Origin of the sequence: Alkalihalobacillus bogoriensis ATCC BAA-922, from assembly GCF_000621445.1 — a bacterium.
GTDB classification, from domain to species: Bacteria; Bacillota; Bacilli; order Bacillales; family Bacillaceae_F; genus Bacillus_AO; species Bacillus_AO bogoriense.
In genome coordinates, this window is record NZ_JHYI01000031.1 from 1 (window position 1) to 57671 (window position 57671).

The following is a 57671-nucleotide window of genomic DNA, read 5'->3' on the forward strand; positions in this document are numbered from 1 at the left end:
CGAGGAGGCTCGCCACCTCCCCGCGGAAAGCGAGTGGCTGTAGCGCAATGGAACGGATATGTTATTTGTGCTAACTAGAAGCTAGGTAAGAATTAGACCTGTGGATATATTTGCAACGCCAGTGACGTTGGTTCCGTTAAATCCCCAAAAACAGAGGGGTTTATCCTCTTTTTTACTCAATAACGGAACACCTATCCGATAAATCTAGAAAGCGGTTGTTTTTCATAAAATAGCGGCACAGTTGTCCGTAACAGTTTCGTTATCGTCGGTAGTCCCCTTCACAAATCGTTTCTGCTGGGCCTTTCATTAAAACTCGGTTTTCTGTAGTCCATGTAATTGTCAAATCCCCACCTAATAAATGAACAATAACAGGTTCTCCTTTTTGTGCCTTTTGGTTTAAAACAGCAGCAACTACAGCGGCACATGCACCTGTCCCACATGCCTGTGTTATGCCTGAACCTCGTTCCCATACACGAAAATGAAGTTCGTTTCGACTGACCACTTCAACAAACTCTACATTAACCCATTCTGGGAATAGTTCATGTTTTTCTAAAAGAGGTCCTACCGTTGTGACAGGAGCTTCCCCAATATGGTCCACAAAAATGACCGCATGTGGGTTTCCCATAGAAACAGCGGTTAATGCCACTGTCTCACCTTCTATAGTGACTACTTCTGAGATAACATAATCGATATCGTGCCCTTTCATCGGTATTTCACTTCTTTTCAGTTGAGGAACACCCATATCAACAGTCACTTCCGGTACTGTTCCATCTGTATTTGGATGGACCGTTGCCAAAACAATCCCACCCAAAGTTTCAATTTCAAACTGTGTTGACGTGACATAGCCATGTTCAAAGGCATATTTTGCCACACACCGAAGACCGTTTCCACAATTTTTCGCTTCTGATCCATCATTGTTAAAGACACGCATTTTTACAGGCGCTTTTTCAGACGGGCAAATTAAAATTAATCCATCTGACCCGATTCCTTTATTTTTGTTAGCGACTTTTACCGCTAACGATGGCAATTCCTCTTCACGTAATGATTCTTTAAATAAGTCAACATAAATATAACTGTTCCCTAACCCATGCATTTTTGTAAATTTCATTTTTGTCCTCATTTCCTAAGCTTTTCATTTGTCCAAAAATAATCTGAATCTGCTTCAAGAATGGTCATTTTTGAATGACAACATGGCATAATTAAAATCGTCTTAAACCCTTCAAGAGCATGCTCCAATTCTCTCGGTTTCATATGAGTTAACACATTATCCTTGCCACAATACGGACAAGTGTGAAAATAAATATCACCCATCACTTTATCGTATGGCCATGTATTTTCAAAAGGAATGATTTTCACGAGACTAATCTCCTTATCATTGTTATTAAGAAAAACGCGGAGCGTCTTTTCTTTCAAGCGAAGTGCGGAGCCCTGCCCGCTTTTAACAGTGAACCCCAAGTGCTCTTCTTGGGGTGAAACGCGCAGGTGCGCAGCCTTCGCTCTTCTTGAAAAAGCTTTCAAAACTTCACTGCTATACCAAAATTATTTTACATTCTTTTATGTGTTAAAAAACAAAAGGATGTCCATCAAAGACAGTGTCTTAGGGACATCCTACTCCTTTTCGTGCCTTTAAAACATTGGATTTTCCTCTAAATATTGATAGATGTTTTCAACTAGCTGTTCGTTTGTTTCACCCGAAACAAACTCACCATTCACAAGGGCAAAAGGAGTCACAGCACATTGTCCACAGCTCCCAAGACACCCGTACTCTATAATATCAAGATTCGGATCACGTTCTAGCTCTTCCATCGCCTTTTGTGTTCCGCTTGCTAAATTACTTAAGCAAAACTCTATGATTGGTCGCATTTGTTTCACCTCTAATCCTAGACATAATCCTACATCCTCCCCATTTAGAAGTCAATCATTTTCAAATGAAAAAGATTGTTTTTATTAGAAAATTCATAACTCTTTTACTTTTTACGAGTATTCACAAAATTGTTGAGAATTCGTCATCAAATCGTTATACTTTTAACTGACCAGGGTCATTTATAGGAGGGTAACTGATGTCGCGAGTTAAGAAAGAAACAACAAAACAAAAAATTGTAAACGCTGCAATTAAGTTGTTTCAAGAAAAAGGGTTTGAAACGACAACAGTTCAAGAAATTACAGCAAAAGCAAATGTAGCAAAAGGAACTTTCTTTAATTATTTCCCTACAAAGGATTCCATCATGCAATCGTTAGCATTAGAACGTATACAAGAAATAACAATGCAATTGGAAAATCCGAGCTTTTTTGATTCAACCTTCTTAGCAAATGTCCGAAAATTACTCGGAACCTTACTTACAGATTATGATAAAAATCCAGAACTTACAAAGCTTACTTGGTCGCAAAGAAATATAGAACAATCATTATTGCTGGCCATTTGGGAAAAGCTATGTAAACAAGCAATCGAACGGAAAGAAATGTTCTCTTACATCAATATTACGGTGTGGAGTCATATTTTAAATAGTCAATTTTATTATAGCTTGACAATGTTTGGGAACAGCAACTCAAAAAAAGAATGTATCGATCATATGATGCAACTTATCTCAACTTGTGTATCAGGAATATTAGTAAAAAGGGGAAATCTTACAATGCAAAAACTAGTCATTTTAGGTGGCGGCTATGGCGGCATGCGGATATTACAACGACTGTTAACGAACGACTTACCTACCGATGTTGAAGTTACACTTGTTGATAAAATGCCTTATCACTGCTTGAAAACCGAATATTATGCATTAGCAGCTGGCACAGAACCAGATTTACACTTACGCGTTAATTATCCAAAAGACCCAAGATTAACGATCAAATTCGGCTTCATTACCTCTATCGATCTCGATTCAAAACTTGTTCATTTAAACAACGAAGAGTCAATTCCATATGACACATTGATTGTTGGCTTAGGCTGTGAAGACAAATATCATAATGTGCCGGGTGCTCCTGAACACACATTTAGTATTCAAAGTATGGAAGCTACAAGAAGAACGTATGAACAATTAAGCAATGTCAGACCGAACGGAATTGTTTCAATTGTTGGGGCCGGGTTAAGCGGAGTTGAATTAGCAAGTGAGCTAAGAGAAAGCCGTTCAGATTTAACGATTAAATTGTTTGATCGTGGGGAAATCATTTTAAGTGCATTTCCTAAAAAACTAAGCAATTATGTTCAAAATTGGTTCCTTGACCATGGTGTCGAGGTCATTAATAAATCAAATATTACAAAAGTAGAGCCGAACGTGCTATATAACCATGATGAACCGGTTGAATGTGACGCTATTATTTGGACCGCTGGAATTCAACCAAACAAAGTCGTTCGTGATCTTGATGTAGCGAAAGACCAACAAGGACGTGTCATTATCACACCACATCATCATTTACCTACTGATGAGAATGTCTTTATCGTTGGTGACTGTGCAAGCTTACCACATGCGCCAAGTGCTCAACTTGCTGAAGGTCAAGGAGAACAAATTGTCAGCGTTTTAAAAGCAAGATGGAACAATGAAACACTTCCTGACATTTTACCAAAAATTAAATTAAAAGGTGTCTTAGGTTCATTAGGAAAAAAACATGGCTTTGGATTAATGGGCGAAAGAACGTTAATCGGGCGGGTGCCGCGCGTTTTAAAAAGTGGTGTGCTATGGATGTACAAATATCATAGTGGGTAAGAAAAACGCGGGAGCGTCTTTTCTTTAAAGCGAAGTGCGCTGCCTTCGCCCTTCTAGGATAAGCTTTCAAAGCTTTACTACTACACCAAATTTTTTCTCATCTTTTGAAAATGGGGCAACAATTGTTGCCCTCTTTTTGTTCCGCTTTTCGATTATGCGTTTAACTTTTCATCGACTTTTTCATGAATTATACGCAATTTAGGACTTCCTTCAGCGACAACTTCTTCGTCGATAACAATTAGTGGATAAAAATAAACATCGTTTAAAATCGCATCTGCAAACCGCTTATCGATATCAGTAGCGGGCTCATAAATGTCAACGTATCGAATGGATAATGCATCATTTGGATATTTTCGTGATAAAGCTGCGTCTAACCACTCCATCGTGTCTTTTGAAGAAGGTAAGTTCACACAGCTCGCACATTTTTGTTCGGCGCCATATATTGTAATTTCTACACTCAATTTCTCTTCCTCCTACAATACTCTTGATAAAAGCTGTTTTACAACATGTTGGTTCTAGAATATGGTTTTCCTCTTAGTGGAGCGGAGGCCACTCGACTCCTGCTGGATAGAAAGAAAAGGCGAGACCCAACAGGCATAGCCGAGGAGGCTCGGCACCTTCCCGCGGAAAGCGAGTGGCTGGAGTGCAATGGAACGAACTCGTCGTTTTCCCACGAATCATTGTAATACGAAAACAGCATATAAATTCATCATACTATTCTTGATTTAAACTAGCAAACTTTGGATATCCAACTGCTCCAACTTTCGCATAAAACTGACATTAGACCTTAAACATAGATTTTTTTCTGAATGGATATTATAATAAAAGAAGAGAAAGGAGTGTTTTAATATGGCTAATGAAGAAATGGTTGAACAAGTTCAGGAAGTTCTAGATAAGCTTCGTCCTTTCCTTCTTCGTGATGGTGGCGATGTGGAATTTGTAGATATTGAAGATGGCATTGTAAAAGTACGTCTTCTTGGGGCTTGTGGTTCATGCCCAAGTTCTACAATTACACTAAAAGCAGGGATTGAGCGCGCTTTACTTGAAGAAGTTCCTGGCGTAAAAGAAATTGAACAAGTATTTTAATGAACGTTAAAAACCCCTGAGTTCAGGGGTTTTTTTTTATTCTATAACAAAAGGCAAACCTTCAACTGTTACTCCATTAGAGTCTGGCCTAACAAGGTCAGTTGAAAATTGCGGAAACCGTTCATTTAATTTTTCAGCCAACCGTTGTCCATCTCCAATTTTCGTAAAGCATATAATCGCAGGACCCGCTCCACTTAAAGCTGCTCCATAGCCACCAAGCTCAACAATGGAATCCATTACATCTTCTAATCCTGGAACTAATGCTTTCCGATATGGATGGTGGAACACATCCTTTGTCATCATTTTCCCTGCTAAGCTCCAGTTCCCTTGTAAAATCGCAGCCACTAGTACATTCGATACACTACTACCTCTTATTGCTTGTGCAAAAGAGATGTCATTTGGAAGGACGCTACGGGCTTTTTTCGTCATTAACTCTTCATCAGGAACAAGCATGACAATATCGATTTCAGGTACGCCGCAATAGACAACATCGGTTTCATCTTCACTATGCGAACCAATAAGCAAACCACCGTATACGGATGGAGACACATTATCAGGATGACCTTCCCATACACTTGCGATCCGAACTTTCTCTTCATTCGATAAACGTAATGAAAGCAATTGATTTGCAAGCTCAATTCCAGCGATAATGGCAGAAGCACTACTTCCTAACCCACGAGCTAACGGAATCGTACTTTCCATTTCAACATGGCATGGTGGTAACTCTTTTTCATATTGATCCGCCACTTTTTTTGCCACTTGATAAATTAAGTTTGCTTCATCTTCTGGTACACCGTCCAACTCACTTGAAAGAGGGATAAACTTCCACTCATCATGATGACGAACCCGTAATGTTAAATACCGATTCACCGCAATTCCAATTGAATCAAAGCCAGGACCTAAATTTGCTGAACTTGCAGGAACGGTAATGACCATCCTTCCTTCACTCACTCGTGAACACCACCTTTAATATGCGCTAAAAAGGCTTCTTCACTATTTGGAAGGACAGTTGGTTTCACTGAAATTGTATCAATGGCCGTATTCGGATCTTTTAAACCATTTCCAGTTAAAACACAAACAATTTTTGCTCCTTTCTTAATTTCTCCTGACTCTAATTGTTTGATTAAGCCAGCAATCGACGCACAAGATGCCGGTTCTGCAAAAACACCTTCACGACTAGCAAGGAGTTGATACGCTGCAACAATTTCATCATCTGTAACATAATCAATTTTTCCATTTGATTCATTCGCTGCAGCAACAGCATAATCCCAACTTGCTGGATTTCCAATTCGAATCGCCGTAGCAATCGTTTCCGGTTCCTGAATCACTTCGTTACGAACAATTGCTGCTGCTCCTTCTGCTTCAAACCCTCTCATTTCAGGTAAGCCAGTTTGCTTTTTCTCATTGTATTCTTTAAATCCTTTCCAATACGCTGTAATATTCCCAGCATTACCAACAGGAATAGAAAGAACATCTGGAGCTTGACCTAATGCATCACATATTTCAAACGCCGCTGTTTTTTGACCTTCAATCCGGTATGGATTTACTGAGTTCACTAAAGTAATTGGCTCTTTTTCACTAATAGAACGAACAATATCTAATGCATTATCAAAATTCCCTTTAATCTCTAACACTTCAGCACCATACATGACGGCTTGTGCTAATTTCCCTAACGCAATTTTCCCTTCAGGAATGACTACGATGCAACGGAGGCCCGCTCTTGCACCATACGCGGCTGCAGCGGCAGATGTATTGCCTGTCGAAGCACAAATGATCGTCTTACTTCCTTCCTCTTTTGCTTTTGCCACTGCCATAACCATCCCCCGGTCTTTAAAAGAACCTGTTGGGTTAGCTCCTTCTACTTTCACATACACTTCGACTCCCCACTCTTTTGATAAATTTTCAAGCGGGATTAACGGTGTATTTCCTTCACGCAATGATAACAACGGCGTTTGTTCTGATACCGGCAAAAATTCCTTATATTCGTGTAATAAGCCTTTCCAACTACTCATTTTATTTTCCTCCCTCAACACGGTAACTACTTTCAACTGATTGTACAACATCTAATTCATTTAGTTTTTGATAAATGTCTTCATAGATTCGTTTCGTTGTTTTATGTGTAATAATAATGATTTCTGCTACTTCTGTTCCTTCAATCGGAAGCTGTAATAGTTTTTCAAAGCTAACGTCATGGTCTGCAAATAATGACGTAATCGCGGAAAATGTACCGGCTTTGTCTAACACGTGCAAACGAATAAAATACTTTGATTGGATTTCAACATCTGTTTTTAATTGCTTCTCATATAATGGAGCCTTAATACTTCGACCTGTCACACCAAGTCTCATATTTTTCATAACGGTTACCACATCCGACATAACGGCTGTTGCTGTTGGTAATGAGCCTGCTCCTGGACCATAAAACATCGTTTCTCCCACAGCTTCACCATACACATACACAGCATTATATTCATCATTAACAGCCGCCAACGGATGTTCATTTGGCAATAATGTTGGCTCTACACTGACTTCTACTCTTCCTTCATCTCGCTGCGCTAAGCCAATTAATTTCATTGTATAGCCTAGCTGTTCACAATAGTGTAAATCTTCTTCTGTCACGGAAGAAATCCCACGAGCAGATACATCTTCTAAAAGAATATTCATTGAAAATCCTAATGACGCCAATATCGCCATCTTCCGAGCAGCATCCAATCCTTCCACATCAGAAGTAGGATCACTTTCAGCATATCCTAATCGCTGTGCTTCTTGAAGCACATCTTCATATGAACTTCCTGCCTTGCTCATTTTCGTTAAAATAAAATTCGTTGTTCCATTGACGATACCCATCATTTTCTTAATTCGGTCAGAAGATAATCCTTCCACTAAACTACGAATAATTGGGATTCCGCCGGCAACGCTCGCTTCATAAAATAAATCACATTCATTTTCTTGTGCCACTTGGAGCAATTCTGCCCCGTGAAGAGCCACTAAGTCTTTGTTTGCTGTCACGACATTTTTCTTATGCTTTAACGCTTCTAATATCCATTCTTTTGCTTCTTCCACACCACCCATAACTTCAATGACTACATCAACATTTGGATTTGCGACGACCTCGAGTGGGTTTTCCGTTAATATATGTTCCTCAACGTCAACCGAACGTTTCTTTGCCATATCACGAACAAGTACTTTTTCTATATGAACAGGACATCCCACTTGATGTGTTAATTGTTCTTGATGTCCTTTAATAATTGTAATAACACCAGTTCCTACTGTTCCTAATCCTAATATGCCTACTGAAATTTTCTGTTCCATCGAAACCACTCCTACCCTACACTCTTGTATACTGTTTTGTTTCCCCTAGAAAAACAATTGTATTTGTATAAAGGACATTATAGTCTTATTTTTTATTGTTTACAAGAAGAAATGAGAAAATTTCTATTTTTCCGCAAAAGTCTAAAAAAGCGCGTTAAAGGTAAGCGCTTTCTATATTTCGTAACGGACATCTATTCCGCTATATCCATAAAAAAAGGGCCGTTCACAATGTTATCGGACATCTGTTCCGCTAGTTTTCAATAATCAGCTTAATTACCACCCATCTACGTAAAATAACGGAATAGATGTCCGAACGGTTGTACTAAAGCTTATGTTTTGCAATAATAACGAAACATACGTCCGTTAGAGTTTACGGAAAGCACTCATTCCATTCAAAGAAAAACGCTTGATCACCTTTTCTTCAAGCGAAGTGCGGACCCCTGCCCACCTTTGACAGTGAACACCAAGTGCTCTTCGTTGGGTAGAACGAGCAGATGCACTGCCTTCGCTCTACTAGAATAAGCTTTCAAAGCTACACTGCTATGCTAAAATATCAAAAAAAGCGTACCAACAACATGGTACGCTCCTCTCTTTATAACCAATTCACCTTTGGTATTCCACCTTGATACGAGCTTAACTGAAACTCCTCTAAAAACCGTTGTAAAAACTGTTCATTTTCTTTTTCCTTTTCTAACAACATAAGAAATTCATTTGCATAATACGAACGACTTCCATGAATTTTACTTCGGTAAAAGCCTTCGATTGTCACGAAGTAATGTAACGGAAACAGGAGACGACTATACAACATCCGCCAGCCATACCGAGAAAGCGGACGATATTGTTCATACCCATACAAGAAAGATTGAATGTCATAAAAAGAAGCACCTTCTTTTTTACTATGGCGAATCCATTCAGCAAGATCTCGACTTGGATGGTCCACAATAAAGTGAGCTGGCAGTTTCACGTTCGAATCAGTACCGGCTTTTTGGCATAGCCACGTATAATCCGTAAACTGCTGATGACAAACAACCAGAGAATCTTTTCCACGATGCTGTTCATCTAAATCTGTATCCACAACGTATTGAATTGCATTTTCACATAGCCCCATAAAATAAGGAAACGTAAAGACAAATGCTTCATCAATTTCCGTTTGAGGCTGTGCTACCACTTGTTGATACCAATCTTCTAGTTGCTTTAACCGCTGACTCCATAACTCATTCCACCTTGGGTAGCTCCGTTTATTTTGAAGTTGAATCCATTCTCCTCGTTCATGGAAAAACGAAAGCTCTTCTCCACATTTCAAAGGCCCCTCAGATGTCCTATGTGCCTCTTGTGGAGAAAGATTTGGCAACTTATATAAATATCCCTCCTGCCCATCAATATGGCCGACTGCCTCATTTTGAATCGTCCATATAAGCTCTGCTACTGTGATGTCTCCATTTCTTTGTAGATGTTCGACCATCGACATTTGTTCTGTAGGTGAATATCCACTTGCCTCATGAATCGGAAAAAATAAATACATATTTCCGGCAGATTCAAATGCTTCATACCCTTGAATTACAAAGCGCTCATCACAAAAAAGTTGATAATAATCGTATAGATGCCGTTCAAACAAGGTCCCTTCCTCCTAACATCTAACTCTTCTTTTTCTAGTCTATGACCTAGGTGTGAAAAAGTGTCCTTAGAAAGTTTACAGTATGATTGTGTGGACTTTTCCATAAACTAATGGTGAATGCCATAATTTGTGGAGGGATGAAATATGAGTGAAAAATGTAAAAATCTCGAAGAAAATGCAAGACAAGCGTTAATCAATAGAGGAGTAACCATTGATGACATTGCAGAGCTTGTCTATTTTCTGCAAGTCAAATATCATCCAGATTTAGATATAGATCTATGCAAGACCCATGTGGATCAAGTATTGCGAAAAAGAGAGGTACAAAACGCAATATTAACGGGGATCCAATTGGATGTTTTAGCGGAGCAAAAAAAGCTAGATCAGCCTTTGCAAGATATCGTAGAACGTGACGAAAGCTTATATGGTGTCGATGAAATTATTGCATTAGGAATTGTTAATGTGTACGGGAGTATTGGTTTTACAAACTATGGGTATATCGATAAGCAAAAACCGGGAATTCTTGAAAAATTAAATGATAAATCATCCGGACAATGTCATACTTTCCTTGATGATATCGTAGGAGCGATCGCAGCCGCAGCATCTAGCCGTCTCGCCCATAGTGTAGCAGGGGTTGAATAGATGTAGATGCTAACCGGTACTCTTTTATAAAGAGGAAAACGTAGTAACGGCAAAGGTGAGACCTCACTGTGCCAATCACAAGGAGGCTCACCTATCGCCAGTGGAAACCCAATATTTCCGTGCTCGTTTAAAAATTTAGTCATTCACATCTCCTCAAAAAAACTTAAAACACCCACTCATCCAATGAAGGCACCGCATAAGTCGGTTGAATTTCTTTTTGTAGAAGCTGTTCTTTTGTCGTTACACCAGTATGTACTAACAAAGTATCAATCCCCGCTCGGATCCCGGCCGTAATATCGGTCTCATAATTATCACCGATTAATAATGTTGTTTCTTTTGGTGTTCCTAACCGCTCTCTTGCTTGTTCCACAATAATCGATTCTGGTTTACCAATAAACAATGGTTGGACACCCGTTGAAACAGATACCACTGATGTAATTGACCCATTCCCCGGTAAAAAACCTCTCTCACTTGGAAGTGCCACATCACTGTTTGTAGAAATAAACTTTGCACCTCCACGAACAAGCAAACATGCTTTTGCTAATTTTTCATATGTAATTTGTCGGTCAATCCCAATAACAACAACATCTGCTTTTTCTTCCACGAGTTCAAATCCTTTTTCAAGCAACGCAACTTGAAGCCCTTCTTCGCCGATCATATACACTCGTTTTCCTTTTTCCGTTTCTGAAATATACTGGGCCGTTGCCATACTTGTAGTAAATACATGATTTGCTGTTGTTGACACCCCCATGGAAATCAATTTCTCTGCAACGACCTCAGGTGTACTCGATGAATTATTCGTAACAAACAAATAAGGAAGACCACGCTTTTCTAATTCATTCACAAACGTAACTGCTTCATTGATTTTTTCTGTTCCTCTATACATCGTGCCATCTAAATCAATTAAAAACCCTTCGTATGATTTCATAATCTCCTCCATCACTAAACTATCGGTCTTTGTTTTTTTTCACTACATAATGACAATAACTCGTTTTGTCAATGGCCATACATTCTCTACAGCTGATTTCATCCGTTTCTAATAACTCTTGAAACAGCTTTTTTTCACAAGAGCATGCAACAGGATATTGCTTTGCGATTTCTGAAATAGGACAGTTATATTCGGTGATATGATATTGTTCATCGTCTTCTTTTACATCTACCATATACCCTTGCTCATTTTGTAATGACACAAGCTGTGACACTTTTTCTTGAAACGATTTCCCTTTAAACAATGGCTTGTACTCTACTAATAGACGTTGTCTCCTTGATTCAAACAACTGGTCAATCATTTCTTTTCCAGCGACTTCTTCTACATCCTGTAAAATTCCAATTGTAAATGGAGCGTAACGTCTTGGAAACAAATGCTCCCCTTTCATCGTTAAAGAGTAAAATTGAGTCGGCCTTCCCATTGCTTGACGTACAAGCTTGGAAGTCACTACTTCTTCCTTTTGTAGTGAATGCAAATGACGACGGACAGCCATCTCAGTAATATCAAGTTTTTTTGCCAACTCGGTTACCGATAATTGTTGATGTCGTTTTAACAAATCAACAATAATCTCTCTTGTTGAAGTGCCCGCCACAAGCTTCACCACCTTATTTTTGATTCGGTAAAAAAGCAGATACTGGACCTAACTCCTTTACAATATATGAACGCACTCGGGTTGGAAATGTCTTAATCGCTTTCTTATGCTCCCTCATTTTTTCATGCAACATCGAATGGTCAATATGAATATAGGATTGAACAACCATTTTTCTCAGCTTAATAAAGTCTCTTAGTGGCTCAGCTTCCTCTTTAGGAATAACGGTTTCATCTTCCAAAATATCAATTATATCCTCATAACTACCTGGATCTCTCATAATAAAACCATCAATCATCTGGTTTCCTACATCAAGAATACACTCAATGAAAAGATGAACTAATCGTTCTAATCCTAATTTTGCTATTTGTGACTCCCATTCTGAAGTCTCATCATATAAAGCAATACATTGCTCATAATAAACAAGAGTATCTTCTATTTTTTTTCGGTCAACAAAATACAACGTAATCACCTACATCCTTACTCATTGTTTTTTTATAGTATATCATGAATCAAAGCATTCTCTTATCATTCCCTATTAGTTTTCTAATTGTTCCCTTTTTGTTATGATGGAATGTGAAGATTCGTGTAAGATCACATAAAGGATATTATATACAATGTGAATGGTTATAAAAATGAAGGAGTTGGAAGTATGACAGAAAGATTTTATTTATATGATGATACCGAACAAACAAAAACACGGTTTATTAGTTTTATGGGAGAAAATCAAAGGTTTGATTTAGCGATTACTTCAACAACAAAACATTACGGTAAACATTTAGTTCTTGATATGTTATCACACCGCTTTGCCATCATTGGACAAGATGATTTAGAGGAACCAGGATATTTAGAACATATTTACAAACTGAGTGAAGAAGATGCTGCCGAACTACGCTCCTTCTTATATGAAATAATTTAACGGTGTAAAAACCTCCTCCAACGGATATGTTAACGAAAAAGGAGGTGGTTTTTTTATGGAACGTAATCAGCATGAAGACAAAGAACATGAAAACTACACCGATTTTTCAAATGTTGAAACGATGAAAAATTATATTTTTCCTGAGACACTTCCTGAAGGTCCATATGGTTCACCAATCAACCGGAAACTAGGCAAGAGTACACCTTGGAAAGAAGGGCAACGTGCATATAGTGCCTTTACCTATGAATTTAAATCACTTCACCAAAACTTACCAAGAAAGTTTCCAGGGGCCCATCCGACACATGATGACCCTTCAAAAAATGAAGAACCGCCATATACAAGTAAATAACTTAATAAGAAAAACGCGGGAGCGTCTTTTCTTTCAAGCGAAGTGCGGAGCCCTGCCCGCTTTTACAGTGAACCCCAAGTGCTCTTCTTGGGGTGAAACGCGCAGGTGCGCAGCCTTCGCTCTTCTAGAATAAGCTTTCAAAGCTTCACTGCTACACCAAAATTTTTATACCTTCTTATCTTATAAGAAAAACTGAGTGAGGAAACCTACCTCACTCAGTCCTTTTTGTTTCCTGCAAATCTGAAAGCCTGTACTCTACTCCATGTACGCCTTTATCATACTCAGGATACATTTCTCCTCCACAAGTTTCACAGGAAAACATTGGTGGTGTCATTAGATCGCCACCATCCATTAAACCAAAATCTCTTACCATATCAAAATGTATCTTACTTTCTCATGACACACTAAACAAACATAGCTGATAGAAGCCTTCTATTGGACACTTCTCTCCAGGGGACCCATCTCATTTGTATGAAGGACACTTTCGCTTTGTTTTCTCCTCGCTTTGTCCTTCATCGCCTTTATGAAGGACACTTTGGCTTCATTTTCTCCACGTTTTGTCCTTCATCGCCTTTATGAAGGACACTTTCTCCTTATTTTGTCCCTCACCACTGTATTAATAACAACAGCTTGCATTTAACGAAGTTTGACGTATTCGTTTCATAATAAATATAAAATGCTTAAAGAAAAACGCGAGAGCGTCTTTTCGTTTCAAGCGAAGTGCGGAGCCCTGCCCGCTTTTTAAGTGAACCCCAACTCTTATCTTTTTAAAAAAGGGATGTCCATGTAAGACATCCCCTTTCTTTTATGACTTGTTTTTCACTTTTTTTAATACAAAATAGGCACAACCAAAATTACAATACTCATACAAATACTCTGATAAAGAGCTTATTTTTGTATCAAAGGTTGCTTTACGGTTGACGTCTTCAAAAAAACCTCTCATCCGTAACTGACTGTATCCCCAATCTCCTACAATATAATCGTATTTATTAAAGACTTCACTGTACTTCGCTTTAAATTCCTCTTCATTCCATCCATCTTTTACATCTTCAATTAATTCAAATTGCATTCCTTGAACTTGAATCATCTACAAGCCACCTCACTCTTTTGCTCAACCATTATTTTACCACATTTATGTCACCCTAAGAAAAAAAGGATTTGTTTCTCTAATTTTCAACCTTTAATTTGCATTCACTTTGGTCAATCTATGCATATAAGGGGAGGTTTTATCGATGAAAAAATCAATTTTAGCTGGTGTTTGTATAACGTTACTAGCAACAGGCTGCCAAGCAGTGGGACAAAACGAATCCCCTGCTACACAACGATACCAAAACCATACAACTTATAATCCAGCCGGTGGTACAGCAAGCATCCTCCAAGTTGAACGAGCAGACGAAACTGATGAAAGACGAGCTCAATTCGGTTACGTTCGCCATCAAAGCGCGCAACTTGGGCAACACAGAGAGCCAGAAGCTGCTTATTTTGACCGGACATTATTAGCTGATACCATTACAAAAATGGGCGTATTCCTTCCAGGTGTGGAAGAAATGGGGACCCTTGTCACCGATAAATACGCCATTATCGTGTATGAAGAAAGCCACAATAATAATGCAGACAACTTAGAGGAGCAAGTTTATTTAACAGCTGCTTCGATTTTACCACGGTTTTATGATGTTTACGTTACGAATAATCCAGAAATGTTTGAAAATATTGAACGGTTTGGCACATTAAGTTCCCGCACTCCAAACGTTGACCGATTTTTAGAAGCGACCATTCGTGAGCTTGAATCTGGTGACGGTGGACGTATGAATGAACCAATACCGGAGAATTCACCTCAGCCAAGAACGTAAAATCTATATTTCATAACAAAGGCATAAAGCAGCGCTTTATGCCTTTGTTACTTTTTGTGCTTCTTGATTGACTTGAGCTTGGTTTACTTGTTCATCTGCATGATAAGAAGAACGGACAAGCGGACCTGCTTCACAATGACTAAATCCTTTTTCTAACGCAATCGCCTTTAATTCTTCAAACTCTTCTGGGCGGTAATATTTTACAACCTTCAAATGTTTTTTCGTCGGTTGTAAATATTGACCAATTGTCATAATATCAACATTATTTGCACGTAAATCATCCATCGTTTCGATGATCTCTTCTTTTGTCTCTCCTAACCCAATCATTAAACTCGACTTTGTCGGAATATCAGGATGAAGCTCTTTCGCGCGTCGTAAAAACTCTAATGAGCGTTCATATGTAGCTCGTGCTCTCACTCTCGGTGTTAATCGTTTTACCGTTTCGATATTATGATTTAATATATTAGGTCTTGCATCCATTAACGTTTTTAAATTATCAAGTACACCCATCATATCTGAAGGCAATACTTCAATCGTTGTAAATGGATTTTTACGTCTTACAGCTCTAACCGTCTCTGCAAAAACTTGAGCTCCTCCATCTTTTAAATCGTCTCTAGCGACTGCAGTAATAACGGTATGCTTTAGTCCCATCGTTTCTACAGATTCTGCCACACGTTCTGGCTCTTGTAAATCAAGTTCAGTGGGGAGCCCCGTTTTAACCGCACAAAATCGGCATGCCCGTGTACACACCGCTCCTAAAATCATAAACGTTGCTGTTTTGCGAACGGCCCAACATTCATGAATGTTAGGACATTTTGCCTCTTCACACACCGTGTTGAGCTTTTGGGTGCGCATCATTTTCTTTAGCCCTGTATATGATTCATTTGTATTTAACTTAATTTTTAACCATTCGGGTTTTCTAACATATTCTTCTTTTTTTGTCATCGGTTGTTCACTCCATTTATCCTTTGACTATGCACTCATACACTAATGTAACATGTTTTCGTTGTTTTTACCAAACAACTCACTCAAATTCCCATCAATTTACTCCGATGTTTTTTAAAGAATTGCTACAAACTACAACTATTGACTATGTCAGAAAGGAGCTTTTTCATCGTGAGTAAAAAAAGTGCAATATGTTTTATTGTATTTTCACTTTTCATTCAAAGCTTAATGATTCAACCAACGTTTGCTAAAGAGGAGTTAAGTTATGAAGAAAAGCTAGAACAACGACAAGCCTTATATCAGAAGTATGAGACAGTCACAAATGTACCTTGGACGTATTTAGCTGCTGTCGATGCATATGAAAGAGGATTGAGAAAAGCTCTTCGAGACAGACCGAAAGAATCTGGTGTCATCGGCATTTATTTTTCAGATGAGCAATGGGCAGGACCAATAAATCCAAATAAAGAAGATACAAATCCTCTTTCCATAAGTATGTTCGGTGGGATTGGTCTTGATGGCAACGGTGACGGTATTGCCAGTCGAGAAGATGATGAAGATGTCCTTTATACGATGGCAAAGTATATCGAAACCTTTGGATATACAGAAGAAGATTTTAAAATTGCATTATGGGAACATTATCATCGTGAACAAACCGTCAACATTATTTCTGGACACGCTAAAGTGTACGAGCACTTTAATACTTTAGATGCGCATGCCAATGCGTTCCCGATCCCTTTACAATATAACTACAGTTATAAAAACACTTGGGGAGACAGACGTGGATGGGGCGGTCGCCGGATCCACGAAGGAACGGATATTTTCGCTGGATATAATACTCCGATTCGAGCAACATCATATGGAGTCGTGGAAATTAAAGGCTGGAATAAATACGGAGGTTGGAGAATTGGTATCCGAGATCTAGATAATGTTTATCATTATTTTGCTCACTTAAGTGGATTTGAAAAAGGAATTGATGTCGGTTCAATAGTCGAGCCTGGGCAAGTCATCGGCTATGTCGGAAGCTCTGGTTATGGTAAACCAGGTACACAAGGAAAGTTCCCACCCCACTTACACTATGGGATGTATCGTGACAACGGGAAAACAGAATGGTCTTTTGACCCTTATCCATCATTAAAATCATGGGAAAAGAAAGACAGAGCAAAAAGAAAAAAGTAAACATGAATCTTAGTTTAGAACATACGTAAACTCCAGCGGGAGCAAAGAAAAGGTGAGTCCCTCGTGCGTAAGCACGAAGAGACTCACCCGCCACCTGCGGAAAGAATAGTAAATGTACATTTCCGACTCTTATTTTTACAATCCCCATTTTTCAGTCATCGATAACATCGATCTCGTCCCTGTCATTTGTGTTTTGATTTGGATTTTGACTTGAAGGGAAAAATGCAGGTGATGGTCCTTCCCCACCAACATTATAAAACTCTGGGACATCTCCAGATATAAAAATATATCCAATCGGAATGGATGTCGGGACAACTTGTTTTTCCGTAGCAAATGGAATAATTACCCGAACATCAACTTCAATATCTAAATATAACGTAACCGCTGTATTGTTAATTCCAACGTATTCTGTTTCCGTTCTCATATCCGTAATGACATTCCCAATTGCAGAAAATTTCACAGGTACGCTCGGTCCTAAATGGGCCAAAAGGGCATTATCTGTTGCTTGCCCGAGTGGGATATTGTGAATAATTCCTTCATCACTAAATGATTGATTGCCATTATTCCACTCAACATCAACCCCATCAGGTATCGCTAATTCGTGCATTCTTCCTTGTTCCATGAGGCGTAAATAATTTTGAGCTCGCATTGTAGCTTCTGCCATAATCCGAGTAGAAAGTTGCGTATTAATTCGCATCGATGAAATTCTCCCTGATTCATCACGGTCAATAATCATCAGTTCTTCTACATCAATTTCCTCTACTATTTTTTTATTAATGGCATCATTAATGGCAGCTGTTGCTAATGTTTGTGTTTCTGTCACTGCAATATACATCAATGTCGGGCGAATCCCCTTTTCTACTAGCCACAACCCCTGGACCGTTAACAGGGTAAAAATAATAAATGATAACAAAAAAACATACCGGAATGGGAGAGGCCCTCTTTTCTTAGGTCTGGTCTTCTTGATCTTTAACACAAAAAACCCCCCTTCACATTAAATGTATGCAAAGGGAGGGACGGGTTGACCTATTTTTTTATTCTACACGGTCATATACTCGAAAATAATATTCATAGTTATTCTTTTCGTCTTGTACACCTTTTTCTTCTGTTTTTAGTAGCCAGTTATCTTCATCCCATTCAGGGAAGTAAGTATCTCCCTCAAAAGAATCATTAATATACGTAATATACAACCTGTCAACGACATCAATCATTTCCTTAAATATGCCGGCTCCACCAATAACAAAAATTTCTTCATCTGCATGTTCTTTTGCCCAAGTTACACACTCTTCAATTGAATGCATCACAGTGACTCCATCAGGACCGAAATCTTTGTTACGTGTAATAACAATATTCTCTCTTTTTGGTAATGGGCGACCAATTGAATCATACGTTTTTCTTCCCATTACTATCGGATGCCCAACAGTAATTTTTTTGAAGTAAGCTAAATCTGCTGGCAATCTCCAAGGTAAATCATTGTCTTTGCCAATGACACGGTTTTTATCCATTGCAACAATAAAAGAAATCATACATTCACCTCATTATACAGCTACTGGTGCTTTAATGGCAGGATGTGGGTTGTAATGTTCCACTGTAATGTCTTCCATTTCAATATCGAACACCGATACTGTATCTTTGTTGATTTTTAATGTTGGAAGCTCTCTAGGCTCTCTTGCTAATTGGGTTTTAATTTGCTCAATATGATTTAAATAAATATGAGCATCTCCTAACGTATGTATAAATTCTCCTACTTCTAATCCACACTCATGTGCAATTAAATGAGTTAACAACGCATAGCTGGCAATATTAAATGGAATGCCAAGGAAAATATCTGCGCTTCGCTGGTAAAGCTGACACGATAGTTTTCCTTCTGTTACGTAAAATTGAAATAACGTATGACAAGGTGGCAACGCCATCGTTGGGACATCTTCTGGGTTCCATGCTGAAACGATTAACCTTCTCGACTCCGGATTTTTTTTAATCGTGTCAATCACATCTTTTAGCTGGTCAATGGTTTCACCTGTTGTCGTTTTCCACGCACGCCATTGCTTCCCATACACATCTCCTAATTCACCATATGTAGTGGCAAACTGATCATCTTCTAAGATTAACGTTTTGAATTTTTCCATTTGCTCTTCATATTGAACGTTAAATTGTTTGTCTTCTTGTACTCGGAGACCAAAATTCGTCATATCGGGACCATCATAATCAGGACTCTCCACCCATTTTTTAAAGGCCCACTCATTCCAAATATTATTGTTATGCTGCAAAAGATACCGAATATTTGTATCTCCTTTTATAAACCAAAGTAATTCACTAGCAATCAGACGAAATGGAATCCGCTTTGTCGTTAATAACGGAAAGCCTTCCTTTAAATTAAAACGCATTTGATAGCCAAATAAAGACTTCGTACCTGTTCCTGTTCGGTCTCCTTTTTCAATTCCATTTTCTAATACATGCCGACACAATTGTAAATATACTTGTTCATTCCTTGTCATTTCCTTGTCCCCTTTATGAATTTGCAACTAATATTTTTTCGTCATTAAAGGCTTTTTCGCATGCAACGATCGTAACATTAAATTGAAGCAACATGTCAAGATCATATGGTTCAACTTTCCGCTCTCCATCTGCATAAATCCGCACAACTGGGCGCGAAAGGACTTCTTTATTTTGTTTTATAACAATTCCTATTCTTCCATCACTTAATCGTACGGAAAGCCCTTTTGGATAAATCGCACAAACATTCCGTAATGCCTTAACTACTTCTCTGTCATATAGTGTAGCGTTCCCTGCGTATAACAACTCTAACCCTTCATGAGGTAACATCGCTTTCCGATAAGAACGATTTGATGTAATCGCATCAAACACATCACAAACAGCAATGATTTTTGCATATGGATGAATATCATTGCCCTTTCTTCCCATCGGATATCCTGACCCATCCATGCGCTCATGATGCTGCAAGGCACAATGAGCAGAAACGAGTGCTAAATTAGGGATTTTTTTTATAATTTCATAACCAACTGTCGTATGAGATTTAATTAAGGAAAACTCGTCCTCCGTTAAACGTCCTGGTTTGTTTAATATATGTAAAGGGATGACCATCTTCCCGACATCATGTAGCATAGCACCTAAGCCAATTTCAAGAAGTTGTTTCTTGGAGTAATTTAAATAACTTGCCAGTCCAAGCGTATAAACAGTTACATTTAATGAATGCGAGAAGATGTACGAATCATATATAATCGTTTCGGATAATAACGTTAACGCATCTTCGTTGTTTGTAATATCTTCTAAAATCTTACCAATAATAATAGTGAAATCCTTTGCAATGATATTATCGTTAAAGATTTTTTTTATAGTTATTTCATTTGTGATTTTGGAAAATTCGGAGCGAATGGCTGCAATTGCTCTTCTCCTAGTTTCTTCGGAAATTGATTGCTGTATCACTAAGTTTGCCGTTACATCATCTTGAATATAGATATAAGAAACCCCTAGTTCTTGAAGTCTTAAAATGATGCGGTCTGTTAGCTCAACACCTTCATGAACTAAGATTGCATCATGATCATTATAAATGGCTTTTGCTAAACGACTCCCCACTTTTACAGACTTTGTCTCGACTAGTCTCATCTGATTTCCATCCTTCTATATTATGTATGTTCGGCTTTAGCGTAAATTTTATAAATCACATTAATATATTCACTGTATATACACTAGTTAAATTATACTGTAAGATCTAAAAAGAAACCATATTATTATGGTTTCTTTCCTTTATGTTATACCATTTTCAATAATGCGTCTTTGCCTTTCATTCCAACCGTTACCCCGAGTGCTTCAGCTTCTTTTGTTATTGATTCAAGTGGTGCTTCAAGCAGTTGATCAATCGTTCGAACACCTAGTGCCCGCCCTGCTACAATTTTACGTTCAAGCAATGCTTTATTTTCATTAAATAAAGCAACATCTAACGCGCCACACATAATATAGCCCTTTTCACTTGTTACTGCCATAAAGTTTGTTTTCGGTAGCTTAAGAGTTACTGCAATAAACGTTTTGTCTTCAATTGTTATTGGTGTCATTTCTAGCATATCTTCACACTCCCTTTCACTCACTGCTTCTTCCTTACTACTGTATGAAAAGAGCGAAAAAAAAGTGCAAATGTTAGTAGGACGCCTATAAAGATTGGAGTTTCCACATCAATACGTCTCGAAGCATTTCCGGTAACAAATATTCGATTTCAATCGCATCAAGAATCGATGGGTATAGTTTCCCAAACGTAAACATATCTAAAGTAGCGATTCGATAATGTTCTTCTTCTTGTAGCACATTCCCTAGCACGGTAATAATAGGGTCGCAATTTTCATGATTTGCAATTGTAATCCCTATGAACACCATTTTTCCGATTACTTTTCCACGAAATCCTAGCCCTTTTAATTTAAAGTTCATCATTTCTTCTGATTGAGAACGATGAATGACTTCTTTTAGCTCTTTGCCACGAATCGTTATGACACATGGATTAATCGGGTGAGGACAAACCCGATGAATGTCTCCTTTCGTAATCGGACCTTCAGGAAGAGATTCTAACAATACACCTGCATTTAACATGCTTATGTCTGTTTGACACCATTCTTTCAGTGCTTCAGCTAAAAACTGAACACCTTCTGACTCAGCAAACCAATCTACATCCAATGGTTTGTGTAAAACTGTGATAGGCGAGGATGACCATGTTGTACTTTGTTCTTTTAACTGAGCTAAGTATGCATCTGTTTCTTTGTCAGCTTTATCGTTACTCATGTTTTGTAAAAATGCTTGAGTTGAGACTAGTTGCTTCGTTTCCTTATCCACGACCAATTCAACCGTCCCTACAAATTGACCAAATTTTCCGGTCTGACAAATCAACGTGTCCCTTACTCGCTTTCCATGTTCAAGGATGTGATGAGTATGCGCGCCTAATATGATATCAATTCCGTCCACTTCTTCTGCCAATTTTTCATCTAAATTTAATCCTAAGTGTGAAAGTAGAATGACGATATCGACCTTCTTTTTTACTTCATGAATAAGAGGTTGAAGCATCTGAAACGGTTCTTCTACTTTCCAGCCTAACTGTTCATAAATGCGTGTATATGGAAACGTCACACCGATGACAGCCGCTTTTACGCTAGCTTGTAACTCAATGATTTTATAAGGTTTTATCCATTTAGGACGTCTACCGTCTTTTTCATACAAGTTCGCAATTAAAATATCAAAGTTTGCTTCCTCATAAAATTCATCAAGTTGCTTTTTTGAAAACGTAATTCCTTCATTATTCCCAATCGTTATCGCACGAACGCCGGCTTTATTTAATAAGGTGACATTTGCTTTCCCCATCGTCGCTTCTGTTATTGGATGACAACGGTCAGCATGATCACCAATATCAAAATAAAAGTAATCTTCGCCTCTTTCTTGGTGATGTTGTCTTTTCTCCTCTAGATAAGAGACAATATTAGGCCAATATGTAAAATCACTGTGTAAATCATTCGTATGATAAAGATAACTTTTAACCAATGACAACCGTTTCACCTCTATTATCTTTTAAAATCACTGTTTTCCACTAATGTTGTTTTTTGGCGACCCTATACTTTAGGAGGGAGTCGAGTGGCTTCCCATTACCAAAACAGCGGATACTATAAACCTTGCATCACTAAGCGTATCCCAATAAAGATAAGAAAAATGCGTAATAAAAATACAAGCGTATCACTCTTTATTCTCGCATTAATATAAGCACCTAATGTCCCACCTAACCATGCACCTGGAATAAGTGCTAAAGCCAATAACCAGTTTACATTTCCTAAAAAAATATGCGAAACCGAACTTGCAATCGCCGAAAAGAAAATCATAAACATAGACGTTGCAACCGCAAAATGTGGTGGAAATCCAAACAATAGAATCATCGCAGGTACCATTAATGAACCTCCGCCAATCCCAAATAAACCTGACAACATCCCAACAAGGAATGAAATTGATAAGGCTAAAAGTGGATGATAACCATACTGAATCTTCTCATTTTGTTCGTTTATGTACTCGCGCATCATCATGTAGCGTTTAAACTGAAGAGGCTTTAACTTGTCACGGACGAGAAATACAAAGGAAATGAAGATAATAAACAATCCGAAGTACAACAAAAAGTCATCGACTTGGATACCTTTATTAATAAACACCCCTACAAAAGCTCCTGGTATACTCCCACATAAAAAGAACAAACCACTTTTCACATCAACTTTTTTTTGCTTAATATAAGCTAATGTAGAAGATAATCCTGTAAATATCATAATTAATAACGACGTACCGACCGCGACTTGTGGTGTCACCCCATGTAATATGGCGATAGAATGACTAAATAAGAGCAATGCAGGAACAACAATTATACCACCACCAAGCCCCATTACACTCCCAATTGTGCCTGCTAATAACCCAATGATAAGCAATAGAAGCCATTCCATCTTGAACCCTTCTTTCTTTGCTCTTATTATTCCTCAAATAACGAAATTTGCCGTGGAGCAAATGTACGCGGCGTTTCTCCAAATAAACGTTGGATTTCTTTCGCATTTTTAGCAGCGTCGCCACCTGAGTTATTATTAAATAACACATGTAGCTCATTTGTTTCTTTTTGTAATTCTTTTATCCAACGAGCCCATTCCGTTAATTCCTCTGTTGAGTAATCATATAAATAGCGGACATCTCGCCAAGACCCATCACCTGGGTCGACCCACCCATCTACATTTCGCCCGTGTAAACGAATCAATGTTTTATCCTGTCTTGTCACTTCTAATACCGTCGGAACCGACCCGAGACCTGCCTGCGGTTCATCACAAATGCTATGAATCCACCCTTCTTCTTTCATAAACTGTAATGTTTGTTCACGATACTGTGGTAAAAACCAAGATTGATGGCGAAATTCTAGCGCAAGCGGAAGATGGCCGACAAAGCGTTTAACTTTTCGAAGCACATTCACACTTTCCTTCGTACATACAAACCATGGAGGGAATTGAAACAAAACTATCGCAAGCTTGTTTGCCTCTACTAATGGTTGTACAGATTGCTCAAAAGCACTAAACATTTCTTTTTCAGAAACAAACGGGATTTTTCCACGCTGATGCCCTGTCATCCCTTGATATGCTTTCACAACAAATTCAAAGCCATCCGGTGTTTCATGAACCCACTTTTCATAATTTCGAACCGGTTGGATCGCATAAAAAGAAGAATCCACTTCAACAGTTTGGAAATGCTTACTATATTCTTTTAATTTTTCATGACTTGGTAAACGTTCTGGATAAAGGTCATCATGGTCACCCCACCCAGTTAACCCTATCTTCATCATGCTAATACTCCTTACAGCCACTTTTTTTGCTATTATACCATAGGATGAATGAAGGCAAGAGCGCTGTTGCTCACTGTAACGGACATCTATTCCGCTATTTTTACAAAGCAGCCTTGTTTCTCAATCTTATCGGACATCTGTTCCGTTATTAACGCTGATTTCGGGTGTTTCTCCTCTATTTTGAGCAAATAAAGGAATTGGTGTCCGAACGCAATTAAAAACAGCAGAAAATGACATCAATAACGGATTCAATGTCCGATATGATTTTACTTAGTTTCTTACTCCTTACGGTCTAAATAATTCATATTATTGTCTTCACCGACAAAATTCATTTCTCCTGCAAATCCATAAATCTCCCAGTTCCCATCATCATTTTCTGTGAATATATATTCTCTTACCCAGTCTTGTAATTTCGGATCATAACCTGTATATTCTTGCTTAATCGTTAAATATGTTTCATTGAAAAACTCATTCTCGTAATACGTTTTTTCGATAAAAGCATCAGTAACTGTAATACCTTCATGAAATACTGTTGGATAAAATGTATCTTCAATATAATAAAAATCCCCATTTGCATTTTTCTCTGACTCCAAGGAAATAAATATTCGAATAATCTCTTGTGCCTCTCGTCCAAACTCTTTAGAAAAAACTTGTTCATATTCCTTATATTCCTTAAGAGAAATGGTTTTTTTTGCTGATAATTCAATAATGAGCTCCTCTTTTTTCTTAATCATTTCCGTTGCAATTGCCATATCAAAATCCGTTTTCTCTTCTTTAATTGGCTTTATTTCCGATGAGTTACAGCCAGTCAAAAAAACAACCGACATAATAATCGTTACAAGCCATGATATAGACTGTTTCATTAGGTCTCCTCTTTTTCATTATCAGATTGATTTATGTGCTATCATTATTTCAAATAATGTAAGTTTTTACAATTTATTTTTTTCAGACAGACACCAAAAAAAGACGAACTTCAAACGTTCGTCTCCTCCATAACTCGAACTTGATAAGCACACTTAAAAACAAACAAAAACACATTAATTAGTAGAAATATATATAACAATACTAAAAACTAATACACCGAAAAACTGTTAATACATTTACTGGAAGTTGAATACTCCTTTAATAATACTCCCACTAACAATTACGAGAAATGAGAATTAATTGTCTCTTCAACTTTGTTTAACATTTCTTTATACGCTTCTTCATTAACTATACCAATGCTTCCAAATAGTAGATGCTCAATAGGTTCAATTCCGGAGAATTCAAAAATTCCAATGTCAGAGGTCATTTTCAGACCTGCTGTCATACCAATCTCATCATACTCCTCAGTTGGAGTTCCATGAGTATTAATGATAAGTCCTTTTTTTCCTTTCAACAGTTTAATTATACCTTCTTCACCAAAAGCATAAGCATATCCGTATGCAAATACTCGGTCTACATAACCTTTTAATATTGCTGGAAGACCCGTCCACCAGATAGGGTAAATAAATGTTATGACATCTGCTTCATTAATAAATTCATGTTCCGTTCTGATATCCTTCGGAGTTTGACCTGCTTTCATTGCTACCGTATCTTTTGGTTGCAGCACAGGTTGAAATTTTAGTTCATATAAATCACGTACAATAACCTCATGACCGTTCTTCTTTAGGGCACGAACTGTCGTATCCAATATAGCATGATTTAAACTTTCAGGGTGTGGGTGTGCATAAACAATAAGATGTTTCATTGTAAATTACCTCCAAATATTTTTATATTTAATTATCAAGCTAATTCAAATATTATAAGATTAAGGAATTTATTGTAAGTAGTCATTTTTTTGTAACATAGTCATAAAATTAGTACCTTTAAGGAAGAGAGGCGTTTGTTATGGCAAGAAGTTGGTTTAGTGAGCCACCTGAGGAACAAAAAGAGATCTGTCCAATTACACTAACTCAAAACTTAATTGCAGGAAGATGGAAAATCATCATTCTATGGCATTTAAGTGTACAGACTAGGCGATTTAATGAACTCCAAAGATTATTACCTAACATTTCAAAAGGAATACTAGCACGTCAGTTAAGAGAATTAGAAGAAGATCAAATGGTTCACAGAGAAGTTTATAAAGAAGTCCCTCCAAAAGTGGAATATTCACTAACTCCTAAAGGAAAAAGCTTTATCCCTATATTGGAAAGTATGGGTGAGTGGGGTGAAAAACATATAATGAGCTAAGATTCGTCATCTTATTTAAAAGCTAAGACTTAAATTTTTCTTAGCTTTTTCGGATGTATACAAAAAAGCGTTACTGCTAGACAGCAGATACTTTTTATTGATTACTGAAAAAAATAGAAGAAGACGAACTTCAAAAGTTCGTCTTCTCCATTTCGTACTCATTATCCAATAGACCCTTCCATCTCGAACTTGATTAAACGGTTCATTTCAACCGCATATTCCATTGGAAGTTCTTTTGTAAATGGCTCGATAAAGCCCATTACGATCATTTCTGTTGCTTCTTCCTCAGACAATCCACGACTCATGAGGTAGAACAATTGGTCCTCAGATACTTTTGAAACAGTCGCTTCATGTTCAAGTGTAATGTTGTTATTTAAAATTTCGTTGTAAGGAATTGTATCAGACGTCGATTGGTTATCTAGAATTAACGTATCACACTCAATCTTCGCTTTAGAACCTTCTGATTTTCTTCCAAAGTGAGCAATTCCACGATATGTTACTTTACCACCATGTTTAGAAATGGATTTAGAAACAATCGTTGATGAACAATTTGGTGCAAGATGCATGACTTTTGCTCCTGCATCTTGGTGCTGGCCTTTTCCTGCAATCGCAATTGAAAGGATTGTTCCTTTTGCTCCTTCACCTTTCATAATAACGGCTGGATATTTCATCGTTAATTTGGAACCGATGTTTCCATCGACCCATTCCATTGTTGCATTTTCATAGGCCACCGCACGTTTTGTAACAAGGTTATAAATGTTTGGAGCCCAGTTTTGAATCGTCGTATAACGGCAATATGCGTTTTTCTTAACGATAATTTCAACAACCGCACTATGAAGTGAGTTTGTTGAGTAAACAGGCGCTGTACAACCTTCAACATAATGTACATGACTATCCTCATCTGCAATAATTAACGTACGCTCGAATTGTCCCATATTTTCAGAGTTAATACGGAAGTATGCTTGAAGTGGTGTTTCACATTTTACTCCTTTAGGAATATAGATGAATGATCCACCAGACCATACCGCTGAATTTAACGCAGCAAATTTATTATCAGAAGGCGGAATAATTGTTCCAAAATGCTCTCTGAAAATTTCTTCATGCTCACGTAAAGCTGTATCAGTATCTTCAAAAACAATTCCTAAATCTTGAAGATCTTCTTTCATGTTATGGTAAACAACTTCAGATTCATACTGAGCAGATACCCCAGCTAAATACTTTTGCTCTGCTTCTGGAATCCCTAACTTATCAAACGTATTTTTAATTTCTTCCGGAACTTCATCCCAAGACTTCTCGGACTTTTCAGACGGCTTAACATAATACGTAATGTCATCAAAGTTTAATTCAGCTAAATTACCTCCCCATTGAGGCATAGGCATTTTATAAAACTGCTCCAACGATTTTAGACGGAAATCTAACATCCATTGTGGCTCTTTTTTCATGTTGGAAATTTCTTTCACGATCTCAGGTGTTAACCCTTTTTTTGAACGGAAAATCGATACATCTTTATCTCGAAACCCGTATTTATATTCACCGATTTCAGGCGCTTTCTTTGCCATGTGAAACCCTCCTTTTAGTTGTTGACCATTGACTATCCAGCTGTTCTCTTACTCCTCTGTTTCGCCTTGGAGACCTTTCTCCATCGCTTTCCATGCCAATGTTGCACATTTAATTCGAGCTGGAAATTTGGCAACTCCTTGTAATGCTTCGATGTCACCTAAATCAAACGTCGAATCATCATAATCCTTCCCTAACATCATATCCGAAAAGATATCAGACATGACTAATGCTTCTTTTACTTCTAGACCTTTTACAGCTTGCGTCATCATCGAAGCAGAAGCCATACTAATCGAACAACCTTCACCAACAAATTTTGCATCGGTAATTTTCCCATCTTCCACTTTCATTTGAAGTTGGATTCGGTCACCACAGGTTGGGTTGTTCATATTCACAGTTAATGAATCACCGTCAAACTCTCCACGATTACGCGGGTTTTTATAATGATCCATAATTACTTGTCGGTATAACGTGTCAAGATTATTACCTAAAGACATCGCCAAAATACTCCTTTGTTTTTATTAAACCGTTGACGAGTACATCGATTTCATCTTTTTTATTGTATAAATAAAAACTAGCACGAGCGGTAGCTGACACATTTAACCATTTCATTAATGGTTGTGCACAATGATGTCCTGCACGAACAGCAATTCCTTCTGCATCTAAAACGGTCGCTACATCATGTGGATGAACATCATCAATATTGAAGGTGACAAGACCAGCACGTTCTTTTGGTCCATAAATTGTCATTCCTTCGATTTCTGACATTCTTTCCATTGCATATTGTGCTAAATCATGTTCATGATTGGCAATGGCGTCAAGCCCGACTTCTTCTAAAAAGTCAATCGCTGCTCCTAAACCAATGGCTCCGGCAATGATTGGTGTACCCCCTTCAAATTTCCAAGGAAGCTCTTTCCACGTCGATTCTTGCAAGCCTACAAAATCAATCATTTCACCGCCAAATTCTATCGGTTCCATTTGGTTTAGCCATGCTTTTTTTCCATACAGTACCCCAATTCCAGTAGGTCCGCCCATTTTATGTCCAGAAAAGGCAAAGAAATCACAATCAATATCCTGTACATCGATTTTCATATGTGGCGCACTTTGTGCACCGTCTACTACCATTATAGCACCATGTTTATGGGCAATGGCAGTAATTTCTTTGACGGGATTAATGACACCAAGTACATTAGACACTTGCATGACAGCGACAATTTTCGTCTTGTCTGTAATTGTGTTCTCGACATCATCTAAAGAAATCGAACCATCCGCTTGTAAAGGAAGATACTTTAGCGTTGCTCCTGTTACTTTTGCAACTTGTTGCCATGGAATAATATTACTGTGATGTTCCATAGGTGTGATGACAATCTCATCACCTTCTTTCACTGTAGAGCGACCATAACTTGATGCTACTAAATTAATCGCCGTTGTCGTTCCACGAGTGAAAATAATCTCTTCTGTAGACTTTGCATTGACAAACGAACGGACTTTTTCTCTAGCCCCTTCATAACCGTCAGTCGCTAACGTCCCGAGCGTATGAACGCCACGGTGAACGTTAGAATTATAACGGCGATAATAATCATCAAGTGCTTCAATAACCTTTACTGGTTTTTGGGACGTTGCTGCACTATCTAAATATACAAGAGGTTTTCCGTTTACGTTTTGATCCAATATCGGAAACTGCTTACGAACCTCTATTACATCCATTACTTGACTTTCCTTTCAATCACTTCACGCATACGTTCTTTCACTGATTCTACTGGAAGTTGATTTACAACAGGTGCTAAGAATCCATGAATGATTAAGCGCTCTGCTTCAAGTTTTGTAATCCCACGACTCATTAAATAGAACATTTGCAATGGATCAATTCGTCCTACAGAAGCAGCATGACCTGCTGTTACATCATCTTCGTCAATTAATAAAATCGGGTTTGCATCCCCACGAGCTTTTTCACTTAACATTAACACTCGTTCTGTTTGCTCTCCGTTTGACTTTGTTGCGCCATGCTCGATTTTTGTAATCCCGTTAAAAATCATTGTTGCTTCTTCACGCATAACACCATGCTTTAAAATATAACCTTCAGAGTGTTTACCATGGTGGAAAATTTGAGTTGTGAAGTTTTGTTTTTGTTGGCCTCGACCAATCGTTACTGTTTTTGTATCAGCATATGAATTTTCGCCAATAAGATGCGTAGTATTATCTGAAACCGTGTTACCATCGTTCATTTGTCCTAATGCCCAATCAACTCTTCCATCACGAGCTACATTTGCACGACGAACTACATAAGTCGTTACACCCGCTCCTAAGTTATCAACCCCGCCAAAGGAAACACGAGCGTTTTGACCAACAAATACTTCCGCAACGATGTTTGCAACAGCATTGTTAACATTGGCAAAAGAAACATAGTTTTCAACATACGTTACAGAACTATTGTCTTCTGCGACAACGATGACATGATTAAATAATCCAGTATTTTCTTTATCTAATTGTACGATTGTTTGAAGTGGCACAGTTAATTCTGTATTTTTCGGAACATAAATAAATACTCCACCGTTCATTAGTGCACCATGAAGAGCTGTAAGACGATTTTCATCATATTTCACAACATCGTTCATAAAATATTTTTGAAGCAAGTCACTATGGTCACGAGCAGCAGTAGCAATATCAGTAAAGATAACACCTTGGTTTTCTAACTCCGAACCTGACTTTTCATAAACTACTGTAGCATCTCGAAAAACAAGTAAGTTTTGATTATCTGTTTCTTCTCCAATCAATGCAACAACTTCATCATGTAAATCTGAAATGGATGTTACGATTTCTTTTCCACCTTGTTCATGTGTGAAATCTGTAAAGTTCCAACCTGTTATTTTTGTCTTATCCGGTTTTGGTAACTCTTTTTGGTCAACTGTATCTAAAGACGATAGGCGTAAGTTCAATAACCATTCTGGTTCGCCACGGCCTTTAGAGAATTCTTTAATGTAGTCTTGGTCAAACGTAATTTTTGTCTCAACTGACATGAATATCCCTCCTTGCGGCCTATGCTTGAACTTTTTCGTCTTCGATTCCTAATTCTTCCTTAATCCAATCGTATCCTTCTGCTTCTAGACGCTCTGCTAACTCGGCACCACCTGATTTTACAATACGACCTTGCATCATAACATGGACTTTATCTGGCGTGATGTAATTTAATAGACGTTGGTAGTGAGTGATGATTAAGCAACCAAACTCTTCTCCACGCATTTCATTAACACCTTTCGACACTACTTTTAATGCATCAATATCAAGACCTGAATCAATTTCATCTAATATCGCAATTTTTGGCTCAAGCATTAATAATTGTAAAATTTCATTTCTTTTCTTTTCTCCACCAGAAAACCCTTCGTTTAAATATCGTTGAGCAAATTCTTGATTCATTTCTAGTAAGTCCATTTTTTTATCAAGTTGACGAATAAATTTCATTAATGAAATTTCGTCTCCTTCTTCACGTTTAGCGTTGATTGCCGAACGTAAGAAGTCCGCGTTTGTAATTCCACTAATTTCACTTGGATATTGCATTGCTAAAAACAGTCCAGCTTGAGCACGCTCATCAACTTCCATTTCAAGTAAATCTTCTCCGTTAAATATTACCGTACCACCTGTAATTTCATACTTTGGATGACCCATTAAAGCTGATGCTAATGTTGATTTACCAGTTCCATTTGGTCCCATAATTGCATGGATTTCTCCACCTTTAATTTCTAGATTGAAATCCTTTAAGATTTGTTTCCCTTCGATTTCGACTTGAAGATTTTCAATTTTTAAATACGGTGCTGACATTTGATACTACCTCCAATTTTTATCATGAGTTTAGGCGTGACAACGGTTGTACACACTTCAATTTTAAATTATTCTCATTCTATTCTCATTACAATCTTATACTATTTCCAATGTTAGTTCAAGGCTTACGCTTTTCAGTTTACACTCTTTCTATAGTGTTAAGTATGTAAAACATAAAAATACTTAGACATATACTAGTCTCAACATTAAATTCCTTCCTCATTCAAAATCTTTTTTAAGTGAAAAAGATGGTGCTAGTTACAGCACCACCTTTTCTGTTCATTTTATAATTGAGTTAGTATTTTTTTTGTTACTTCATACTCTTTATCCCGCTTTTTTTCTACTTCTAAGCGTTTCGTTAAGCTTCGGTTATACTCTGCATATCCCATACCGTGATTTCGTTGCATTGCTTTTTCCATATCACTTGTGTACGTGGTCTTTATCAAGTTAGTAATCTGTACCAATCCCTTTCTTTTTTTGTACAGTAATAATCGTAACATCTATAGATCTAACACCCAATCTCTATATAACGTCAGATTTTATACTATTTAGCGAAAGGTTGTGGTGAGAAAACCTAACATGGCGTTCTTCTACAATTGCTCTACCATCCTGCTCAATTCTCTTTATTGTTTCATGTTTGAGGAATTAAGCTCACTAATCGCTTCCTGTACTAATGTCACGGCTTGACTCATAGCCGCTCCTCCACCAAAGGCAGCTGTTACACCTACAGCCTCAAGAATTTCTTCTTCTGTACACCCTTGGTCTAAGCACCCTTTTGTATGATAAATGATGCAGTATTCATCTTGACCATAAATACTAATGCCAAGTGCAATTAATTGTTTTTCTTTTTTGGATAATTTACCTTCCGCAAAACAAGCTTCAGTAAAAGCATTGTATTGCTTTGCGATCTCTGGCATTTTTTGTGTGAATTGACCAAGTCCTTCTTTATAATCTTGTAGCGCCATTGTGATCATATTATCTTGTTGTTGTTCCATCTGTATCACCTCATGTTTTTATTTACAACGATAGTATGGTTTAATTCAGTTTTTCTCATTACAGATTTTGGTTTATTTTTAAATATGTCGAAAATATGAAAAACCGTGTGAAGAAAAGTGTGACAAACCGTTGAACTCCATTCCCTTATTTGAGAAGTCACGCTACAATAAAACTATAGAAAATGTGAATTGTTTCACAAGGACATGTGAAGTGCTTCACAGCTCTATAACTACTATCTTAGGAGGAATTCATATGTTTGGACAATTCTTACGTGAAAACAAATACGCTGCTATCATTTTATTCTTTATTCGTGTGTATCTCGGTTGGACTTGGTTAACAATTGGTTGGGGGAAAGTAACAGGTGATTTTAATGCCGCTGGTTATTTACAAGGGGCCGCTGCAAATCCAGTAATGCAAGGAGAAGCTGTTGTTTATCCTACGTATGTTGCATTTTTACAAAATTTCGCAATTCCAAATGCTGAGTTATTCAGCTTTATGGTTGCATGGGGTGAGCTATTAGTTGGATTAGGATTATTACTTGGCATTCTAACTACACCTGCTGCATTTTTCGGAGTCATGATGAACTTTGCCTTTATGTTTGCAGGAACTGTGTCTACTAACCCATGGATGATTTTACTTTCTATGTTTATTCTAGCTGCAGGGGCAAACGCAGGACGACTTGGCGGCGACCGTTATGTCATGCCTTATATTAAAGAAAGAGTAAAAGCGATTCGTGAAAATAAAAAGAACAAACAACTACCAAAAGCTCCAACACCAATGGCGAGCTAATCAGGAAAAAACATGAAAAGACTGAGTGATTTCTACTCAGTCTTTTTTGTGTTTACCAAGTTCCTTGCAATAGCGTCCGCTCTAAAATTGCAACGATGCTAGTTGTGATAACATTCGATACTATAATAACAATCAGTAACCTTTTAGCGTTGGCGGCGTGTTTTTTAAGCAGATAATAAATAATTGGTGCTTCTATTATAATCGTTAAAAAAAGATATCCTAGTAACACAATATAATAGGGTCCTGATTGAAACGCTAAATACCAGGCATCAGCTAAATCAGTAGCAAACGGCTGCATTTCAAACATTCTCCAAACATAAGGAAAAAGAAATGACATAATATTTGCCAATATGATAAGTACAACCGCCTTTACTTTGATTGATAAGTCCTTTCCTAATGAACTTAAAAATAAAATGGCAACAATTTCGATGAAAAGTGTAATACCAATTGCAAGGGGCAGTAATTCTTTCGGACTTGACGTTAACCATTGCCAAGATGAATTCGCATACACTGACACTTGAAAAATTAAAGTAAAAACACATAAGCACAAAACTACTTTAAGATTAAAACGATTCATTAACATTTGTAGTCCACCTTTTTTGGTCGATGCGGTGGGTTTGACGCATCTCTTCCTATGATATTTAGGAAAGAAGTGATAAACATGACAACGGTTTTGCATTCGTCAAATTTAAAACCAATTTTCCATATTAATATTGTGATTTTACTCGATAGAACTACTTTTTTCTCGGGTATATTTACTTATTTTTCAAATTTAGTTATAAAAAGGGGTGATTTGATCTAGTTAGTCTGTATTCCGATTAGTTTATGAACACTTTTCTTCGGGGTTTTCGCTCCTTTTGTTTAATAGCATTTTTCTATTGGACACTTCCCTCTGCTTTTGCCTTGTTTTGTCCTATAGAACCCTTCTATTGGACACTTCTCTCACTTTCCGCTCCAATCTGTCCTTCATTAACTTTATGAAGAACACTTCTCCTCATTTTCCACTCGGTTTTGTCCTTCATCGGCCTTATGAAGGACACTTCTCTTCATTTCCCGCTCCATTCTGTCCTTCATCGGCCTTATGAAGGACACTTTGCCTCATTTTCCACTCCATTTTGTCCTTCATCCACCTTATGAAGGACACTTCTCCTCATTTTCCACTCCATTTTGTCCTTCATCAGCCTTATGAAGGACACTTCTCCCCATTTCACACTTCATTTTGTCCTTCATAGAACAAAAACGCTCTCGCAACAGCTTTAAAAACAGCAAAAAACCCATTGGCATCATAACCAACGGGTTTCAAGTCACAGATTAGTCAACCATGGGGATAACTGCACCGTTATATGTTTCGTTAATGAAGTTTACGATTTCTTCTGAACGTAATACTTCCACTAATGTTTGGAATTCTGGACGGTCTTTATCTTCAGAACGAACAACAATTAAGTTCGGTTGAAGAACGTCTGCTCCCTCAAACGCAATACCGTATTTCTCGATGTCGACTCCGCCTTCAAGCGCGTAGTTCGTATTAATAACAACAGCATCGCCTTCACCATTTTCAAATGATGGTGCAAGAATTCTCGCTTCTACTAATGTAGAGAAATCAAGGTTTTTTGGATTTGCAACGATATTTTCTCTAGTCGCTAGTTCACCTTCAGCATTATCAAGCTCAATTAAACCTGCACGCTCAAAGATTGGCAAAATTCGGCCGTGGTCACTGATTGAATCACTCATGATAATTTTTGCTCCATCTGGAAGTTCATCTAAAGAACGATATTCTTTTGAATAAACACCAATTGGCTCTGCGTGGATCGCACCAACACTTTCAAACTCATAACCATTTTCATCAATTTGCATTGCTAAATAGCCAGGTGTTTGGAAATAGTTTGCATCTAATTCACCATCACGTAATGTTTGGTTTGGTAAAATATAATCTTGGAATGTTTTAATTTCTAAATCAATGCCTTGTTCTGCTAGTAATGGTTTAGCTGCTTCTAACACTTCTGTATGAGGAACAGCTGAAGCACCTACTACTAATGTTACACGTTCTTCTTGCTCGCCTTCTCCTGCAGTATCACCTGCTTGTTGTTGTCCTTCATCATTTGCACCACACGCCACTAATGCGAGTGATAACGCTGCTGCTCCTACGAAACCAAATAGTTTCTTCATGAATAAATCCCCCTTAGGTTATCTTTTGTCTAATTTATTTGTGAAAAAATCACCAATCCATTGAATAATAAATACAACGATAAGGATTGCGATTGTTGCCACCAACGTCACTTGGAAGTTGTTCCGTTGAAATCCTTCCAAATAGGCAAAATGCCCGAGCCCCCCAGCTCCAATTACCCCTGCCATTGCCGTATAACTCACTAACGCAATGGCGGTTACCGTAATCCCTGAAATCAAAGCCGGTAATGATTCTGGAATGAGAACTTTCATTATAATTTGGCGATTTGTTGCGCCCATTGATTGGGCAGCTTCAATTACGCCTTTATCAATTTCTCGAAGGGCAATTTCAACCATCCGGGCATAAAAAGGAGCTGCCCCGATAATTAATGCAGGTAACGCTGCATTTGCACCGAGAATTGATCCAACTACAAATCTTGTAAACGGAAATAATAAAATAATTAAAATAATAAATGGGATCGAGCGAAAAATATTTACGACCGCTCCGATACAAGCATTGGCGATATCGTTTTCCCACAAATTCCCTTTCCCAGTTAAATAAAGAACGAGCCCAAGTAAAATTCCAAGAATAAAAGTAGCCAATACAGATATCGAGGTCATATACAACGTTTCAAGCGTCGCATCCCATAGTTGGTCCCATTTCATTTTGGCAAACCACTCAACGGTTGAATCAACCATTCTCGATCACCTCCACATTCACTTGATTTTTTATGAAAGTAATCGCGGCATTAATTTCTGCTTGTTCCCCGTCGATTTGAATAAATAATGTGCCGTATGAACCATCTTGGGTTTTCGTAATTTTCCCTTGGAGAATACTAATATCAACGTCAAATTGGCGAATGATTTTTGTAATTAACGGCTGTTCTGCTTCTTCACCAACAAACGTAATTTGCACAACTTTTCCTTTACCTTCACTGATGAAATGTTCAATCGTTTCTTTTGTTTCTTCAGGTTCGGTAATTTGTTTGACAAATTCTTTTGTAATATTTTGTTGTGGGTGGCGGAAAACATCAAGGACCTCGCCTTCCTCCACAACTTTCCCAGCCTCCATCACAGCTACGCGATGGCAAATTTTTCGAATCACATGCATTTCATGTGTAATCAACACAACCGTTAACCCTAGTTTTTTATTAATATCTACAAGCAGTTCTAAAATCGAGTCTGTTGTCTTCGGGTCAAGTGCTGATGTTGCTTCATCACAGAGTAATACTTTTGGTTTATTCGCTAGTGCCCTTGCGATACCGACACGCTGCTTTTGGCCCCCACTTAATTGGGAAGGATACGATTCCCCTCTCCCTTCTAAGCCAACTAACTTAATTAATTCATCTACACGTTTGATGCGTTCTTCTTTTTTTACACCTGCAATTTCTAATGGAAAAGAGATGTTCTCTCTTACTGTCCGTGACCATAACAAGTTAAAGTGTTGAAAGATCATACTGATCTCTTGCCGTGCCTTTCGTAATTGATTGCCTTTTAACCGTGACATTTCACTTTCTCCGACTAGAACACTTCCTTCTGACGGACGCTCTAAGCTATTTAACATTCGGATTAACGTGCTTTTCCCCGCACCGCTATACCCGATAATGCCATAAATTTCACCTTCTCGTATTTGTAAGTTCACTCCGTCAACCGCATGAACGATACCGTTTTTCGTATGAAACCATTTCCGAATATTTTGCAATGTAATCATCCGAAGTCCTCCTTTCAATCCGATATTTCCTATTTGTTTACTCTATATTAATCCGAAAAAAGTAGGCGTGTTATCGCCGAAGATTTTTTTTATAAAAAAACCTTCCCGCAACTGAGCAGAAAGGTGTTCTTTTCCTTTCTCTCATCTACCAAAGCCAACGCTTTGCAGGAATTAGCACTTCTCTAGTTTGGTCAACTAAAGGTTGCTGGGTTTCATCGGGCCCGTCCCTCCACCTCTCTCGATAAGAGTTATATATAGTTAATCTTTCGTATATTATGTTACACGATTCGATACGCTAGTTCTTTAATTCATGAAAGAATAATAGCATGCTAGTTTTTTATCTGTCAATCACTTTACAACAAAGTTGAAAAAGTTTAACTAGTTTGAATAGTTAGTTAGTTCTATTTTATTTTTCGAAAAACAAGGTAGAAGTATACAGATCCAATTAAATATAAACAGCCTGTAATGGAAAAAACGATCGCATAGCCATAATAGGAACCGTACATCATCACAATCGTCATTGAGACAGGACCCATAACAGCCCACCCTAATTGGAACACCATTTGACCAACCGAGTTTGCTAAGCCTTTCATCGAATCATCAACACTTTTCATCATCAGTGACATTTGAATGGGATTACCAGCATTCATTAGTGCTTGTCGGAATAAAAAACCTAATACCGCTAACCAAAGGTTTTCCGTATACGCTGTTAATAATAAAAACGGCAATGACGTTAATTGTAAAATAACAACCGCTCTTACCTCACCGAACTTTTTAACAACAAGTGGTCCAATCATAAACGCAACAGCTGTCATCGCTTGCCCTAAAGAGACAATAATTCCAACGAGTGACTTTGAAATCTCAAAACGGTCAGTAAAATAAAGATTTAAGTAAGGAATAACAAGGCCCGATCCAAATCCGATAATTAATTGAGCGACGGCAAAAAGAAGAATAATTTTAACTCCAGCTTTATGAGTCGTGAACAATTTTTTAAATGAGACTGATGCTGTTTTTTCCGTTTTCAGTTTCCTATTTTCATTGATTTTAAATAGTGGAAATAGCGAGGCAAAAAAGAACGCTGAACCGATCAATAACGTAATTCGAATACTTGTTAATGCAGAAACACCAAACAAATACTGAAACGCATCACTTAACGAACCTCCTAACACGTTTCCAATCACATTTGCCACCATAATTAAGGCAAAATTAAAACTAAACAAATGTACTCTTTCTTTTTCCGTTGAGTTTTCTGCGAGTAACGGAATCGAAGACACTTGAATAAATGACATAAAGACACCCGTTAAAAACGCAGTAAGTAATAACGTTGATTCTGGCACTAATAAAGAGCGACTTGTAAGTGTTAAAGCTGTAATTAAGGCACCAATAAAAATGATTTTTTTCCTTCCAAACTTGTCACTTAACAATCCGGCTGGTAATAATGCGATCGCCGATGCTGTTGCTTGCATCGCAATCACCTTCCCATTCACTTGGTCATCATATCCAAGCTCGCGAATATAATAATTATAAATGATCATAAAAATACCCATACCAATATTTCCTAGTACAGATACCCATAAAAACATACGAACGTTTTGATTATAACCTTTTAATTGATTTTTCCAATCACCAATAAACTGAGTCATCGTAACCCTTCTCGCCGTATATATTTCGTATCCCTAAATAATAATAGTAGAAAATATAACATTTGAAAAGGGGTTTTTTAAAAGTTACAAAATTCTATACATTTAAAAAAAGCGAACAACTGGATTTCCAATTGTTCGCTAGTCTTATTTCTTTAGTTGATATTTTAATTTCTTCAATTGGAAATAAAAGAAGCAACCAACACAAAAGCCCGCTAATGCAACTGACGCAGCAATGGTCACCATCGCGATGAAGATCCAACCAAGCCAATGACCAAACAAAAGAATTATAAAACCGATGAAAAGAAGGCTTGCTGCAATGGTTTGGTTAAAACGTTGTAGCTCTGCTGCTTCTGTCTCTTCATTTGAACGATCTTTGTTATTTATCGTTTTCACCAATAAAAAAGCAAGATTTGCCTTCGGACCAAAGATAAGTGCAATCGTAACAACTACAAAGGTAATACCAACGATAACTAAACTTTGAAAAAGGATGGCACTTAACGTTAACAACACCATCATCCACTGGTTAGCTCGGACGAAAGAAACAGGAATCTCCTTCAACCTTATCACTCCTTCCTTCTCTCTATAACATAACACATGAAAGAATAAGCTACACAATATCTGCTTGTAAAGCAGATATTGTGTAGCCTAGAATTAACACCAGCCCATATCGCAACCTTCTACATATTTATCTGGGTTTTTAGATACCCCTTTTTCATATCGAAAAATCTTATTGTTATCAAACTCAAACCCACGGGCCATTTCATACTTTGTTCCTTCATTTGTCTCTTTAATTTTTCCTATTCTTGAATCATCCATATACAAATTCATACAACCATTTTCAAACTTTCCTTCAACTTTTGCTGTTACCTCTACTTTTAAAGGTTCATTTTGACTTTGATTATCGTTCATCATGCAGACCTCCTTTGGGTAACATATTATTACTTTTCCCTAATGTAAAATGTGTACACGAATGAATCAATGGGAGAAAGAAAAGAACTTGACGATAGCGTCAAGTTCTTCCTTTTATTAGTCTTCGTTTACCATTTCTTCGTATTGTTCAGCCGTCATTAACTTATCCACTTCTGACGCGTCAGAAGGCTCAACAACAATCATCCAAGCTTTTTCATACGGAGATTCATTTACAAACTCTGGGGAATCGTCTAAGTCTTCATTTACTTCTACGACTTTCCCACTTACAGGTGCATACAACTCAGACACCGTTTTAACAGATTCTACGCTACCGAATGGCTCGTCCGCTTCAATTTCATCTCCAACTTCAGGAAGCTCAACAAAGACGATATCTCCTAGTTCAGATTGAGCAAAATCAGTAATTCCGATACGGATTTTCCCATCTTCTTGTTTTACCCATTCATGCTCTTCTGAATATTTCAGTTCCTTTGGTAAATTCACTAATAACCCCTCCAACATTCATTCTAAATCTTATATTAAATATAATATAATTAGCATTATTTCTCAACTAATCTTATGATTTCCAAGCTTCTTCAAACTGGTCTTCTTTAAAGCCAACCGTCACTTTCGTTCCATCAGTAACGATTGGACGTTTAATTAACATTCCATCAGACGCTAACAACTGTAAAAGTTCCTCTTCTGTTGCAGTTGGAATCTTATCTTTAATCCCGAGTTCACGATATTTTTTTCCACTCGTATTAAAAAATTTCTTTAACTCTAGTCCACTTTTTTGATAAAGCTCTTGTAAAACTTCTTTTGATGGTGGATGTTCAACAATATGTACTGGTTCAAAAGCAATGTCATTTGCTTCTAACCAAGATTTCGCTTTTTTACAAGTTCCACAATTCGGATACCAGTAAAATGTAAGTGCCATGTTATCCCTCCTCTCTTCCCCCATTATTTCCGATTAGTTTAGATTTTACAACCCTTAGGCTATTGTTTTTCCGAGTTTCTTTCTTCATCCACTTCATACGCATCTTGAATCATTTCGAGCGTTGGATGTTTTTTGTCTTCTAAGTCCTCAACTCCCGTTAATTCAGAAGTATAAATAATATGTTCTTTTTTCTTCATAAAAGAAACCTCCCTTATCATGTCTTACCGTTATTATTTGGGTGGCGACATTCTTCATACAAATAATCAATGGCAAAACTGGAAAAAACCTAAAGAAGCTCCAATACGGAGCTCCTTTAGTCTTAGTAGAGAGGAGAATGCTTCTTCCTTTGTAGAAAGGAGGAATATTTTATTTTTGAGACATTGTCTCAAAAAGTGATAAACAGGTTTTACACGACATAGCTTTCTTCTGCTAGGACAACTTCAGCAATTTCACGTTTTTTCGTAATAACGTTAATTGGAGTGTGACGAGTTAATTTACGTAAAATTGAAATCATTGTACGTAAAGAGTCGCCTTCTTCCATTGCTACTAAAGATTCTTTCGCATGAGCTTCGATACGGTTAAACGCTTCTTGACAGAACACTTGAGTCATAAGAAGTTTTTGGTTATTTTTCTCTAAGCCTGTTTTACCAATCGCTTTTTCCGTACGAAGGATAACAGATTCCATAGAGAAAACTTCACTTACGATATCAGCTACATTTGACAAAATTTCTTGTTCATGTTGTAGTTTTTGCTGATATTTTTGAGCGCCAGTACCAGCTACCATCAAGAAGATTTTCTTCGCCATTTTTAATAAATACTTTTCTTGCTCTAACGGCTCAGTTCCAACTTCCTCAGGCATCATCATCATAAGCTCTTCTTGTAGTTTCATCGCTTTTTCTAATAATGGAAGCTCGCCTTTCATTGCTTTACGAAGAATTGTTCCAGGTACTAGAAGGCGGTTAATTTCATTTGTACCTTCAAAAATACGGTTAATTCTTGAGTCACGGTAGATGCGTTCTACTTCGTACTCAGCCATGAAACCATAGCCACCATGGATTTGAACTGCTTCATCTGCACAATAGTCTAATGTTTCAGAACCAAATACTTTATTTAAAGAACACTCAATTGCGTATTCTGCAATTCCTTTTGCTACTTCACGACCATCTTTTTGCTCTTCCTCAGAAAGTCCACCTAGACGGTCTTCAAACAATCCACCTGTACGGTAAATTGAGCTTTCTGCTGCATATGTTGCAGTTGCCATGTTTGCTAATTTTTCTTGAATTAATGTGAAACGCGCAATTGGTTGCTTAAACTGCTTTCTTTCATTTGCATACTTCGCAGCTAACTCAAGCGCACGCTTTGAACCACCAATTGTACCGATTCCAAGCTTATAACGTCCTACATTTAAGATGTTAAAGGCAATAACGTGACCTTTACCAACTTCACCAAGAAGATTTTCTTTAGGTACTAATGCGTCCTCAAGAATAAGGGTACGAGTAGATGAACCTTTAATTCCCATTTTCTTTTCTTCTGGACCAGTAGAAACACCTTCATATTCTTTTTCCACAATAAATGCCGTGAAATGCTCACCATCAATTTTTGCATATACAACAAATACATCAGCGAATGCCGAGTTTGTAATCCATTGTTTTTCACCATTTAATACATAGTGAGTTCCAGCTTCATTTAATACTGCCGTCGTTTTGGCACCTAACGCATCTGATCCAGAGCCTGGCTCAGTTAACGCATAAGCTGCAATTTTTTCACCTGATGCTAATGAAGGCAAGTATTTGCTTTTTTGCTCATGGTTACCGAAAAATACAATTGGTAATGACCCGATACCGACATGAGCACCGTAACTTAAAGAGAAAGCACCTGCACGCGCAAATTTTTCCGTAATAATGGAAGAACTAATTTTATCTAATCCTAGTCCACCGTATTCTTCTGGTACATCTGCTCCTAATAATCCAAGCTCTCCAGCTTCAGATAAAAGGCGACGAGAAATATCAAAATTGTGTTTTTCAATTTCTTCAATATGAGGACCTACTTCATTAATCACGAACTCCTCTGTCGTTTTTCCAATCATAATATGCTCTTCTGTGAAATCCTCCGGTGTAAATACACTTTCAGCAGCAACATCTTCAATTAAAAAGCTTCCGCCTTTTACAACTTCTTGTTTTGTTTCACTCATCGTTCATATCCCCCATTCTTTTACTTAAATAAGTTCAAATACGCCAGCAGCACCCATACCGCCACCGATACACATCGTTACAACACCAAACTGCTCACCACGCCGTTTCATTTCATGCATTAATGTTAAGGTTAACTTTGTTCCAGAACATCCAAGTGGATGACCAAGAGCAATTGCTCCACCATTTACATTAACTTTACTTTGGTCAAGTCCTAAATGACGAATGACTTGAAGTGATTGTGAAGCGAACGCTTCATTTAATTCAAATAAACCAATATCCGATAATTCTAAACCAGCTAGTGCTATCGCTTTTGGAATCGCCTCCACTGGACCAATTCCCATAATTTCTGGCGGAACACCAGCAACAGCAAAGGAGCGGAATTTTATAATAGGTGTTAACCCATTTGCTTCTGCTTCTTCACGGTCCATGACGAGCACACTTGCAGCTCCATCACTCATTTGAGACGCGTTTCCAGCTGTAACCGATCCTTTTGGATGGAAAGCTGGTCGAAGTTTTGCTAATCCATCAACTGTCGTTCCAGGTCTGACCCCTTCGTCGACACTAAACTGCACTTTTTTCTCTTTTAACTTATTATCAGTACCAACAGAACGTAAAGTTACATCGACAGGTACGATTTCATCAGTAAATTTACCGTCTTTAATCGCCTGCTCTGCACGGCGATGACTTTCTACAGCGAAAGCATCTTGGTCTTGGCGACTTACACCAAATCGTGTTGCCACTTCTTCTGCTGTATATCCCATTCCCATATAGTACTCTGGGGCATTCTCCACTAGAGATGGGTTCGGCGCAATCACATGGCCTCCCATTGGGATTAAGCTCATCGACTCGGCTCCTCCAGCTATAATTGCTTTTGAGTGGCCTAACATAATACGTTCTGATGCATAAGCAATACTTTGTAATCCAGATGAGCAATATCGGTTAATTGTAATCGCTGGGACTGTATCAGGAAGACCTGCTATTGCCCCAATATTACGAGCCATGTTCATACCTTGCTCTGCTTCCGGCATCGCACATCCAAAAATAATATCTTCTATTTTAGACGGGTCAAAGTCTCCGGCCCGTTTTAACGTTTCTTTTACTGTTAAGGCACCAAGATCATCGGGTCTTACATTGGCTAATGTTCCTCTTTTCGCTTTTCCGACTGGTGTTCTTGCACCAGCTACGATTACCGCTTCTCTCAACGCTCTTCCCTCCATTCAAGTTCCATTTCTAGTTACGTAACGGCTTTCCTTTTGTCAACATATGTTGCATACGTTGCTGTGACTTCGGCTCCGCAACAAGGCTTAGGAATGCTTCACGCTCTAGGTCTAATAAATATTGTTCATCAACATATGTTCCTTTTGGTACACGTCCACCAGCAATAACAAATGCCAGTTTCTCAGCAATTTTTAAATCATGGTCGGAAATCATTCCACCAAATTTCATTGTTTTTGCACCTAATAACATTGTTGCATATCCTGTTTCTCCAACAACTTGAATTTTACTTCGAGCTGGTGCTGTATACCCTTTATCATGCAAGTGGATAACTTGTTGTTTCGCTGCATGAAGATGATGATCACCATTCATTGTTACGCCGTCACGTTCACTTAAGAACCCGTTCGCTTTTGCTTCATGTGCAGAAGTAGCGACTTTTGCCATTGCGATCGTTTCGAACGTTTTATTGGCAATTGCTTGTAAGTCTATTGTTGTTCCTTGTGGCGCGCGCTCAAGATTACGAAGGTAAAGCTCTTTATTACCTCCACCACCAGGAATTAAACCAACACCGACTTCAACTAAGCCCATATATGTTTCAGAAGCTGCTTGAATGCTTGCGGATGGTAAACAAACCTCCGCTCCTCCACCTAATGTCATGGCGTGTGGTGCAGCAACAACTGGTTTTGAAGAATAACGAATTCTTGCCATTGCTTTTTGGAATTGGCGAATGACCATATCAAGCTCAAAGAAATTATCATCCTGTGCTTCCATCAAAATCATCATTAAGTTGGCACCAACACAGAAGTTTTTCCCTTGGTTTCCGATAACAAGTCCTTTATAGTTCTTTTCCACTTCATCAATCGATTTTGAAATCATTTGAAGTACATCAAGACCAATGGAGTTGCTCGGTGAGTGGAATTCTAAACCAGCGACTCCATCTCCTAAGTCAATAAGGGAAGCCCCACTGTTTTTGAAAATCACTTTATCCTGCTCTTTAAGTGTTTTTAAATGAATGATTTTTTCATTTTCAACAATCGCCTTATATTCGCCATTGTGATAGTAGCTTTTCTCTTTATAGAAAGACTCATGTCCTGCTGCTAACATTTCTTTTACCCACTCAGGAACTGTTTCGCCTTCTGACTCCATTTTTTCTACTGATTTGACAACGCCAATAGCATCCCATAACTCAAATGGTCCTTGTTCCCAGCCAAAGCCCCACTTCATAGCTTGGTCAACCGATAAAATGTCGCTTGCAATGTCATAGCACTGTTCAGCAGAATAAATGAGTACTGGCTTAAATAAATTCCAAATAAGCTCTCCTGCTCTGTCATCCGCATATGCGAGCGTTTTCACTTTTGCTTTTAAGCCCTTCGCTTGCTTTGCGGCTTCAGTTGAAGCTGTTTTTAATTTTTTGCGCGGGCCATACTCTAATGTATTTGGATCAAGTTCAACGATTTCGCTTCCGTTTTCCCCTTTTTTCTTCAAGAAAAATCCTTGACCTGCTTTACTTCCAATCCAACCTTTTTCAGCCATTTCTTTCATAAATGCTGGAGGATCGAATACTTCTTTTTCTCTTCCTTCAACTTTGTCATACACGTTTTTTGCAACATGTAAAAATGTATCTAAACCAACAACATCCAATGTACGGAATGTTGCACTTTTTGGTCTTCCAATGGCCGGACCTGTTACAGAATCAACTTCTCCAACTGAATATCCACCTTTTAACATTTGCTCTACTGTTACAAGCAATCCATATGTTCCAATTCGGTTTGCAATGAAGTTTGGCGTATCTTTTGCTAATACAACCCCTTTTCCTAATGCATCTTCTGCAAACGCTGTCATAAATTCAACGACTTCCGCATTTGTATGTTGTGTAGGGATAATTTCAAGCAATTTTAAATAACGTGGCGGGTTAAAGAAATGCGTTCCGAGAAAATGATGTTTAAAATCATCTGAACGACCCTCAACCATTGCTTCAACAGAAATACCTGATGTATTTGAGCTTACAATTGAACCTTGCTTACGATACTGATCAACTTGAGCAAATACTTTTTGTTTAATTTCAAGATTTTCAACAACAACCTCAATGATCCAATCAACTTCTGATAGTCGTTGCATATCGTCTTCAAAGTTACCTGCCTCAATTAAATCTTTGTTACTTTTTACTGTTAATGGAGCTGGCTTTTGCTTTAGCAATTTTTGAATTGCTGTTGTACTAATTTTGTTACGTACTTGTTTGTCTTCAAGTGTCAATCCCTTTTTCGTTTCTTCCTCAGTTAGCTCCCGAGGGACAATGTCTAATAGGAGCGTTGGAATTCCTACATTCGCGAGATGAGCAGCAATCCCTGAACCCATAACACCTGAGCCTAATACAGCTGCTTTTCGAATTTGACCAACCATATATATCCTCCTTCTCCCAGATCCTTGAATGAATCCTCATTCATTTTTATGCGAAAAAAAATGACCGCATGAATTTTTTAAATTTATTTACTATACTCACTATAAAAGATTTTTGTCTTATTGGCAATAGAAATCTGAAAATTACTACTTATTTTTTCAATTGTTTTTTGTTATGTTCTTCATAATGTAGCAATACCTCTCTAGCATATGGAAAGTCTGATTTCCGTATGCTAAGTGATGTATCATTTAAAAAAAGTGATACGTAAAAAGGAGGAATAACGAATGCAGCAAACAATGATTAACCCAAACCAACAAAACCAGCAAACGATTATGCCTCAACCACCAAATGTCATTACAACAAAAGACCATCTTTACATTTCTGATATGTTATCTTGGAACTTGTTAGCCATGAAAAAATGCCACCACACTGCCCAGCACTGCCAAGATCCAGAAATTAAAGCGGTAATTGAAAAAGCCGGTCAAATGCACCAAAAGCATTATCAAATGATACTTCAACACCTCCAAAACCAAAATCAACCGACGCAAATTCAGTAAGGAGGATTTCTCATGAGCCAACAAACAAAAATCCAAAACCCTAAAACCCAAGTTCAGGAATCTCCACAAATGTCTGACCGAGATTTCATTAATGATATTTTATCAACGGAAAAATATATAACAACTGCTTATAGTACAGCTTTAAACGAAGCGAGTCATGAAAGCTTGTATCAAACGATTAATACTGCCTTTAATGAAGCACAAAACTGCCAACGTGAATTGTTTAATACGATGTTTAGAAAAGGATGGTATAGCTTTGACGCTACACCACAACAAACAATTGATCAATCGTATCAACAATTCTCAGGTTATAGTCAGCAGTTCCCTTACCAATAATAAAAGAGCTGAGTGAGGATTTTCCTCACTCAGCTCTTTCTGTCGTCATACCGGACATCTTTTCACTTCATTGCAAATAGCTCCACGTTCACTTACAAAATTATTTGTTCGTTCGCTTAAATGTAAATCTATAAAAAGGAAATAAAATGATATGCAATAAAGCGAAAAGTAAAACGACATTAAAAAATGAAGTGTTATAGAAAGTAAACCATTCAGTAAAAAGCTTGGTCTGTAGGATTTCATTTCCAAAACTTCCAAACTCAAAATCTGTAACAAAGGGTGTGTTATCAACAATTGCCAATACTAGTATAAGAACTAGAAAAAAACCAATATTAATGAACCAATTCCTCATTACTATACCCTCCTAACCCATAGTATTACATTATTTCATAATGTAAAAAGGCACCTAAAAGTACTCCAACAATTGCCCATATTACAATACTAATAACATGCCAAAAGACAACTTTCTTTTTATCTGCGCCTGCTGCTATGGAAACAAACGCTCCAATATGTCCTGAAGATACAACTGGAGCAATAAGGGCAACTCCTGGCACACCATATTTTTCATATCTTTCTCTTGCTTTACTTGCACGTTTAGAAATAAATCCTTTTCTCAATTTCCGCTTTTGAATTTTTTTAACGATAGCATTAAAAGGTATTATAATCAGCATGATTGAAATCCAATTCCCAACTATACTTACTAACATAGATAAAAATATTGGAAGCCCAATTACTCCTGCTGCCGCTGTTGCACCAGGAGATTCTACAAATGGAATAAAAGATAATAAAAAAATTCCAAGATACTGTAAAACTATATTTAACTCGTTTAATTGTAAAATAAATTCTTGTACCATTTCCCGAAACATAATCACTATTCTCCCCTAGAAAAGTTCATCATTCTAAATAAAAATAACATGTAAGTAGAGTCCTCAAAAAAATGGCACAGGACCAAAAATAGTATAGAAACAATATCAATATACGCTTCCTTGCACCAAAAATTACCAAAACACCACAAACTTGATGGGAACTTCTGAAGTTATTCAACTATTATTCTAATTTTAACATTATATACCATAAATTCCATAAATAAATGCACTCTTAATTAATAAAGTAATTAGCATAAAAAAACAGAAGAAGCCTCAACATGGGTAGTTCATCATGTTAAGACTTCTTTTTCTCACTCGCTTTTTTCACGATTTTTCTTATTTAATTCTTGAATTTCGGACACTAATTCCTTCATCGCTTCTTTCGCATCGGGATATTGTTCATTCCAATGTTTCGCAAGCGGAGGCATACTTTTGGAAATATGACTATACAATGCCCATATTTTCACTTTTTCTTTTAGCTCTTCATTTTCCTGACCAAGTAATAATTCAGTATACTTTGTTATTAACCCGTCTAATTGCTGTTGCAATTTTGCATCCATCATGTAACGCTCCCTTATCTTTTGCTCTAGACTGAGTATAACATAACCTATTTTTAATTTTACATACGGTGCTTCTATTTTTTTACTTTTAACAAGCGCAGACCATTTAATGTAACGAGCAATGTCGCTCCCATATCCGCTATAATCGCAATCCATAATGTTAACCAGCCTGGGATGACAAGCAATAGTGCTACAATTTTTAATACTAATGAAAGTGTAATATTTTGTTTAATGATTCGAAGCGCCTTTTTACTTAACTTAATCGTAAATGGTAACTTCGATAAATCATCTTTCATCAGCACAACATCTGCTGTTTCTAAAGCAACATCCGTTCCTGCTCCACCCATCGCAATACCAACATTCGCTGTAGCTAAAGCGGGGGCATCATTCACGCCATCACCAACCATAGCAATTCGTTTTCCTTTTGCCATCGTGTCTTTCATATAGCTTAGTTTTCCATCTGGTAATAAATTTGATAAAACAGAGTCGACACCGACTTGTTTTGCAATAGCATTAGCCGTTTTTTCATGATCTCCCGTAAGCAAGACGGTCTCTCGAATACCAACTTTTTTCAATTGCTGTAATAAAGTTGGACTCTCTTTTCTCATTTGGTCTGCAAGTGTAAATAAACCAACAATTTCAGTTTCATTCGCTAACACAACAACGGTTTTTGCCTCTTCCCGTAACCGGTCAATCTCAGCTTGGATCGTATTTGTAATTGTAACAAACTCTTCAATATAACTCGGGCTTCCGATTCGATACGCGACGTCTCGGACAATCCCTCGAACCCCTTTTCCTGTATCGGAATGGAACTGTTCCACCTCATCCATTGTCCCTCGGTGTAGTTGTACAATCGCTTGGGCAAGCGGATGCTGAGAATGTTGTTCTAATGCAGCAGCAATTTGACATACTTCCTCTTCAGTAATGTTGGCTGTTGTTACAATATTCGTTACTTCTGGTTTTCCTTTTGTTAACGTACCTGTTTTATCAAACGCGATTACTTCTAAATGGCCAGCTTCTTCTAAGTGGACGCCACCTTTTATTAACACACCTTGTTTGGCTGCACTGCCAATGGCCGTAACAATGGATACAGGTGTTGAAATGACGAGGGCACACGGACATCCGACAACTAAAACAGCTAACCCTTGGTAAATCCACGTCATCCATTCCCCACCAAAAAACAGGGGCGGAACAATGGCTACACCGATCGCAATCGCAATGATTATCGGTGTATAAACCGAAGCAAATTTATCGATAAATGCTTGTGATGGAGCTCGTTCTGCTTGTGCCTCTTCCACTAAATGAATCATCTTTGCTAATGTCGTATCTTCATGTGTTTTTGTTACTTCAATTTCAAGCATACCTTCTTCATTTAATGTCCCGGCATACACTGTTTCACCTGCAGTTTTGACAACTGGCATTGATTCACCTGTTATCGCTGCTTGATTGACAGAAGATTGGCCAAGGCGAACCATTCCATCCATTGCGATTTTTTCTCCTGGGCGAACAACCATAACATCACCAATTTGAATGGCATCTACAGGAACTTTCTCAAGTTTTTCACCTTTTTTTATTTTCGCTGTTTTCGGCGACATATCTACAAGCGATTCGATAGAACGGCGTGCTCGGTCCATTGCAAACGTTTCGAGTGCTTCACTAATCGCAAATAAAAAAACAACGACAGCTCCTTCTGGCAACTCACCAATGGCGACCGCTCCAAGTACAGCAATGGTCATTAATGTTTTCATGTCAAATGTAAGTGAAAATAAGTTCTTCAACCCTTGCCAAAACAATGCGTAGCCACCAACGACCATTGATGTTAAAAATAGAGCATTTGTTGTTGGTGTTTGTGCTCCCATGTGGACGATGATGGTAAATGCAGCGACTAATAATATCCCAGAAATCGCAGTACGAATCGTCGGAACAGACTTCCACCATGGAATTCTTACTTTTTCTTCTCCTTCTTTATAAAAACGGAGATTATCAAAAGCACCCGCCTTTTCCAGTTGCTGTTTCGTAATATCACCGACAACTGTAATTTTTGCTGCTTGAAAATTGACATCTACTTCTGTAACTTCTTTTATGTTTTTTACATTTTTCTCAAACTTCGCTGCGCAGTTTGTACAAGACAACCCTTGAATTTTATAAACATGCGTTTCATTAGCCACGATCAATCGTCTCCTTACCATGAACAAGTCCTGTTTCAATCAAGATTCGCACATGATCATCATCTAAAGAATAAAACACAAGCTTTCCTTCTTTTCGACTTTTTGCTAATCCTATATTACGAAGATGGCGAAGATGATGTGACGTTGTAGCTGTTGTCGCGCCAATAATGGTTGCAACATCACATACACATAATTCATCTTCTTGGGATAGCGCATAGGCAATTTTCATTCTCGTTTCATCAGATAATGCTTTAAAAAGATTTGCAACTTGGACAATCTCTTTTTGCTGTTTTTCTATTAAACTCGTAAGTTTATTGACTTTTCCTTCATCAAACTTAAATACTTCACAACGGTCTGTCATCTTTTTTCACTTCCTTATTCAAATGTTCGTTTGATTATAGTATACCCTCAAATATTCTAATAATCAAATGAATATTTGAATATTTTGTTAGGTCTTTTGACCTATTTAAAGTTATTACTTATGATTGATTACTAGTTATATTCATTTCCATTATAATAAATGGGTTGTTTTCAATTGGAAAACTCATACATTTTTAGGAGGATGAAACATGAAGAAATGGTTAGGAATTATGTCTTTATCTGTTGCTCTTGCATTAACAGGTTGTAACTCTGAAGAGACAACAAAAGATGAAGATAAAGATGTTGTAGATAACGAAGTAGAACAACCGGCCCCTGCTGAAGAGGAGGAACAAGAAGAACCGACGGAAACAGAAATTGAATCAAATGATGCAGGAGAATTGAATACATATATATCAGAATATACAGATGGAGAAGTAGAAATTATTTTTACAAATTCAAATCCTAACATCAATTATGACGCAGAAGGATTTAAGATGATTGTTGAACAATATCAAATTGTACATGTAACAAATATGCATGCTTCCATTACAAGTTCTTTTAATGATAAAAATAGTGGTTATATTATTACGGCAAAAGTAACGATTGATAATCAAACAGGACAAGATGCTTATTACACAACGAATACAATCATCCAAGGAAAAGATAATTACCATAGTCAAATGCCAAGACCGAATTTTGTTCGTGAAGGAGAAAGGCTAGGACCAAAGTCTTCTGATGATATCTCACATTATCAACCTGGTGAAAAAGTGACTGGACTAGTATCATTTACTTACTCCGAAGAAGAATTTGAAGAATTATTACAAACAAATCCTAAATTCCGTACTGGAACAGCAGCGGCAAATGAAGACTTTAGCGGTCAAATTGGACAAGATGGGGTATTTGACTTTCCTATAAATGAGGAAAGTTTGCAAGCCCTTTCTGAAAGACCAGACTTTATTGAAGATTTAATTGAAGCAAATAACTATGCGGAGAAAACATTACTTTCAGAAACAATGGATGTAAACGAAACAAAAACATTACACGATGTCGAAGTGACTTTGGAAGGCTTTCAAGTTACCGAAATTACACCAACAGAATCATATGAACAATCGTTCGAAGATTTTGGTGATAAAGGAATTGTAGCTTTAACGATTCAATTAAATGTGAATAACAAAACGGATGATATAATAAGTGCTTATGGAACAAGCGGTATTCTTATTGTCGATGATAACCGCGCAAGATATTTGTCACAAGGAAATCTTGAGCCAAGAATAGGTGATGACCTTGAAGCAGGTAAAGAAGCAAAACGAATTTTAGTGTATTTAATTAGAAAAGATGAATTTGAACTTTATGATAAATTTGAATTAGAATTTGGTCCTATTCGTGATTCACAATATCAAGATGTTTCTAAAGGTGAAACCCTTACATTTGAATTACCGAACTAATGCTTAAGGCTAGGAACTAACGTGCTTAACTGTAATTTTTTCAGTTAATACACGTTTGCCCTAGCTTTTTTTATTTCCCTATATTTCTTTTCATTAAAGCAGCTATTTGTTGCTCATCTGTTCTCGTAATTTGCTCTAGTTGTTTCACGACTAGCTCTTGCCGCTCTGTTGAATGGTTTTGACTTAACTTTGCTTTCCCTTCCAATTGATTAATTTTCATCTTAAAACTTTGAATGCCTTTGTTCATATTTGCGAGTAAATCTGAGTCTAGATTTTGTAATTGATAAGAACTGTTAGGCAATTCATATTTTAATACCATGTCGTGCAATGAACCAACTACTTCATTGTCATCTTCTATAAGCTCGACTTCTCCATACACATGAACAGCCACATAATTCCATGTAGGAACAGCTTGTTCTGTCTCATACCAGGATGGTGAAATATAACAGTGAGGACCATGAAAGACAGCTAGAGCGGTTTGTTTATTGATGTCTTTCCACTGCGAATTAGGACGGGCAAAGTGACCATATAAATGTGTTTGTTCTTCGTTTAAAAGTAAGGGTAAATGAGTAGCTACTGGCATGCCAGCATGTTGAGAAAAAAGCGTAGCAAAACTATTTTCTTTTATAATGTCGTAAGCTATTGCTTCATCTGTAATTTTAAATGGAGCAGGTATGTACATCATCATCCACCTTTCTTACATTGATTAGGCTGTCGATCCTTTTCGACAGCTTAATCATATCATAATTGTATCGGCCATCCGTTCCGCTATTTTCCGAAAAAAGCGCATTTCTCGAATGCTACCGGACATTGGTTCCGTTATATTCGATAATCACAAGTTTATCACGGCCAAGTCAATGAAATAACGGCACAGATGTCCACTTGATATGAAAAAAACGTTATTTTCCTTAAAATAGCGGAACAAATGTCCGTAACATTATTCACAATACAATCTGTAACCGACCCTTTAGTACGCCTCATACCTCTTAAATGCAACGAACGCAAAAACAAACAAAGCTATCACAATTCCAATCGATGAGCTAAAAGCAATAAATGCCGTGTCACTCCATGTTCCACTTAAGAAAAACGTCCCAATCTCTTGTGGAACCATAGAAGGTGACCATTTTGCATAATTTGGAAGAAAACTACTAAACACTGATAATCCTGCTAATACTGCTAAACTAACAGCTGCCACTCCCCCGTTTTGTTTCAAGCAAACACTACATACTAGCGTCACGCTAATGACAAAAATAACCCATAAACAATAGACAAACAAACTAAGTAAAAAGGTCGAAAACGCAATGTCACCGAACAATAAGACAGTGTAGTAATAAGCAAGCGTATAGCCAAGTCCAAACGATCCGACAGCTATAAAACATTGACTTATCCACTTACTTCCTAAATATTGCAACGCTGAGATAGGACGAACCATCACTAACGTTAGGGCACCGTTTCCTCTCTCATTTGACACACTTCCCATCGAACTTAATACGAGTAATGCGGTTCCAAGTAAACCAAATTGCGAGAGAACACTTAAAAGAACCTCCTCACTCGTCGGTGTCGGTATCATTTCAACTACTTCTTTAGGAATGTCTCCTGCAACTTCTAATATTTGTGGCATGTAATAAGTAGTAATCGGTTCCATTACACCTAGTAACAAAAAGACAACCGGGAGCCAGATAATTTTCCCTGTCGATACACTTTCACGAATTTCTTTTATGATTAGCGTTTTTAGTTTCATGATTCCATCACCTTTAGATACATGTCCTCTAACGTGTCTCTTTTTCTTTGAAACTGTAAAATTGTAACGGATAATTCCACACACTTTTGAATAAACTGTTGGCTCGCTTTCACATTGACAAAGGTCACATCTACTTTTCCCTTTTCATAATAATGAACAGATACGATGTCTTTCGCTTCTTGGATAACAGGTTCTAATGACGAGTCTGCTTCAATAAAAAAAGTGAGCTCCTCGTTCTCGGATTTTAGCTGCTCCAATGAACCTGACCATACAAGACTTCCCTCTCGTAACATCACGACAGAATCACATACTTGTTCGGCATCATGTAACACATGAGTGGAAAACAAGATTGTCATTTTTTCTTTTAATTGAAATAGTAATTGCAACACTTCTCTTCGTCCTTCAGGATCTAGAGCGGACACTGGTTCATCTAACAGCAACAGCGTTGGATTGTGTATAAGTGCTTGGGCTAATCCTAAACGCTGCTTCATCCCGCCAGAAAATCCTGATATTTTTCGCTTTCTCGCTTGTTCTAACCCCGTAAAAGAAAGAACCTCCGCTATTTTTTCTTTCAACACATTTTTTTTCACTTCAGAAAGAGAACCAACAAAATGTAAATATTGCTCTGCAGTCATCCACGAGAAAAATTGAGGGTATTGTGGTAAAAAGCCGATATGCTTTTTATCGATATACGGTTTACCCATAAACGAAACTTTCCCACTCGTTTGTTCAAGTAACCCTGCAATCATTTGTAATGTCGTTGTTTTTCCTGCTCCATTTCTTCCCAAAAGGGCAACACAAGAGCCTGGTTCAATACCAAACGAAATCGATTCAACTGCGGTATGTTGCCGATATTTTTTTGTTAACTCCTCCACCTCAAATAACATGTACGTTCACCTCTAGTCTTTTTTTCTCCCAATGAGAAAATATAAAATGGGACCAATTAAATTTAAAAGCAAAATTAAAATAATCCATAGCCATTTCGGACCGTTTGTTTCTTCTTGTCGGATACAATGAATCAGGGCGGTAACAACTAAAATAAGTTGCAGGATGAGTATGGGCGCTAGTAATTGCCATGAGATTTCCATTTTTTCAGCTCCTTTGCTATTTTCATCATTAAGACGTTTCACATCTCAAAATCGTTCAAAAAATTATTATTTATTTTAGTTTGTACATTAATGTCAAAAACCATGAAGACCTAAAAAAGAAAAGAGCAAATTCAAAGTTTGGACAGACGCGAATAAATAGTTTGTACAAACAATTAGGTTCTATTGATTCCACATCTCTCATTTTTGCGGTCAGAGCAGCCGTTATTTGTGAACATTATACGAGTTTCCGTTTTTTAGCGGCCACAGGAGCGCTTATTAACACAAAGGTAACTCTATTCCTAGCGATAAATTATGATTAACTGCTCCTGTGTCCACCAATGTTCCAAAACGCTGGCAATGTTCACAGATAACCGTTTCCATGGCCGCTTAATCCATAACCTACAAGAAAAACGTAGGAGCGTCTTTTCGTTTCAAGCGAAGTACGGAGCATTCGTTCTTCTAGAATAAACTTTCAAAACTTCTCTGCTAGACCAAAACTTTTATGCTATCTTTTCTTTCAAAAAAAAGATAGCTAGCGGATGAAATCATCCACCAACTATCTCTTTTTGCTGTTGTTTTGTTTGAAGTTGCTCTTTGACCTCTAAAATATCTGTTGCCATTTGATTTTGCATTTGTAACAATTGTTGATTTGTTATCATTAACTCTTTCGTAAGCTTTTCTAGCTCCCGATTCTGAGATGTTTTTAATTTCGTCTGATATGCCTTAATGAGCATGATAATAATGATGGTACCCATTGCACAAATCGCAACGGCTACAAACATTCCTGTTATTGCTTCCATCGTACACTCTCCTTCCCTCACATACTTTTAAAATAGCATGGGATGAGGAAGGCGTCTATCTCTTTTTTGCTTATTTTTCCATTAAATCAACTTTTACGACAATTTTACATCTTTTAATAAATCGAGTGCACGAGAAATCTCATTCTCTGTTGTATAACGCCCGACACTAAAACGAACCGCGCCCATTCCGACTTGTTCGGTGACGCCCATTGCCTTTAAAACGGGCGATAACTCCACGCCTCCTGCATGACAGGCCGATCCTGTGGAGGCTGCTATTTCAGGAACTTGATTTAATATTTGTTGCCCTTGAGTACCGACAAAAGCAACATTTAATGTGTTCGGAAGACGATTTCTTGGATGTCCTTGAAGTTGAATTCTTTCATTAAACTGCTTTTTTAACCCTTCCCAAAAAAACTGTGTTAACTCATGTAGCCGCTTGCTTTCTTTTTCAATCTCATTGACAACTTCGCACGCCTGTCCGAGACCCACCGTTAAAAGAACATTTTCTGTACCCGCTCTTCTACCACTTTCATGTCCTGCACCGTGTATGAGGGATTCAATTTCGATTCCTTCTCGAATATATAACGCTCCAATTCCTTTTGGAGCATATAGTTTATGGCCCGCGATTGTTAAAAAATCAACTCCTAGTTGTTGAATATTGACATCGACTTTTCCAATAGATTGGGAGGCGTCCGTATGGAAAAG

The 57671-nt window shown here is 37.6% G+C and carries 66 protein-coding genes, 1 pseudogene and 1 riboswitch (1 of these 68 running past the window's edge); of the genes and pseudogenes, 12 read left to right on the forward strand and 55 right to left on the reverse strand.

The window, feature by feature from the left end:
- Positions 1-259: 259 nt before the first annotated feature.
- From dapF to T323_RS0112210, 3 genes are all read right to left on the reverse strand, one after another.
- Positions 260-1108, reverse strand: coding sequence for a diaminopimelate epimerase (gene dapF, locus T323_RS0112200; protein ID WP_373279335.1), 849 nt, complete (start codon positions 1106-1108; stop codon positions 260-262).
- A gap of 8 nt (positions 1109-1116) precedes the next feature.
- Positions 1117-1350 (reverse strand): hypothetical protein, encoded by a 234-nt coding sequence (locus T323_RS0112205; protein WP_026673541.1) that lies wholly within the window; start codon positions 1348-1350, stop codon positions 1117-1119.
- A gap of 276 nt (positions 1351-1626) precedes the next feature.
- On the reverse strand, positions 1627-1863 hold the full coding sequence (locus T323_RS0112210) for a YuzB family protein (RefSeq protein WP_026673542.1): 237 nt from the start codon (positions 1861-1863) through the stop codon (positions 1627-1629).
- Positions 1864-2060: 197 nt separating this feature from the next.
- Here T323_RS0112210 and T323_RS0112215 point away from each other — a divergent pair, with 197 nt between their 5' ends.
- Positions 2061-3698, forward strand: a complete 1638-nt coding sequence (locus tag T323_RS0112215) for an FAD-dependent oxidoreductase (RefSeq protein WP_084309264.1) — start codon at positions 2061-2063, stop codon at positions 3696-3698.
- A gap of 152 nt (positions 3699-3850) precedes the next feature.
- On the opposite strand, the gene T323_RS0112220 is transcribed toward T323_RS0112215, so the two are convergent.
- Positions 3851-4159 carry a YuzD family protein gene (locus T323_RS0112220; RefSeq protein ID WP_026673544.1) on the reverse strand — a complete coding sequence of 103 codons (309 nt, stop codon included), beginning with the start codon at positions 4157-4159 and terminating at the stop codon, positions 3851-3853.
- A gap of 388 nt (positions 4160-4547) precedes the next feature.
- On the opposite strand from T323_RS0112220, the gene T323_RS0112225 reads away from it, so the two are divergent.
- Positions 4548-4784: a NifU family protein gene (locus T323_RS0112225; protein ID WP_026673545.1), complete on the forward strand. Its 237-nt coding sequence runs from the start codon at positions 4548-4550 to the stop codon at positions 4782-4784.
- A gap of 36 nt (positions 4785-4820) precedes the next feature.
- Here T323_RS0112225 and thrB read toward each other — a convergent pair whose 3' ends face one another.
- The 4 genes from thrB to yutH all read right to left on the reverse strand — a co-directional run bounded on the left by thrB (position 4821) and on the right by yutH (position 9708).
- Complete coding sequence (thrB, locus tag T323_RS0112230; protein WP_245613721.1) at positions 4821-5735, reverse strand: homoserine kinase; 915 nt, start codon at positions 5733-5735, stop codon at positions 4821-4823.
- Positions 5732-6796, reverse strand: coding sequence for a threonine synthase (gene thrC, locus T323_RS0112235; RefSeq protein WP_026673547.1), 1065 nt, complete (start codon positions 6794-6796; stop codon positions 5732-5734). Before thrC ends, thrB begins: the two co-directional genes overlap by 4 nt.
- 1 nt (position 6797) lies before the next feature.
- A complete protein-coding gene (locus tag T323_RS0112240; RefSeq protein WP_026673548.1) occupies positions 6798-8093 on the reverse strand; it encodes a homoserine dehydrogenase in 1296 nt (431 codons plus the stop codon).
- Positions 8094-8685: 592 nt separating this feature from the next.
- Positions 8686-9708 (reverse strand): spore coat putative kinase YutH, encoded by a 1023-nt coding sequence (gene yutH, locus T323_RS0112245; protein WP_026673549.1) that lies wholly within the window; start codon positions 9706-9708, stop codon positions 8686-8688.
- A 144-nt stretch (positions 9709-9852) separates the two neighbouring features.
- Here yutH and T323_RS0112250 point away from each other — a divergent pair, with 144 nt between their 5' ends.
- Complete coding sequence (locus T323_RS0112250) at positions 9853-10347, forward strand: phosphatidylglycerophosphatase A family protein (RefSeq protein WP_026673550.1); 495 nt, start codon at positions 9853-9855, stop codon at positions 10345-10347.
- A gap of 163 nt (positions 10348-10510) precedes the next feature.
- Here T323_RS0112250 and T323_RS0112255 read toward each other — a convergent pair whose 3' ends face one another.
- The 3 genes from T323_RS0112255 to T323_RS0112265 are packed head-to-tail and all read right to left on the reverse strand — an operon-like array spanning position 10511 to position 12387.
- Positions 10511-11275 (reverse strand): TIGR01457 family HAD-type hydrolase, encoded by a 765-nt coding sequence (locus tag T323_RS0112255; RefSeq protein ID WP_026673551.1) that lies wholly within the window; start codon positions 11273-11275, stop codon positions 10511-10513.
- 19 nt (positions 11276-11294) lie between these two features.
- Positions 11295-11927: a helix-turn-helix transcriptional regulator gene (locus T323_RS0112260; protein WP_035178568.1), complete on the reverse strand. Its 633-nt coding sequence runs from the start codon at positions 11925-11927 to the stop codon at positions 11295-11297.
- Positions 11928-11940: 13 nt separating this feature from the next.
- A complete protein-coding gene (locus tag T323_RS0112265; protein ID WP_026673553.1) occupies positions 11941-12387 on the reverse strand; it encodes a DUF86 domain-containing protein in 447 nt (148 codons plus the stop codon).
- A gap of 189 nt (positions 12388-12576) precedes the next feature.
- Between T323_RS0112265 and T323_RS0112270 the strand changes: the two genes are divergently transcribed.
- Both T323_RS0112270 and T323_RS0112275 read left to right on the forward strand, forming a co-directional pair.
- On the forward strand, positions 12577-12843 hold the full coding sequence (locus T323_RS0112270; RefSeq protein ID WP_026673554.1) for a DUF3055 domain-containing protein: 267 nt from the start codon (positions 12577-12579) through the stop codon (positions 12841-12843).
- A 55-nt stretch (positions 12844-12898) separates the two neighbouring features.
- Positions 12899-13192: a hypothetical protein gene (locus tag T323_RS0112275; protein WP_026673555.1), complete on the forward strand. Its 294-nt coding sequence runs from the start codon at positions 12899-12901 to the stop codon at positions 13190-13192.
- 211 nt (positions 13193-13403) lie between these two features.
- On the opposite strand, the gene T323_RS28845 is transcribed toward T323_RS0112275, so the two are convergent.
- Entirely contained in the window at positions 13404-13565 is a 162-nt protein-coding gene (locus T323_RS28845; protein WP_156942442.1) for a hypothetical protein, read from the reverse strand.
- A gap of 432 nt (positions 13566-13997) precedes the next feature.
- Positions 13998-14279, reverse strand: coding sequence for a YutD family protein (locus tag T323_RS0112285; RefSeq protein ID WP_026673556.1), 282 nt, complete (start codon positions 14277-14279; stop codon positions 13998-14000).
- A gap of 145 nt (positions 14280-14424) precedes the next feature.
- Here T323_RS0112285 and T323_RS27980 point away from each other — a divergent pair, with 145 nt between their 5' ends.
- On the forward strand, positions 14425-15042 hold the full coding sequence (locus T323_RS27980) for a YhcN/YlaJ family sporulation lipoprotein (RefSeq protein WP_051556510.1): 618 nt from the start codon (positions 14425-14427) through the stop codon (positions 15040-15042).
- Positions 15043-15078: 36 nt separating this feature from the next.
- On the opposite strand, the pseudogene lipA reads toward T323_RS27980, so the two are convergent.
- Positions 15079-15993: pseudogene (gene lipA, locus T323_RS0112295) on the reverse strand (lipoyl synthase); the annotation flags it as partial.
- A 222-nt stretch (positions 15994-16215) separates the two neighbouring features.
- Here lipA and T323_RS0112300 point away from each other — a divergent pair.
- A complete protein-coding gene (locus tag T323_RS0112300) occupies positions 16216-17163 on the forward strand; it encodes a M23 family metallopeptidase (RefSeq protein ID WP_051556513.1) in 948 nt (315 codons plus the stop codon).
- 151 nt (positions 17164-17314) lie between these two features.
- Here the strand turns inward: T323_RS0112300 and yunB are convergent, their stop codons facing one another.
- From yunB to T323_RS0112350, 10 genes are all read right to left on the reverse strand, one after another.
- Positions 17315-18139, reverse strand: a complete 825-nt coding sequence (yunB, locus tag T323_RS26635) for a sporulation protein YunB (protein ID WP_245613722.1) — start codon at positions 18137-18139, stop codon at positions 17315-17317.
- A 58-nt stretch (positions 18140-18197) separates the two neighbouring features.
- A complete protein-coding gene (locus T323_RS0112310) occupies positions 18198-18689 on the reverse strand; it encodes a dihydrofolate reductase (protein WP_026673559.1) in 492 nt (163 codons plus the stop codon).
- Between the two features lie 12 nt (positions 18690-18701).
- Positions 18702-19658 carry a thymidylate synthase gene (locus T323_RS0112315; protein ID WP_026673560.1) on the reverse strand — a complete coding sequence of 319 codons (957 nt, stop codon included), beginning with the start codon at positions 19656-19658 and terminating at the stop codon, positions 18702-18704.
- A 13-nt stretch (positions 19659-19671) separates the two neighbouring features.
- Positions 19672-20787, reverse strand: a complete 1116-nt coding sequence (locus T323_RS0112320; RefSeq protein WP_026673561.1) for an HD-GYP domain-containing protein — start codon at positions 20785-20787, stop codon at positions 19672-19674.
- A 146-nt stretch (positions 20788-20933) separates the two neighbouring features.
- Positions 20934-21242: a YunC family protein gene (locus T323_RS0112325; protein ID WP_026673562.1), complete on the reverse strand. Its 309-nt coding sequence runs from the start codon at positions 21240-21242 to the stop codon at positions 20934-20936.
- Between the two features lie 85 nt (positions 21243-21327).
- Positions 21328-22704: a bifunctional metallophosphatase/5'-nucleotidase gene (locus tag T323_RS0112330; protein ID WP_026673563.1), complete on the reverse strand. Its 1377-nt coding sequence runs from the start codon at positions 22702-22704 to the stop codon at positions 21328-21330.
- A 113-nt stretch (positions 22705-22817) separates the two neighbouring features.
- Positions 22818-23633 (reverse strand): sulfite exporter TauE/SafE family protein, encoded by an 816-nt coding sequence (locus tag T323_RS0112335; RefSeq protein ID WP_026673564.1) that lies wholly within the window; start codon positions 23631-23633, stop codon positions 22818-22820.
- Positions 23634-23659: 26 nt separating this feature from the next.
- Positions 23660-24511: a DUF72 domain-containing protein gene (locus T323_RS0112340; protein WP_026673565.1), complete on the reverse strand. Its 852-nt coding sequence runs from the start codon at positions 24509-24511 to the stop codon at positions 23660-23662.
- A 278-nt stretch (positions 24512-24789) separates the two neighbouring features.
- Positions 24790-25374: a hypothetical protein gene (locus T323_RS0112345; RefSeq protein WP_026673566.1), complete on the reverse strand. Its 585-nt coding sequence runs from the start codon at positions 25372-25374 to the stop codon at positions 24790-24792.
- A gap of 281 nt (positions 25375-25655) precedes the next feature.
- Positions 25656-26240, reverse strand: coding sequence for an NAD(P)H-dependent oxidoreductase (locus T323_RS0112350; protein ID WP_026673567.1), 585 nt, complete (start codon positions 26238-26240; stop codon positions 25656-25658).
- Between the two features lie 140 nt (positions 26241-26380).
- Here T323_RS0112350 and T323_RS0112355 point away from each other — a divergent pair, with 140 nt between their 5' ends.
- Positions 26381-26722: a winged helix-turn-helix transcriptional regulator gene (locus tag T323_RS0112355; RefSeq protein WP_026673568.1), complete on the forward strand. Its 342-nt coding sequence runs from the start codon at positions 26381-26383 to the stop codon at positions 26720-26722.
- 161 nt (positions 26723-26883) lie between these two features.
- Here T323_RS0112355 and sufB read toward each other — a convergent pair whose 3' ends face one another.
- The 7 genes from sufB to T323_RS0112390 form a co-directional block, all read right to left on the reverse strand.
- Positions 26884-28281 carry a Fe-S cluster assembly protein SufB gene (sufB, locus tag T323_RS0112360; protein WP_026673569.1) on the reverse strand — a complete coding sequence of 466 codons (1398 nt, stop codon included), beginning with the start codon at positions 28279-28281 and terminating at the stop codon, positions 26884-26886.
- A 48-nt stretch (positions 28282-28329) separates the two neighbouring features.
- On the reverse strand, positions 28330-28776 hold the full coding sequence (gene sufU, locus T323_RS0112365) for a Fe-S cluster assembly sulfur transfer protein SufU (RefSeq protein ID WP_026673570.1): 447 nt from the start codon (positions 28774-28776) through the stop codon (positions 28330-28332).
- Positions 28763-29986, reverse strand: a complete 1224-nt coding sequence (locus T323_RS0112370) for a cysteine desulfurase (RefSeq protein WP_026673571.1) — start codon at positions 29984-29986, stop codon at positions 28763-28765. The genes sufU and T323_RS0112370 overlap by 14 nt, the downstream gene beginning before the upstream one ends.
- Positions 29986-31296 (reverse strand): Fe-S cluster assembly protein SufD, encoded by a 1311-nt coding sequence (gene sufD, locus T323_RS0112375; RefSeq protein ID WP_026673572.1) that lies wholly within the window; start codon positions 31294-31296, stop codon positions 29986-29988. Before sufD ends, T323_RS0112370 begins: the two co-directional genes overlap by 1 nt.
- A 19-nt stretch (positions 31297-31315) precedes the next feature.
- A complete protein-coding gene (gene sufC, locus T323_RS0112380; RefSeq protein WP_026673573.1) occupies positions 31316-32095 on the reverse strand; it encodes a Fe-S cluster assembly ATPase SufC in 780 nt (259 codons plus the stop codon).
- Positions 32096-32379: 284 nt separating this feature from the next.
- Positions 32380-32595 (reverse strand): YuzK family famiily protein, encoded by a 216-nt coding sequence (locus T323_RS28850; RefSeq protein WP_156942443.1) that lies wholly within the window; start codon positions 32593-32595, stop codon positions 32380-32382.
- A 123-nt stretch (positions 32596-32718) separates the two neighbouring features.
- On the reverse strand, positions 32719-33090 hold the full coding sequence (locus T323_RS0112390; protein ID WP_026673574.1) for a carboxymuconolactone decarboxylase family protein: 372 nt from the start codon (positions 33088-33090) through the stop codon (positions 32719-32721).
- Between the two features lie 253 nt (positions 33091-33343).
- Here T323_RS0112390 and T323_RS0112395 point away from each other — a divergent pair, with 253 nt between their 5' ends.
- Complete coding sequence (locus tag T323_RS0112395; protein ID WP_026673575.1) at positions 33344-33880, forward strand: DoxX family membrane protein; 537 nt, start codon at positions 33344-33346, stop codon at positions 33878-33880.
- A gap of 52 nt (positions 33881-33932) precedes the next feature.
- Here T323_RS0112395 and T323_RS0112400 read toward each other — a convergent pair whose 3' ends face one another.
- The 13 genes from T323_RS0112400 to T323_RS0112465 form a co-directional block, all read right to left on the reverse strand.
- A complete protein-coding gene (locus tag T323_RS0112400) occupies positions 33933-34463 on the reverse strand; it encodes a hypothetical protein (RefSeq protein WP_245613723.1) in 531 nt (176 codons plus the stop codon).
- A 728-nt stretch (positions 34464-35191) separates the two neighbouring features.
- On the reverse strand, positions 35192-36046 hold the full coding sequence (locus T323_RS0112410) for a MetQ/NlpA family ABC transporter substrate-binding protein (RefSeq protein ID WP_026673577.1): 855 nt from the start codon (positions 36044-36046) through the stop codon (positions 35192-35194).
- Between the two features lie 18 nt (positions 36047-36064).
- The gene (locus tag T323_RS0112415; RefSeq protein ID WP_035178578.1) at positions 36065-36742 is read right to left on the reverse strand and encodes a methionine ABC transporter permease; all 678 of its coding nucleotides are present in this window, start codon (positions 36740-36742) and stop codon (positions 36065-36067) included.
- Positions 36735-37754 (reverse strand): methionine ABC transporter ATP-binding protein, encoded by a 1020-nt coding sequence (locus tag T323_RS0112420; protein WP_026673579.1) that lies wholly within the window; start codon positions 37752-37754, stop codon positions 36735-36737. The genes T323_RS0112415 and T323_RS0112420 overlap by 8 nt, the downstream gene beginning before the upstream one ends.
- A gap of 138 nt (positions 37755-37892) precedes the next feature.
- Positions 37893-38002, reverse strand: a riboswitch (SAM riboswitch).
- Positions 38003-38155: 153 nt separating this feature from the next.
- The gene (locus T323_RS0112425; protein WP_026673580.1) at positions 38156-39397 is read right to left on the reverse strand and encodes an MFS transporter; all 1242 of its coding nucleotides are present in this window, start codon (positions 39395-39397) and stop codon (positions 38156-38158) included.
- A 144-nt stretch (positions 39398-39541) separates the two neighbouring features.
- A complete protein-coding gene (locus tag T323_RS0112430) occupies positions 39542-39955 on the reverse strand; it encodes a DUF4395 domain-containing protein (RefSeq protein ID WP_026673581.1) in 414 nt (137 codons plus the stop codon).
- A 93-nt stretch (positions 39956-40048) separates the two neighbouring features.
- On the reverse strand, positions 40049-40306 hold the full coding sequence (locus tag T323_RS0112435; RefSeq protein ID WP_026673582.1) for a YusG family protein: 258 nt from the start codon (positions 40304-40306) through the stop codon (positions 40049-40051).
- A 117-nt stretch (positions 40307-40423) separates the two neighbouring features.
- Positions 40424-40807: a glycine cleavage system protein GcvH gene (gcvH, locus tag T323_RS0112440; RefSeq protein ID WP_026673583.1), complete on the reverse strand. Its 384-nt coding sequence runs from the start codon at positions 40805-40807 to the stop codon at positions 40424-40426.
- A gap of 73 nt (positions 40808-40880) precedes the next feature.
- A complete protein-coding gene (locus tag T323_RS0112445; protein WP_026673584.1) occupies positions 40881-41240 on the reverse strand; it encodes an arsenate reductase family protein in 360 nt (119 codons plus the stop codon).
- 59 nt (positions 41241-41299) lie between these two features.
- On the reverse strand, positions 41300-41437 hold the full coding sequence (locus T323_RS28855) for a hypothetical protein (protein ID WP_156942444.1): 138 nt from the start codon (positions 41435-41437) through the stop codon (positions 41300-41302).
- Between the two features lie 209 nt (positions 41438-41646).
- Positions 41647-43431, reverse strand: a complete 1785-nt coding sequence (locus T323_RS0112455; protein WP_026673585.1) for an acyl-CoA dehydrogenase FadE — start codon at positions 43429-43431, stop codon at positions 41647-41649.
- Positions 43432-43455: 24 nt separating this feature from the next.
- A complete protein-coding gene (locus tag T323_RS0112460; protein WP_026673586.1) occupies positions 43456-44634 on the reverse strand; it encodes an acetyl-CoA C-acetyltransferase in 1179 nt (392 codons plus the stop codon).
- Between the two features lie 28 nt (positions 44635-44662).
- Entirely contained in the window at positions 44663-47047 is a 2385-nt protein-coding gene (locus T323_RS0112465; RefSeq protein ID WP_026673587.1) for a 3-hydroxyacyl-CoA dehydrogenase/enoyl-CoA hydratase family protein, read from the reverse strand.
- Positions 47048-47329: 282 nt separating this feature from the next.
- Between T323_RS0112465 and T323_RS0112470 the strand changes: the two genes are divergently transcribed.
- Positions 47330-47602, forward strand: a complete 273-nt coding sequence (locus T323_RS0112470) for a hypothetical protein (protein ID WP_026673588.1) — start codon at positions 47330-47332, stop codon at positions 47600-47602.
- Positions 47603-47614: 12 nt separating this feature from the next.
- A complete protein-coding gene (locus tag T323_RS0112475; protein ID WP_026673589.1) occupies positions 47615-47938 on the forward strand; it encodes a spore coat protein in 324 nt (107 codons plus the stop codon).
- A 100-nt stretch (positions 47939-48038) separates the two neighbouring features.
- Here the strand turns inward: T323_RS0112475 and T323_RS0112480 are convergent, their stop codons facing one another.
- From T323_RS0112480 to T323_RS0112500, 5 genes are all read right to left on the reverse strand, one after another.
- Positions 48039-48290: a YfzA family protein gene (locus T323_RS0112480; protein ID WP_026673590.1), complete on the reverse strand. Its 252-nt coding sequence runs from the start codon at positions 48288-48290 to the stop codon at positions 48039-48041.
- A gap of 25 nt (positions 48291-48315) precedes the next feature.
- Positions 48316-48804, reverse strand: coding sequence for a small multi-drug export protein (locus T323_RS0112485; protein ID WP_156942445.1), 489 nt, complete (start codon positions 48802-48804; stop codon positions 48316-48318).
- Positions 48805-49115: 311 nt separating this feature from the next.
- Positions 49116-49364, reverse strand: coding sequence for a DUF2573 family protein (locus T323_RS0112490; protein WP_026673592.1), 249 nt, complete (start codon positions 49362-49364; stop codon positions 49116-49118).
- 74 nt (positions 49365-49438) lie between these two features.
- Positions 49439-51532, reverse strand: coding sequence for a heavy metal translocating P-type ATPase (locus tag T323_RS0112495; RefSeq protein ID WP_026673593.1), 2094 nt, complete (start codon positions 51530-51532; stop codon positions 49439-49441).
- Complete coding sequence (locus tag T323_RS0112500) at positions 51525-51893, reverse strand: ArsR/SmtB family transcription factor (RefSeq protein ID WP_026673594.1); 369 nt, start codon at positions 51891-51893, stop codon at positions 51525-51527. Before T323_RS0112500 ends, T323_RS0112495 begins: the two co-directional genes overlap by 8 nt.
- A gap of 208 nt (positions 51894-52101) precedes the next feature.
- On the opposite strand from T323_RS0112500, the gene T323_RS26640 reads away from it, so the two are divergent.
- The gene (locus T323_RS26640) at positions 52102-53337 is read left to right on the forward strand and encodes a DUF5068 domain-containing protein (RefSeq protein WP_051556512.1); all 1236 of its coding nucleotides are present in this window, start codon (positions 52102-52104) and stop codon (positions 53335-53337) included.
- Between the two features lie 70 nt (positions 53338-53407).
- Here the strand turns inward: T323_RS26640 and T323_RS0112510 are convergent, their stop codons facing one another.
- From T323_RS0112510 to T323_RS0112535, 6 genes are all read right to left on the reverse strand, one after another.
- Positions 53408-54019: an FMN-binding negative transcriptional regulator gene (locus T323_RS0112510; RefSeq protein WP_026673595.1), complete on the reverse strand. Its 612-nt coding sequence runs from the start codon at positions 54017-54019 to the stop codon at positions 53408-53410.
- A gap of 285 nt (positions 54020-54304) precedes the next feature.
- Positions 54305-55078: an ABC transporter permease gene (locus tag T323_RS0112515; protein ID WP_035178585.1), complete on the reverse strand. Its 774-nt coding sequence runs from the start codon at positions 55076-55078 to the stop codon at positions 54305-54307.
- Positions 55075-55965: an ABC transporter ATP-binding protein gene (locus T323_RS0112520; RefSeq protein ID WP_026673597.1), complete on the reverse strand. Its 891-nt coding sequence runs from the start codon at positions 55963-55965 to the stop codon at positions 55075-55077. Before T323_RS0112520 ends, T323_RS0112515 begins: the two co-directional genes overlap by 4 nt.
- A 12-nt stretch (positions 55966-55977) precedes the next feature.
- On the reverse strand, positions 55978-56166 hold the full coding sequence (locus tag T323_RS0112525) for a PLDc N-terminal domain-containing protein (RefSeq protein WP_026673598.1): 189 nt from the start codon (positions 56164-56166) through the stop codon (positions 55978-55980).
- 545 nt (positions 56167-56711) lie between these two features.
- Positions 56712-56966, reverse strand: coding sequence for a hypothetical protein (locus T323_RS0112530; RefSeq protein WP_026673599.1), 255 nt, complete (start codon positions 56964-56966; stop codon positions 56712-56714).
- A gap of 93 nt (positions 56967-57059) precedes the next feature.
- On the reverse strand, positions 57060-57671 hold the 3' portion of the coding sequence (locus tag T323_RS0112535) for a cysteine desulfurase family protein (RefSeq protein WP_026673600.1). It continues 513 nt past the right edge of the window; 612 of the gene's 1125 nt are visible here — the last part of the coding sequence; the start codon falls outside the window, past its right edge; the stop codon is at positions 57060-57062.

Bases quoted from the DNA above. Each gene is read 5' to 3' on its own strand.
- dapF (WP_373279335.1), bottom strand. From the start codon at position 1,108: ATGAAATTTACAAAAATGCATGGGTTAGGGAACAGTTATATTTATGTT.
- T323_RS0112210 (WP_026673542.1), bottom strand. From the start codon at position 1,863: ATGCGACCAATCATAGAGTTTTGCTTAAGTAATTTAGCAAGCGGAACA.
- T323_RS0112215 (WP_084309264.1), top strand. From the start codon at position 2,061: ATGTCGCGAGTTAAGAAAGAAACAACAAAACAAAAAATTGTAAACGCT.
- T323_RS0112225 (WP_026673545.1), top strand. From the start codon at position 4,548: ATGGCTAATGAAGAAATGGTTGAACAAGTTCAGGAAGTTCTAGATAAG.
- thrC (WP_026673547.1), bottom strand. From the start codon at position 6,796: ATGAGTAGTTGGAAAGGCTTATTACACGAATATAAGGAATTTTTGCCG.
- T323_RS0112240 (WP_026673548.1), bottom strand. From the start codon at position 8,093: ATGGAACAGAAAATTTCAGTAGGCATATTAGGATTAGGAACAGTAGGA.
- T323_RS0112250 (WP_026673550.1), top strand. From the start codon at position 9,853: ATGAGTGAAAAATGTAAAAATCTCGAAGAAAATGCAAGACAAGCGTTA.
- T323_RS0112255 (WP_026673551.1), bottom strand. From the start codon at position 11,275: ATGAAATCATACGAAGGGTTTTTAATTGATTTAGATGGCACGATGTAT.
- T323_RS0112270 (WP_026673554.1), top strand. From the start codon at position 12,577: ATGACAGAAAGATTTTATTTATATGATGATACCGAACAAACAAAAACA.
- T323_RS0112275 (WP_026673555.1), top strand. From the start codon at position 12,899: ATGGAACGTAATCAGCATGAAGACAAAGAACATGAAAACTACACCGAT.
- T323_RS28845 (WP_156942442.1), bottom strand. From the start codon at position 13,565: ATGGTAAGAGATTTTGGTTTAATGGATGGTGGCGATCTAATGACACCA.
- T323_RS0112285 (WP_026673556.1), bottom strand. From the start codon at position 14,279: ATGATTCAAGTTCAAGGAATGCAATTTGAATTAATTGAAGATGTAAAA.
- T323_RS27980 (WP_051556510.1), top strand. From the start codon at position 14,425: ATGAAAAAATCAATTTTAGCTGGTGTTTGTATAACGTTACTAGCAACA.
- T323_RS0112300 (WP_051556513.1), top strand. From the start codon at position 16,216: ATGATTCAACCAACGTTTGCTAAAGAGGAGTTAAGTTATGAAGAAAAG.
- T323_RS0112310 (WP_026673559.1), bottom strand. From the start codon at position 18,689: ATGATTTCTTTTATTGTTGCAATGGATAAAAACCGTGTCATTGGCAAA.
- T323_RS0112315 (WP_026673560.1), bottom strand. From the start codon at position 19,658: ATGACAAGGAATGAACAAGTATATTTACAATTGTGTCGGCATGTATTA.
- T323_RS0112320 (WP_026673561.1), bottom strand. From the start codon at position 20,787: ATGAGACTAGTCGAGACAAAGTCTGTAAAAGTGGGGAGTCGTTTAGCA.
- T323_RS0112325 (WP_026673562.1), bottom strand. From the start codon at position 21,242: ATGCTAGAAATGACACCAATAACAATTGAAGACAAAACGTTTATTGCA.
- T323_RS0112335 (WP_026673564.1), bottom strand. From the start codon at position 23,633: ATGGAATGGCTTCTATTGCTTATCATTGGGTTATTAGCAGGCACAATT.
- T323_RS0112340 (WP_026673565.1), bottom strand. From the start codon at position 24,511: ATGATGAAGATAGGGTTAACTGGGTGGGGTGACCATGATGACCTTTAT.
- T323_RS0112345 (WP_026673566.1), bottom strand. From the start codon at position 25,374: ATGAAACAGTCTATATCATGGCTTGTAACGATTATTATGTCGGTTGTT.
- T323_RS0112350 (WP_026673567.1), bottom strand. From the start codon at position 26,240: ATGAAACATCTTATTGTTTATGCACACCCACACCCTGAAAGTTTAAAT.
- T323_RS0112355 (WP_026673568.1), top strand. From the start codon at position 26,381: ATGGCAAGAAGTTGGTTTAGTGAGCCACCTGAGGAACAAAAAGAGATC.
- sufB (WP_026673569.1), bottom strand. From the start codon at position 28,281: ATGGCAAAGAAAGCGCCTGAAATCGGTGAATATAAATACGGGTTTCGA.
- sufU (WP_026673570.1), bottom strand. From the start codon at position 28,776: ATGTCTTTAGGTAATAATCTTGACACGTTATACCGACAAGTAATTATG.
- T323_RS0112370 (WP_026673571.1), bottom strand. From the start codon at position 29,986: ATGGATGTAATAGAGGTTCGTAAGCAGTTTCCGATATTGGATCAAAAC.
- sufD (WP_026673572.1), bottom strand. From the start codon at position 31,296: ATGTCAGTTGAGACAAAAATTACGTTTGACCAAGACTACATTAAAGAA.
- sufC (WP_026673573.1), bottom strand. From the start codon at position 32,095: ATGTCAGCACCGTATTTAAAAATTGAAAATCTTCAAGTCGAAATCGAA.
- T323_RS28850 (WP_156942443.1), bottom strand. From the start codon at position 32,595: ATGTTACGATTATTACTGTACAAAAAAAGAAAGGGATTGGTACAGATT.
- T323_RS0112390 (WP_026673574.1), bottom strand. From the start codon at position 33,090: ATGGAACAACAACAAGATAATATGATCACAATGGCGCTACAAGATTAT.
- T323_RS0112395 (WP_026673575.1), top strand. From the start codon at position 33,344: ATGTTTGGACAATTCTTACGTGAAAACAAATACGCTGCTATCATTTTA.
- T323_RS0112400 (WP_245613723.1), bottom strand. From the start codon at position 34,463: ATGTTAATGAATCGTTTTAATCTTAAAGTAGTTTTGTGCTTATGTGTT.
- T323_RS0112410 (WP_026673577.1), bottom strand. From the start codon at position 36,046: ATGAAGAAACTATTTGGTTTCGTAGGAGCAGCAGCGTTATCACTCGCA.
- T323_RS0112415 (WP_035178578.1), bottom strand. From the start codon at position 36,742: ATGGTTGATTCAACCGTTGAGTGGTTTGCCAAAATGAAATGGGACCAA.
- T323_RS0112420 (WP_026673579.1), bottom strand. From the start codon at position 37,754: ATGATTACATTGCAAAATATTCGGAAATGGTTTCATACGAAAAACGGT.
- T323_RS0112425 (WP_026673580.1), bottom strand. From the start codon at position 39,397: ATGACTCAGTTTATTGGTGATTGGAAAAATCAATTAAAAGGTTATAAT.
- T323_RS0112435 (WP_026673582.1), bottom strand. From the start codon at position 40,306: ATGAACGATAATCAAAGTCAAAATGAACCTTTAAAAGTAGAGGTAACA.
- T323_RS0112445 (WP_026673584.1), bottom strand. From the start codon at position 41,240: ATGGCACTTACATTTTACTGGTATCCGAATTGTGGAACTTGTAAAAAA.
- T323_RS28855 (WP_156942444.1), bottom strand. From the start codon at position 41,437: ATGAAGAAAAAAGAACATATTATTTATACTTCTGAATTAACGGGAGTT.
- T323_RS0112455 (WP_026673585.1), bottom strand. From the start codon at position 43,431: ATGAGTGAAACAAAACAAGAAGTTGTAAAAGGCGGAAGCTTTTTAATT.
- T323_RS0112465 (WP_026673587.1), bottom strand. From the start codon at position 47,047: ATGGTTGGTCAAATTCGAAAAGCAGCTGTATTAGGCTCAGGTGTTATG.
- T323_RS0112470 (WP_026673588.1), top strand. From the start codon at position 47,330: ATGCAGCAAACAATGATTAACCCAAACCAACAAAACCAGCAAACGATT.
- T323_RS0112475 (WP_026673589.1), top strand. From the start codon at position 47,615: ATGAGCCAACAAACAAAAATCCAAAACCCTAAAACCCAAGTTCAGGAA.
- T323_RS0112480 (WP_026673590.1), bottom strand. From the start codon at position 48,290: ATGAGGAATTGGTTCATTAATATTGGTTTTTTTCTAGTTCTTATACTA.
- T323_RS0112485 (WP_156942445.1), bottom strand. From the start codon at position 48,804: ATGTTTCGGGAAATGGTACAAGAATTTATTTTACAATTAAACGAGTTA.
- T323_RS0112490 (WP_026673592.1), bottom strand. From the start codon at position 49,364: ATGGATGCAAAATTGCAACAGCAATTAGACGGGTTAATAACAAAGTAT.
- T323_RS0112500 (WP_026673594.1), bottom strand. From the start codon at position 51,893: ATGACAGACCGTTGTGAAGTATTTAAGTTTGATGAAGGAAAAGTCAAT.
- T323_RS26640 (WP_051556512.1), top strand. From the start codon at position 52,102: ATGAAGAAATGGTTAGGAATTATGTCTTTATCTGTTGCTCTTGCATTA.
- T323_RS0112510 (WP_026673595.1), bottom strand. From the start codon at position 54,019: ATGTACATACCTGCTCCATTTAAAATTACAGATGAAGCAATAGCTTAC.
- T323_RS0112515 (WP_035178585.1), bottom strand. From the start codon at position 55,078: ATGAAACTAAAAACGCTAATCATAAAAGAAATTCGTGAAAGTGTATCG.
- T323_RS0112520 (WP_026673597.1), bottom strand. From the start codon at position 55,965: ATGTTATTTGAGGTGGAGGAGTTAACAAAAAAATATCGGCAACATACC.
- T323_RS0112525 (WP_026673598.1), bottom strand. From the start codon at position 56,166: ATGGAAATCTCATGGCAATTACTAGCGCCCATACTCATCCTGCAACTT.
- T323_RS0112530 (WP_026673599.1), bottom strand. From the start codon at position 56,966: ATGGAAGCAATAACAGGAATGTTTGTAGCCGTTGCGATTTGTGCAATG.